At 69.8% G+C, this 54,796-nt stretch carries 58 protein-coding genes, 2 pseudogenes and 1 riboswitch (2 of these 61 running past the window's edge); of the genes and pseudogenes, 48 read left to right on the top strand and 12 right to left on the bottom strand.

Annotated elements, in window-relative coordinates; translation table 11 throughout:
• The 4 genes in view from TMO_RS12205 to TMO_RS12190 are tightly spaced (at most 51 nt apart) and all read right to left on the bottom strand, a layout consistent with a single transcriptional unit that may run on beyond the window.
• Window positions 1–2,322, bottom strand: the 5' portion of a protein-coding gene (locus tag TMO_RS12205) for a DUF4135 domain-containing protein (RefSeq protein WP_187297776.1). 408 nt of this gene lie to the left of the window's left edge; only the first 2,322 of its 2,730 coding nucleotides appear in the window; it begins with the start codon at window positions 2,320–2,322; the stop codon falls past the left edge of the window.
• A gap of 1 nt (window position 2,323) precedes the next feature.
• Complete coding sequence (locus TMO_RS12200) at window positions 2,324–3,034, bottom strand: ArsR/SmtB family transcription factor (RefSeq protein WP_014745942.1); 711 nt, start codon at window positions 3,032–3,034, stop codon at window positions 2,324–2,326.
• A 51-nt stretch (window positions 3,035–3,085) separates the two neighbouring features.
• Complete coding sequence (locus tag TMO_RS12195; protein ID WP_014745941.1) at window positions 3,086–3,862, bottom strand: sulfite exporter TauE/SafE family protein; 777 nt, start codon at window positions 3,860–3,862, stop codon at window positions 3,086–3,088.
• Complete coding sequence (locus TMO_RS12190) at window positions 3,852–4,184, bottom strand: antibiotic biosynthesis monooxygenase family protein (protein ID WP_014745940.1); 333 nt, start codon at window positions 4,182–4,184, stop codon at window positions 3,852–3,854. The genes TMO_RS12195 and TMO_RS12190 overlap by 11 nt, the downstream gene beginning before the upstream one ends.
• Before the next feature lie 152 nt (window positions 4,185–4,336).
• Between TMO_RS12190 and TMO_RS12185 the strand changes: the two genes are divergently transcribed.
• Window positions 4,337–4,768, top strand: a complete 432-nt coding sequence (locus TMO_RS12185; protein WP_014745939.1) for an OsmC family protein — start codon at window positions 4,337–4,339, stop codon at window positions 4,766–4,768.
• Window positions 4,769–4,779: 11 nt separating this feature from the next.
• Here TMO_RS12185 and TMO_RS12180 read toward each other — a convergent pair whose 3' ends face one another.
• A complete protein-coding gene (locus TMO_RS12180; RefSeq protein WP_014745938.1) occupies window positions 4,780–5,406 on the bottom strand; it encodes a TetR/AcrR family transcriptional regulator in 627 nt (208 codons plus the stop codon).
• Window positions 5,407–5,582: 176 nt separating this feature from the next.
• Between TMO_RS12180 and TMO_RS12175 the strand changes: the two genes are divergently transcribed.
• The 5 genes from TMO_RS12175 (at window position 5,583) to TMO_RS12160 (ending at window position 10,833) form a co-directional block, all read left to right on the top strand.
• Window positions 5,583–6,485 (top strand): crotonase/enoyl-CoA hydratase family protein, encoded by a 903-nt coding sequence (locus TMO_RS12175; RefSeq protein WP_014745937.1) that lies wholly within the window; start codon window positions 5,583–5,585, stop codon window positions 6,483–6,485.
• Between the two features lie 54 nt (window positions 6,486–6,539).
• Window positions 6,540–8,300, top strand: a complete 1,761-nt coding sequence (locus TMO_RS12170) for an AMP-binding protein (protein WP_014745936.1) — start codon at window positions 6,540–6,542, stop codon at window positions 8,298–8,300.
• Window positions 8,301–8,385: 85 nt separating this feature from the next.
• Complete coding sequence (locus TMO_RS31685; RefSeq protein WP_014745935.1) at window positions 8,386–8,541, top strand: hypothetical protein; 156 nt, start codon at window positions 8,386–8,388, stop codon at window positions 8,539–8,541.
• 114 nt (window positions 8,542–8,655) lie between these two features.
• Window positions 8,656–8,868 carry a PqqD family protein gene (locus TMO_RS12165; RefSeq protein ID WP_187297775.1) on the top strand — a complete coding sequence of 71 codons (213 nt, stop codon included), beginning with the start codon at window positions 8,656–8,658 and terminating at the stop codon, window positions 8,866–8,868.
• A 12-nt stretch (window positions 8,869–8,880) separates the two neighbouring features.
• Window positions 8,881–10,833, top strand: a complete 1,953-nt coding sequence (locus tag TMO_RS12160; protein ID WP_014745933.1) for an asparagine synthetase B family protein — start codon at window positions 8,881–8,883, stop codon at window positions 10,831–10,833.
• Between the two features lie 7 nt (window positions 10,834–10,840).
• Here TMO_RS12160 and TMO_RS12155 read toward each other — a convergent pair whose 3' ends face one another.
• The 5 genes from TMO_RS12155 to TMO_RS12135 form a co-directional block, all read right to left on the bottom strand.
• Window positions 10,841–11,992, bottom strand: coding sequence for an acyltransferase family protein (locus TMO_RS12155; RefSeq protein WP_014745932.1), 1,152 nt, complete (start codon window positions 11,990–11,992; stop codon window positions 10,841–10,843).
• 78 nt (window positions 11,993–12,070) lie between these two features.
• On the bottom strand, window positions 12,071–14,380 hold the full coding sequence (gene metE / locus TMO_RS12150; protein ID WP_014745931.1) for a 5-methyltetrahydropteroyltriglutamate--homocysteine S-methyltransferase: 2,310 nt from the start codon (window positions 14,378–14,380) through the stop codon (window positions 12,071–12,073).
• A gap of 1 nt (window position 14,381) precedes the next feature.
• Complete coding sequence (prpB, locus tag TMO_RS12145) at window positions 14,382–15,299, bottom strand: methylisocitrate lyase (RefSeq protein ID WP_014745930.1); 918 nt, start codon at window positions 15,297–15,299, stop codon at window positions 14,382–14,384.
• A gap of 17 nt (window positions 15,300–15,316) precedes the next feature.
• The gene (gene prpC, locus TMO_RS12140) at window positions 15,317–16,516 is read right to left on the bottom strand and encodes a 2-methylcitrate synthase (protein WP_014745929.1); all 1,200 of its coding nucleotides are present in this window, start codon (window positions 16,514–16,516) and stop codon (window positions 15,317–15,319) included.
• Between the two features lie 22 nt (window positions 16,517–16,538).
• Window positions 16,539–18,053, bottom strand: a complete 1,515-nt coding sequence (locus TMO_RS12135) for an MmgE/PrpD family protein (RefSeq protein ID WP_014745928.1) — start codon at window positions 18,051–18,053, stop codon at window positions 16,539–16,541.
• A 152-nt stretch (window positions 18,054–18,205) separates the two neighbouring features.
• Between TMO_RS12135 and TMO_RS12130 the strand changes: the two genes are divergently transcribed.
• From TMO_RS12130 to TMO_RS12120, 3 genes and pseudogenes are all read left to right on the top strand, one after another.
• The gene (locus TMO_RS12130; protein ID WP_041604949.1) at window positions 18,206–19,645 is read left to right on the top strand and encodes a short-chain fatty acyl-CoA regulator family protein; all 1,440 of its coding nucleotides are present in this window, start codon (window positions 18,206–18,208) and stop codon (window positions 19,643–19,645) included.
• A gap of 19 nt (window positions 19,646–19,664) precedes the next feature.
• A riboswitch (cobalamin riboswitch) is annotated at window positions 19,665–19,885 on the top strand.
• 134 nt (window positions 19,886–20,019) lie between these two features.
• A pseudogene (locus TMO_RS12125) lies at window positions 20,020–21,925 on the top strand (ribonucleoside-diphosphate reductase subunit alpha).
• Window positions 21,916–23,034 (top strand): ribonucleotide-diphosphate reductase subunit beta, encoded by a 1,119-nt coding sequence (locus tag TMO_RS12120; RefSeq protein ID WP_041604947.1) that lies wholly within the window; start codon window positions 21,916–21,918, stop codon window positions 23,032–23,034. Before TMO_RS12125 ends, TMO_RS12120 begins: the two are co-directional and overlap by 10 nt.
• Here TMO_RS12120 and TMO_RS12115 read toward each other — a convergent pair.
• Window positions 23,001–23,783, bottom strand: a pseudogene (locus TMO_RS12115) (thiolase family protein); the annotation flags it as partial. The gene TMO_RS12120 and the pseudogene TMO_RS12115 overlap by 34 nt on opposite strands.
• A gap of 403 nt (window positions 23,784–24,186) precedes the next feature.
• Window positions 24,187–24,531 (bottom strand): hypothetical protein, encoded by a 345-nt coding sequence (locus TMO_RS12110; protein ID WP_014745922.1) that lies wholly within the window; start codon window positions 24,529–24,531, stop codon window positions 24,187–24,189.
• 364 nt (window positions 24,532–24,895) lie between these two features.
• Between TMO_RS12110 and TMO_RS32830 the strand changes: the two genes are divergently transcribed.
• The 39 genes from TMO_RS32830 to TMO_RS29450 form a co-directional block, all read left to right on the top strand.
• A complete protein-coding gene (locus TMO_RS32830; RefSeq protein ID WP_081598895.1) occupies window positions 24,896–25,219 on the top strand; it encodes a helix-turn-helix domain-containing protein in 324 nt (107 codons plus the stop codon).
• Between the two features lie 45 nt (window positions 25,220–25,264).
• Window positions 25,265–25,768, top strand: coding sequence for a hypothetical protein (locus tag TMO_RS31680; protein WP_187297774.1), 504 nt, complete (start codon window positions 25,265–25,267; stop codon window positions 25,766–25,768).
• Window positions 25,761–27,932 (top strand): Mu transposase C-terminal domain-containing protein, encoded by a 2,172-nt coding sequence (locus TMO_RS12100; protein WP_187297773.1) that lies wholly within the window; start codon window positions 25,761–25,763, stop codon window positions 27,930–27,932. The genes TMO_RS31680 and TMO_RS12100 overlap by 8 nt, the downstream gene beginning before the upstream one ends.
• 10 nt (window positions 27,933–27,942) lie before the next feature.
• The gene (locus TMO_RS12095; protein ID WP_014745918.1) at window positions 27,943–28,227 is read left to right on the top strand and encodes a hypothetical protein; all 285 of its coding nucleotides are present in this window, start codon (window positions 27,943–27,945) and stop codon (window positions 28,225–28,227) included.
• An 88-nt stretch (window positions 28,228–28,315) separates the two neighbouring features.
• Complete coding sequence (locus TMO_RS12090) at window positions 28,316–29,041, top strand: AAA family ATPase (protein ID WP_041604946.1); 726 nt, start codon at window positions 28,316–28,318, stop codon at window positions 29,039–29,041.
• A 1-nt stretch (window position 29,042) separates the two neighbouring features.
• On the top strand, window positions 29,043–29,684 hold the full coding sequence (locus TMO_RS12085; protein ID WP_014745916.1) for a winged helix-turn-helix domain-containing protein: 642 nt from the start codon (window positions 29,043–29,045) through the stop codon (window positions 29,682–29,684).
• Window positions 29,677–30,087 (top strand): hypothetical protein, encoded by a 411-nt coding sequence (locus TMO_RS29460; protein WP_014745915.1) that lies wholly within the window; start codon window positions 29,677–29,679, stop codon window positions 30,085–30,087. Before TMO_RS12085 ends, TMO_RS29460 begins: the two co-directional genes overlap by 8 nt.
• Window positions 30,084–30,293, top strand: coding sequence for a hypothetical protein (locus tag TMO_RS12075; RefSeq protein ID WP_014745914.1), 210 nt, complete (start codon window positions 30,084–30,086; stop codon window positions 30,291–30,293). Before TMO_RS29460 ends, TMO_RS12075 begins: the two co-directional genes overlap by 4 nt.
• Window positions 30,294–30,308: 15 nt before the next feature.
• Window positions 30,309–30,533, top strand: a complete 225-nt coding sequence (locus TMO_RS12070) for a hypothetical protein (protein ID WP_014745913.1) — start codon at window positions 30,309–30,311, stop codon at window positions 30,531–30,533.
• A 450-nt stretch (window positions 30,534–30,983) separates the two neighbouring features.
• On the top strand, window positions 30,984–31,235 hold the full coding sequence (locus TMO_RS12060) for a DUF2312 domain-containing protein (RefSeq protein WP_014745911.1): 252 nt from the start codon (window positions 30,984–30,986) through the stop codon (window positions 31,233–31,235).
• Window positions 31,232–31,666, top strand: a complete 435-nt coding sequence (locus TMO_RS12055) for a hypothetical protein (RefSeq protein WP_014745910.1) — start codon at window positions 31,232–31,234, stop codon at window positions 31,664–31,666. The genes TMO_RS12060 and TMO_RS12055 overlap by 4 nt, the downstream gene beginning before the upstream one ends.
• Window positions 31,663–31,893 carry a hypothetical protein gene (locus tag TMO_RS12050; protein WP_014745909.1) on the top strand — a complete coding sequence of 77 codons (231 nt, stop codon included), beginning with the start codon at window positions 31,663–31,665 and terminating at the stop codon, window positions 31,891–31,893. Before TMO_RS12055 ends, TMO_RS12050 begins: the two co-directional genes overlap by 4 nt.
• A complete protein-coding gene (locus TMO_RS12045; RefSeq protein ID WP_014745908.1) occupies window positions 31,886–32,101 on the top strand; it encodes a hypothetical protein in 216 nt (71 codons plus the stop codon). Before TMO_RS12050 ends, TMO_RS12045 begins: the two co-directional genes overlap by 8 nt.
• Window positions 32,094–32,687, top strand: a complete 594-nt coding sequence (locus tag TMO_RS12040) for a regulatory protein GemA (RefSeq protein ID WP_014745907.1) — start codon at window positions 32,094–32,096, stop codon at window positions 32,685–32,687. Before TMO_RS12045 ends, TMO_RS12040 begins: the two co-directional genes overlap by 8 nt.
• Complete coding sequence (locus TMO_RS12035; protein ID WP_014745906.1) at window positions 32,684–32,899, top strand: hypothetical protein; 216 nt, start codon at window positions 32,684–32,686, stop codon at window positions 32,897–32,899. The genes TMO_RS12040 and TMO_RS12035 overlap by 4 nt, the downstream gene beginning before the upstream one ends.
• 4 nt (window positions 32,900–32,903) lie before the next feature.
• Window positions 32,904–33,401, top strand: coding sequence for a hypothetical protein (locus tag TMO_RS29455; protein WP_014745905.1), 498 nt, complete (start codon window positions 32,904–32,906; stop codon window positions 33,399–33,401).
• A 33-nt stretch (window positions 33,402–33,434) separates the two neighbouring features.
• A complete protein-coding gene (locus tag TMO_RS12025) occupies window positions 33,435–34,037 on the top strand; it encodes a glycoside hydrolase family 108 protein (protein ID WP_014745904.1) in 603 nt (200 codons plus the stop codon).
• A gap of 2 nt (window positions 34,038–34,039) precedes the next feature.
• Window positions 34,040–34,501, top strand: a complete 462-nt coding sequence (locus TMO_RS12020) for a hypothetical protein (protein ID WP_014745903.1) — start codon at window positions 34,040–34,042, stop codon at window positions 34,499–34,501.
• The gene (locus tag TMO_RS32825; RefSeq protein ID WP_014745902.1) at window positions 34,494–34,712 is read left to right on the top strand and encodes a TraR/DksA C4-type zinc finger protein; all 219 of its coding nucleotides are present in this window, start codon (window positions 34,494–34,496) and stop codon (window positions 34,710–34,712) included. The genes TMO_RS12020 and TMO_RS32825 overlap by 8 nt, the downstream gene beginning before the upstream one ends.
• Window positions 34,697–35,116 (top strand): hypothetical protein, encoded by a 420-nt coding sequence (locus TMO_RS12010; protein ID WP_014745901.1) that lies wholly within the window; start codon window positions 34,697–34,699, stop codon window positions 35,114–35,116. The genes TMO_RS32825 and TMO_RS12010 overlap by 16 nt, the downstream gene beginning before the upstream one ends.
• Complete coding sequence (locus tag TMO_RS12005) at window positions 35,113–35,436, top strand: hypothetical protein (protein ID WP_014745900.1); 324 nt, start codon at window positions 35,113–35,115, stop codon at window positions 35,434–35,436. Before TMO_RS12010 ends, TMO_RS12005 begins: the two co-directional genes overlap by 4 nt.
• A 4-nt stretch (window positions 35,437–35,440) precedes the next feature.
• Window positions 35,441–35,986, top strand: coding sequence for a DUF3486 family protein (locus TMO_RS12000; protein ID WP_041604943.1), 546 nt, complete (start codon window positions 35,441–35,443; stop codon window positions 35,984–35,986).
• Between the two features lie 61 nt (window positions 35,987–36,047).
• Window positions 36,048–37,592 carry a hypothetical protein gene (locus tag TMO_RS11995; protein WP_145978125.1) on the top strand — a complete coding sequence of 515 codons (1,545 nt, stop codon included), beginning with the start codon at window positions 36,048–36,050 and terminating at the stop codon, window positions 37,590–37,592.
• Window positions 37,592–39,079, top strand: coding sequence for a phage portal protein family protein (locus TMO_RS11990; RefSeq protein WP_081598894.1), 1,488 nt, complete (start codon window positions 37,592–37,594; stop codon window positions 39,077–39,079). Before TMO_RS11995 ends, TMO_RS11990 begins: the two co-directional genes overlap by 1 nt.
• Window positions 39,066–40,310 carry a PBECR2 nuclease fold domain-containing protein gene (locus tag TMO_RS11985; protein WP_041604942.1) on the top strand — a complete coding sequence of 415 codons (1,245 nt, stop codon included), beginning with the start codon at window positions 39,066–39,068 and terminating at the stop codon, window positions 40,308–40,310. Before TMO_RS11990 ends, TMO_RS11985 begins: the two co-directional genes overlap by 14 nt.
• Window positions 40,311–40,437: 127 nt before the next feature.
• The gene (locus TMO_RS11980; RefSeq protein WP_014745895.1) at window positions 40,438–40,953 is read left to right on the top strand and encodes a phage virion morphogenesis protein; all 516 of its coding nucleotides are present in this window, start codon (window positions 40,438–40,440) and stop codon (window positions 40,951–40,953) included.
• A gap of 183 nt (window positions 40,954–41,136) precedes the next feature.
• Window positions 41,137–42,351 (top strand): hypothetical protein, encoded by a 1,215-nt coding sequence (locus tag TMO_RS11975; RefSeq protein WP_014745894.1) that lies wholly within the window; start codon window positions 41,137–41,139, stop codon window positions 42,349–42,351.
• The gene (locus TMO_RS11970) at window positions 42,351–42,743 is read left to right on the top strand and encodes a hypothetical protein (RefSeq protein ID WP_014745893.1); all 393 of its coding nucleotides are present in this window, start codon (window positions 42,351–42,353) and stop codon (window positions 42,741–42,743) included. Before TMO_RS11975 ends, TMO_RS11970 begins: the two co-directional genes overlap by 1 nt.
• A 16-nt stretch (window positions 42,744–42,759) precedes the next feature.
• On the top strand, window positions 42,760–43,704 hold the full coding sequence (locus TMO_RS11965; protein WP_014745892.1) for a hypothetical protein: 945 nt from the start codon (window positions 42,760–42,762) through the stop codon (window positions 43,702–43,704).
• The gene (locus tag TMO_RS31675; RefSeq protein ID WP_014745891.1) at window positions 43,704–43,937 is read left to right on the top strand and encodes a hypothetical protein; all 234 of its coding nucleotides are present in this window, start codon (window positions 43,704–43,706) and stop codon (window positions 43,935–43,937) included. The genes TMO_RS11965 and TMO_RS31675 overlap by 1 nt, the downstream gene beginning before the upstream one ends.
• On the top strand, window positions 43,937–44,365 hold the full coding sequence (locus tag TMO_RS11960) for a gp436 family protein (RefSeq protein ID WP_081598892.1): 429 nt from the start codon (window positions 43,937–43,939) through the stop codon (window positions 44,363–44,365). The genes TMO_RS31675 and TMO_RS11960 overlap by 1 nt, the downstream gene beginning before the upstream one ends.
• Window positions 44,362–44,796, top strand: a complete 435-nt coding sequence (locus TMO_RS11955; protein WP_014745889.1) for a hypothetical protein — start codon at window positions 44,362–44,364, stop codon at window positions 44,794–44,796. Before TMO_RS11960 ends, TMO_RS11955 begins: the two co-directional genes overlap by 4 nt.
• Before the next feature lie 8 nt (window positions 44,797–44,804).
• The gene (locus TMO_RS11950; RefSeq protein ID WP_041604941.1) at window positions 44,805–44,996 is read left to right on the top strand and encodes a hypothetical protein; all 192 of its coding nucleotides are present in this window, start codon (window positions 44,805–44,807) and stop codon (window positions 44,994–44,996) included.
• Between the two features lie 2 nt (window positions 44,997–44,998).
• Window positions 44,999–45,955 (top strand): phage tail tube protein, encoded by a 957-nt coding sequence (locus TMO_RS11945; RefSeq protein WP_014745888.1) that lies wholly within the window; start codon window positions 44,999–45,001, stop codon window positions 45,953–45,955.
• Between the two features lie 28 nt (window positions 45,956–45,983).
• Window positions 45,984–46,337: a hypothetical protein gene (locus tag TMO_RS11940; RefSeq protein WP_145978124.1), complete on the top strand. Its 354-nt coding sequence runs from the start codon at window positions 45,984–45,986 to the stop codon at window positions 46,335–46,337.
• A gap of 83 nt (window positions 46,338–46,420) precedes the next feature.
• The gene (locus TMO_RS11935; protein ID WP_051045374.1) at window positions 46,421–46,717 is read left to right on the top strand and encodes a DUF1799 domain-containing protein; all 297 of its coding nucleotides are present in this window, start codon (window positions 46,421–46,423) and stop codon (window positions 46,715–46,717) included.
• Entirely contained in the window at window positions 46,710–53,357 is a 6,648-nt protein-coding gene (locus tag TMO_RS11930) for a tape measure protein (RefSeq protein ID WP_014745886.1), read from the top strand. The genes TMO_RS11935 and TMO_RS11930 overlap by 8 nt, the downstream gene beginning before the upstream one ends.
• A complete protein-coding gene (locus TMO_RS11925) occupies window positions 53,354–53,749 on the top strand; it encodes a hypothetical protein (RefSeq protein WP_041604940.1) in 396 nt (131 codons plus the stop codon). The genes TMO_RS11930 and TMO_RS11925 overlap by 4 nt, the downstream gene beginning before the upstream one ends.
• On the top strand, window positions 53,749–54,796 hold the start of the coding sequence (locus TMO_RS29450; RefSeq protein ID WP_014745885.1) for a hypothetical protein. It continues 3,119 nt past the right edge of the window; 1,048 of the gene's 4,167 nt are visible here — the first part of the coding sequence; it begins with the start codon at window positions 53,749–53,751; its stop codon lies beyond the right edge, outside the window. The genes TMO_RS11925 and TMO_RS29450 overlap by 1 nt, the downstream gene beginning before the upstream one ends.

Genomic DNA, 54,796 nt, shown 5'->3' with positions numbered 1-54,796 from the left:
CGGATCGAACAGCCGATCTTCGGCCGTCAGCGCCCGCCGGGCGGCATCGAGCAGGGCAGGGGCATCGGTTGCGGCGCCGGCCGCGGCCAGCGCCACCGCCATGCCCGACTGGCCATGGGCAAGGCCCGCCAGCACCGGGCCGCGGGCCGGCTGCCAGATCAGGGCGTCGCCATCGGTGGTGGCCATGGCGGTGAGGCGATCGGCCTGGCGCAGCAGCCGTCGGGCCAGCGCGGCCGAGGGGGCGCGGCTGTGCAGGAAGGCGAGGGCGACGATCAGCCCGGCCAGCCCGTCATGCAGGTCGAACGGCAGGGATGCGGTGATGTCGTCGGGATCGGCGGTGCGGGCGAGGCGGGAAGCATCGTCGATGAGCGCCGGATCGTCGAGCAGCTCCGCCGCCCAGACCAGGCCTGCGATCATGCCGCCCAGCCCGTCGGCATAGCCGGGACCGAAGACGGCAAGGGCGTTGCCCGCCCCGGGATCTGCGATGAAGCGGCGGAGCGGCAGAAGGGCCGCCCGTGCAGCGTCCAGCCAGTCGGACCGCCCGGCCAGACGGCCGGCCTGGGCCAGCGCCAGCGCAATGCCGGGACTGCCGTGATAGAGGCCGTGGCCGGCCGGCCGCCAGGCGATCGGCGGGCGTTCGTGGGGGCGGATCCAGTCGAGACCGCCATCGCGGCGGGGCAGGGCGGTGGCGACGAGATGCGCCGCCGGGCTCTGGCAATCGGCGGCTGCCGGCCGGACCGGCGCCAGCACCTGGCCGAGCATGCCGCCTGCGCGCCGCCGATCGCCATCCGACAGCGCGCGGGCCTTTGCGATGATGCGGGCCCGCGGGGGTGGGTCGAGCCGGCCGATCGGGCTGTCATCGGCCTCGGTGAGCCGGCCATCGGCCGGATCGAAGCGGAAAGCGGGCACGTCCAGACGGGCGAGCGCGCGCGCCTCTGCCGCCAGCAGGCCTGGCCAGAGACCGGCATTGATGCCCGGCTGTGGCGGCCGGTGGGCGATGCGGGCGGCCTGGGCGGCGGGCGCCTCCGGGGCGTCGGCCAGATCCGGTTCGGCCAGACGCACCAGCAGGCGGCGATAGCTTTCGGTCGGCAGGGCGACATGGCGGCAGAGGGCGCCGGTGAAGGCGAGGGGGCCGTCCGCTGCGGTCAGCGCATCGCGTCGGGCGATCAACACCTCCATCGCCACGTCATGGCCGTCGACCAGCGCCGGGACCCAGGGGGTGACATCCACCTCGTGGCCGTCGAGGACGGGACGGCAGGGATCTTCTACCGGCACTGCCACCGTTGTGCGGCGGATCCAGTCGGTGCCGATATGGCACCAGCCATTGTCGGGCACGGTCGCCGCCGGCAGCACCGGGCCGAGACAGCCCATATTGCGCCAAGTACCGTCCGGCAGCGGCACCAGGAAGGGCAGCAGCCCGGTGGTGAGCAGGGCGGGTGCAGCCTCCAGCCGGTCGAGGGCGGGCGAAGCCGCGGGCAGGCCGAACAGGCATTCGAGATCGACCACCACCGGTGCGGCGCCGGCCGCGATCAGATTGTCGGAATGCACGTCATTGGCGCCGAGCAGGTCGAGCACGGCTGCGAGCCCGCCCAGGCGGCGGTGGAAGGCCTCGACCTCCGCCTCGTCTGCACAGGGGGCCCGCTCCACCCAGTCCATCCAGCCATGGCTGCCGCAATCGATCACCGCCGGGCGATGCTGCGGCGGCAGGCGGCGGCGCTGGCCAGCGTTCATCCGCTCTTCAAGCCAGCCGAGCAGGGCGAAGAAGCCGGCTTCGGGCGCAAGGCCGCGCGGTTTGAAGGCGAGCGCCCGGCCGTCGGCAAGCCCGACCCGCGCCACGCCGCGGCCATGACCATGAGGGTCCGACAGGCCGAAGGTGATGCTCGTGATGTCGGGAGCGGGGCCCGTGAGCGGGACCAGCCGGTCGCGGTCGGCGGCGAAGGCGCAAAGCAGATCGGCCGCCGCCGCCCGGCCATCGGCCGCGATCCGGTCCAGACGCGAGGCCAGGACCGGGTGCCGGTCGCACACAGCCTGCCAGCCACCCGCCATCAGCCCGGCGATGAAGGCGTCATGGGCAGCGGAAGAGGTGCCGGCCGGTGGCCGGTCGAGCAGCAGCGCGGCGGCCGGCAGGGGCGGGCGGCGGGTTCCGAACAGCTGGAAGACCAGCGGCGCCGCGATGGCGGCAAAACGTTCGGCCAGGTGATCGGCGAGGCCGCGGATCGCGGCCACCCGCCAGCCCTCCGCCACGCCGGGCAGGGTATCCAGGCCCATGGCCGCCGCCTGGCCGAGCGATCGGAACAGGCCGTCGAAGGGCAACGTCGTCACCTCAGGGCACCAGCATGGCATCGTCGACCCCGAACACCTGGTGGAAGGCGATCCGTCCGGGCGGGGTGACGGTCAGGGTCCGGCTGGTTTCGGCACGCCGCACCCAGCCCTGGTCCAGCGCATGGGTGAACAGGGCAGCTCCCAGCCGGCCGGCCAGATGGTGGCGGCGCTCGCTCCAGTCCAGGCAGGTGCGGCAGAGCGGGCGGCTGCCGCGGCCGCTGTCGATCGCGATGCTGTGATCATGGAAGAAGTCGCGGCCGCGGGCCGTCACCGCCCCCGATCCGTCGGCAACCGCGACCAGACCCTGTGCGTCCAGCGCTTCGGCGAGCCCCACACCCAGCCTGCCGGCCATGTGGTCATAGCAGCTGCGGGCGGCCCGCAGCGCCAGATCGCGCGGGCCGACCGGCCGATGGCGCACGGGGCCGGCGGCGGCGACCGCCATCAGCGCCTCGATCACCTCGGCGACGGCGGGGGAAGCGAGGCGGACATAGCGGTGGCGGCCCTGGCGTTCGCCTGCGATCAGCCCGGCATCGGCCAGCTTCGCCAGATGGCCGCTGGTGGTCTGGGGGGTGACGCCGGCATGGGCGGCAAGCTCGCCCGCGGTCAGTGCCCGGCCATCCATCAGGGCGGTCAGAATATTGGCGCGGGCGACGTCGCCGATCACGGCGGCGATTTCGGCGACCAGCTGTCCGGAGGCGATGTTCGGCGTCATCTGTGTTCGCTCCTGTCCGTCCGCCGTCATAAAGCGTGATGATGCGCAGGCTCAGGCGGGATGCCAAGCCCCCGGACGGTCAGCCGCCCCCGCCAGCAGGCGCAGGCCCAGCAGGATCAGCGCCCCGAAGAACACCCGGCGGAAATGGCGTTCGGGCAGGCGGCGGCGCAGCCGGGCGCCCAGCGCCATGCCGGCCACTGCCGGGATCACCGCCAGGGCCGAGGCGAGGCCGAGTTCGGGCGTGAGCAGCGACCTGCCGCCGAGGGCGAGCCCCAGGGCCGCGGTCGAGACGGCAAACAGCAGGCCCATCGCCTGGACCAGGGCGTTGCGGTCCAGCCCCAGCGCCTGCAGCCAGGCGACGCCCGGCACCACGAAGGACCCGGTGAGGCCGGTGAGCAGGCCGTTCACCGCGCCGATGAGCGGTGAGATCCAGGGCTCGGCCCGCGGTGGCGCGCGGAAGGAGAGGCCGGCGAGGCCGGCGGCACCATAGATCATCACCACCGCCCCGAGCAGGCGGGCGAGCCGGTCCGGGTCGGTTTCCGCCAGGATCGCCACCCCCATCCAGATGCAGGGGATCGAGATCAGCAGCAGCGACCAGAGCCGGCGGAGCAGCGGCCTCAGATGGCCACCGGTCAGCGCCTGCTGAAGGTTGGTGATGAAAGACGGCACCAGCAGCAGGGCCATGGCTTCCGGCAGGCCGGTGATCCCGGCCAGCACCGCCAGCGAGACGGTCGGCATGCCGAAGCCCACCACGCCCTTGACGGTGCCGGCAAGCAGGAAGGCGCCGGTGACCGCCAGCACCAGGGCGGGATCGGTTTCAGAGAGCATCGGCCGGGGCCTCCGCACGGCGGTTCAGGCCATAGTCGCGCAGCGTGGTCGCGATCCTGAGGCGATAGTCGGCAAAAACGCCGGATCGGCCGACCGCCTGGGCCATGCGATGGCCGTCATCGCGCCGCCAGGCATCGACCGCGGCCATGTCCTGCCAGGTGGACAGCGACAGCAGATGGCCGGGACGGGCGAGGTTTTCGTAGCGCTCGACCGAGACGAAGCCATCCACCCCGTCGAGGCGCGGGCCGAGCATGGCGGCATGTTCGAGATAGGTCTGACGGCCGATTTCGGTGGGAACGGCCTCGAAGACGACGAGGATCATGGGGTGCCCGGGCTCCTGAGATGGATGTAACATGCAGATCCTAGCCCGCGGCTCTGCCCTGATGTTTCGGCCCCGGCCGAAATGAGGGCGGAACCCGTGCCGGGGCACACCGGTTGAGCCGTTTCATCAGACTCTGACGGAAGGTCATCGAGATGAAGATCGTGCGACGCGGATCGGCTGCCTGGTCGGGCGGCATCAAGGACGGCAAGGGCTCGGTCACGACCGAGAGCGGGGCGCTCAACGCCTATCCCTATGGCTTCGCGGCCCGGTTCGAGGACAAGGCCGGCACCAATCCGGAAGAACTGCTGGCGGCGACCCATGCCGGCTGTTTCACCATGGCGCTGTCGCTGATTCTGGGCGAGGCGGGGCTCACCGCCGAGGAGATGAAGACCGAGGCGAAGGTGACCCTGGAAAAGGTCGCCGACGGTTTCGAGATCACCGCGGTTCACCTCTCGCTCACCGCCAAGGTGCCGGGGGCCGATCAGGCAAAGTTCGAGGAACTGGCCGCCAAGGCCAAGGCCGGTTGCCCGGTCTCCAAGGTGCTGAAGGCGAAGATCACGCTGGATGCGACGCTCGCCGCCTGATGTCGGTCGGCTCAGCCTTCGGGCGGCGGGGCGGAGAGCAGCGTCTCCGCCGCCCAGATCCAGCGGGCGATCAGATCGCGCTCGGCCTCGGGCCGTCGCGAGATCTGGCGCGAAACCGCGAGGCCGCGCAGGAACTGGATGGTCATCTCCACCACCGCGGCATAATTCGGCCGGTCGGCGACCGGCGCGAACAGGGCGGAGACCACCCGTTCGCGATCACTGCGGGCATCGCGCTCCGCGGCCCGGATCGCGGCCTGAAGATCGGGATCGGTGCGGGCGGCGGCCCATAATTCCAGCTCGGCCATGAAGGCCGGCTGGCTGCTCATCTCCACCAGGCTGCGGATCGCGCGCGCGACCGGGCTCGTGCCCGGCTCGTGACGCTCCAGTGCGCGGGCGACCGCGGCGTCATTGCGCCGGACCAGCTCGCCGATCGTGGCCGAGAGCAGGGCGGCATGGCTCGGGAAATGATGCAGCAGCGCGCCGCGGCTGGCGCCGGCGCGGCGCTGGACTTCCAGCGTCGTGGTCCGCGCCACGCCGCGTTCGATCAGCGAGGTGACCGCCGCATCCAGCAGGCGCTGCCGGGTCTGGTCGCGCTGCTGGTCGCGGAGCGTGGGCCGGGCAGCGGAAGCATCGGTCATCTGGCGGCGTCTCCGGCAGCGTGTAAGCGAGGTGGGGGATTGCAAGCACGCCCGGCGGCGGATTGCAACCTGCGACCGTGGGTGGCGCTTCAACAGTCAGTATTGACTGTTTGTGGGGTCGAGTCATACAGTCAATATTGACTGTGAAGCCTTCAACCCCCCGACCGGAGCCTCCCATGCCCGATTTCGCCACCCTGCGGATCGACCAGGATCCCGCCTCGCCCCGCATCGCGCGGCTGCTGCTGAACCGCCCCGAGCGGCTGAACGCCATCACCGACCAGACCCCCCGCGACATCCGCGAGGCGGTCGCCTGGGCCGAGGCCAATGATCAGGTCCATGTGATCGTGGTCGAGGGCGCGGGGAAGGGCTTCTGCGGCGGCTATGACCTGGCCGATACGGCAGAACAGGTGGTGGAGCACCCCTGCCAGCAGGAAAGCTATCCCTGGGATCCGATGGTCGACTACGCGTACATGAAGCGGAACACCGAGGATTTCATGAGCCTCTGGCGCTGTTCCAAGCCGACCATCGCCAAGGTCCATGGCGCGGCGGTGGCCGGCGGCAGCGACATCGCGCTCTGCTGCGACCTGCTGGTGATGGCCGAGGATGCCCGCATCGGCTACATGCCGACCCGCGTCTGGGGTTGCCCGACCACGGCGATGTGGACCTACCGGCTGGGGCCGACCCGCGCCAAGCAGCTGATGTTCACCGGCGACGTGATCGACGGCCGCACCGCCGCTGCCTGGGGGCTGGCCAACGAGGTGGTGCCGGCAGCCGAGCTGGAGGCCGCGACCCGGAAGCTGGCGGAGCGGATCGCCGGTGTGCCGCGCGGCCATCTGGCCATGCACAAGATGGTGGTCAATCAGGTGATGCTGACCATGGGTCTGGAACAGAGCCAGATGATGGCGACTGTGTTCGACGGCATCACCCGCCACAACCCGGAAGGGCTGTGGTTCCGCCGCTATGCCCAGGCCGAGGGCTTCAAGGCGGCCGTCCAGTGGCGCGACAGCGGCCGGCCGATCCCCGAGGGCGAGGAGGCCCGCGCAGCCATCCGTGACCTGGATAACCGCGTGAAGGGTTGAGCCCCGCCGGGCATCGATCACACACAAAAAACAAGACGACAGGGAGAAACGGCCATGATGCCGGAAACCGATCGGCGTGGGGCGGCACTGCTGGCCCGCCTCGACGCTACACCCACGCCGCTGGCGCTGCTCGACCGGGTCGCGGCGGCCCGGCCGGCGCATCCGGCGCTGGAATACCTGCCAGATGCCGCGGGCACGCCGGCGGTGGCGGTCCCCTATGACCGGCTGCTGGCCGATGTCCACCGGGCGGCGGCGGCGCTGCGCCGGCTGGGGATCGGTCCGGATGACGGGGTGGCGATCCTGCTGCCCTTCGTACCCCAGGTCGTGACGGCGGTGCTGGCCGCCGCCACCGCCGGCATCGCCTTTCCGGTCAACCTTCTGCTCTCGGCCGAGGCGATCGCCGCCCAGCTGCGTCTGGCCCGGGTGCGGGTGGTGGTGACCATGGGGCCGCATCCGGCGCTGGATGTGCGGGCGCGGGTGGCGGCAGCGGTGGCGGACGCGCCCGGTGTTGCAACGGTCGTGGAAGTGCCGGTGGGGCCCGAGACCACCGAGGCGCTCGGCTGGGCTGCCTTCCTGGCGCTGGGCGAGGGTGCCGGGAAGGTGGCGCCGGGGGATGCCGACCGGGTCGCCGCTTTCATCCATACCGGCGGCACCACCGGTGCCCCAAAACTGGCGCAGCTGTCGTCGCGCAATCTGGTGGCGGCGACGCTGATGGTGGCGGCCGGAAGCGGCATCCAGCCCGACGACCGGGTGCTGACCGGGCTGCCGCTGTTTCATGTCGGCGGCCTGGTCGATGTGCTGCTGGCGGCGCTGTCCGAAGGGGCGACGGTGATCTTCCCGACCGCCACCGCCCTGCGCAACCCGGCCGTGGTCGGCCGGTTCTGGGAGATCGTCGACGAGACCCGCACCAGCCTGATCGGCAGCGTGCCGACCATTCTGGCGGCGATCGTCGATGCGCCGCGCGGCAGCTCCACCCTCGCCACGCTTCGCGGCCTTCTGACCGGCGGCTCGCCGCTGGCCCCGGAACTGGCGAAGCGGGTGGAGGCGGTGAGCGGGCGGCCGGTCTCGCAGCTCTACGGCATGACCGAGACCGGCGGCATCGTCGCGGTACAGCCGGTGGATGGCCGTTTCCACGATCACGCCGTGGGCCCGCCGGTGCCGCTGATGCAGGTGGAGATGGGGGCAGGCGGCGAGATCCGGGTCGCCGGTCCCAATGTCTTTCAGGGCTATCTGACCGAAGCGGGGGTCGAGGGGGCGCCTGCCGACGGCTGGTTCGCCTCGGGCGATCTGGGCGACGTACTGCCTTCGGGCGAGCTGCGGATTACCGGCCGGGCCAAGGATGTGATCATCCGCAGCGGCCACAATATCGATCCGGTCCTGATCGAAGAGGTCGCCCATCGCCATCCGGCGGTCGCCCAGGCGGCGGCGGTGGCGATGCCCGACGATTATGCGGGCGAATTGCCGGTGCTCTATGTGATGCCGCGTGCGGGAGCCGATTGCCGGGCCGAAGATGTCGCCGCCTTCGTGGCCGCCGCGATCGCCGAACCGCCGGCCCGGCCGCGCCATGTCTTCGTGGTGCCGGATCTGCCGCTGACGCCGCTGGGCAAGATCGCGCGCTTCCGCCTGCGTCAGGACGCAACCCTGCATCGGGTGCGGGCGGCGCTCGCCGATATCGCCCCGGGGGCGGAGGTGTACTGCACCGATCCTGCCGCCCGAGAGGTGGTGGTGGAGGTGCCGGGCGGGCTTGACGAGGCGCGCCGTGCCACCGTCATCACGGTGCTTGCACGCCTTGGTCTCATCCTGGCAGAGGAATAAGGGGAGCGGCTTTTCGGGTATTGGATTTTCTCAACCTCTTTAAAGTATAGTGCTTCCATCATACGCACGGGACGGGAGCTACGTCGTGGACAAGACTGTGAAGCGTACCAGTGACGGCGCAGGAAATACCGGCCGGGAAGCCTGGATCAAACCCGAGATCGAGACCCTGAACGCTCGTGAGGCGATGATTCCGAAAATTGAGGAGCCGGAGGGCGGTAGTGGTTCGATCTTCCCTATTTGATACTGTAGCGTTTTCGGTGCTGGTGGTGCGTTGAACAGGTTCTTCGCCTCGCAGGACAGGCTTATCCAGGCATCAGGCGTGCTGACGACCGACATGGGGTCCGAGAAGGTCATCATGCACCCGGTGAGCGGGGAGATCTGGTGGCTGAACCGGACCGCCTCGGCGATCTGGGCGTGTTTTGCCGTGCCGGCCTCGACCCGGGAGGCGGTATCGACACTCCTCGACCGGTTCGAGATCGATGCCGAAACCTGTCGCAGCGAGGTGAGTGAAGTCTGCGATCGTGCGATCGCCGGCGGGTTTCTGGTGCCCGTCGGCGACCCGGCCTGAGCCGGCGGAGACATGTCGGCTCTTCTCGGGATCATCGGCTTTGCCGACCCGCTGCCTCGGGATCTGCGTCTGGACGGGCTGGGGGCCATGCTGCCGGCGGTGACCGGCCGGGATGGCGAATGGCGGTCGGGGCAGGCGGTTCTGGCCTGGCGTGGTTTCGTGGTCACGCCTCAGGATCGCATCGACCGCCAGCCGATGACCGGCGGGGCGGGGCGGCTGATTGCGGTCTTCGACGGGCGGCTGGATGCGCGTGAGGCACTGGCCCGGCAGCTGGATCTGCCAGAGGGCGATGCCCTGGCCATGCCCGACGGCCAGCTGTTCCTGAAGGCCTTCGAAGCCTGGGGAACAGGTGCTTTCGCCCGGCTCTATGGCGATTTCGCCTGCGCGGTCTGGGATGACCAGGACCGGCGGCTGGTGCTGGGCTGTGACGCGATCGGCGCACGGCCGCTGGTCTGGCGCCGTGACGGCCATGTGATGCGCTTCGCCTCCAGGCCTGCCGGACTGTTCGCCGATCCCGATGTGCCGCGGGATCTGGACGAGGACAATCTGATCCGGATCTGCGGACGGCTGCCGATCCATCCGACCGAGACGATCTATCGCGGGGTCAGGGCGGTTCCGGGCGGCACCCATCTGGTGGCCGATCGCGACGGCGTGCGTCTGCATCGCCACTGGCGGCCCGGCCAGGTTAAGCGCTTCACCCTGGCCTCGGATCGTGACTATGAAGAGAGCTTCCGCAGCGTTCTGGAAACGGCGGTGGCCGACCGGATGCGCAGCACGAAGCCGGTCGCCTCTCATCTGAGCGCGGGCTTCGACAGTTCGACGGTGACCGCCGTGGCGGCCCGCAGGCTCGCCGCATCGGGCCGGCGGCTGACGGCCTATACCGCCGCACCGGCCGTGGGTTACACGCCCGAGGATGCGGCGTCCGGCGCGCTGTTCGACGAGAGCGAGGGCGCGGCTGCGGTGGCGGCGCTCCATCCCAATATCGACCACGTGGTCATCCGCGCCGGGCACCGCTCGCCGCTCGACGGCCTCGACCGCTTCCGGCTGGGGGCCGACCGGCCACCCCATAATCCCGTGCATATGGTCTGGCTGGATGCCATCGCCCGGGATGCGGCCGGGCGGGGGGCGGGTGTGCTGCTGCATGCCGCCGCCGGCAATGCCACCATCAGCTATGACGGTCTGCACCAGCTGGGACATCTGATCCTGCGCGGCCGGCTGATCGCGGCGCTGCGCGAGGCCCACGGCGTCAAGATCGAATACGGAAGCTATCGTCTGCAGGCCGATGCGCTGACCCGGGCGCTGATCGACCGCTTCGGGCTGGGGCGCCGGCTGAAGCGTGTCGGTTTTCTGCGGCGCCTTAAACAGCGATCGATGATCGACAGCCTGAGCCGCCTGGTGATCCCGGTGCGGGAAGAGGTGCGCGCCGCCATTCCGCGTGCCGACTGGCAGGAGGACTGGTTCGACCGACGGGTCCAGGAGGATGGCGGCTATCGGGCCGATCTGGCCATCCGGCCGATCTACGCCGCACTCTCGTTCTATGACGAAGCCGTGCATGGCATCGCCACCCGCGATCCGACGGCGGATCGCCGGGTGATCGAGTTCTGCTGGGGCGTGCCGCTCTCGGTCTGGCTGCGCGACGGCCTGACCAGGCGCCTGACCCGCAACGCCCTGGCCGGCCTGCTGCCGCCGGCGGTTCTGGGCGCCCACCGGACCGCGCGGCAGGCAGCCGACTGGCATGTGGGGCTGACCGCGGCCCGCGACGAGATGCGGGAGGAGGTGGAGGCGATCGGCCGGTCCGATCTGGCGCGGCGCATCCTGGATGTCGACGAATTGCAGCGCCTTCTCGACGACTGGCCCGAGGGCAACTGGCACCGGCGTGAGGTGAGGACCCTCTATCAGGCGAAGCTGCTGAACGGCATCGCCGCCGGGCAGTTCATCCGGCGGATGACCGGCGGCAATCTCTGACGCCGGATCATCCCCCGGAGCGGATGGCAGCGGCCAGCAGGACCAGGAGCAGGGCGGTCAGCGCTCCCCCGAGGCCGGCGAGGGCTGCCGGCCGCAGGACGCCGCGCCGGGTGGGCTGTTCCACGAACCGCCAGGACAGAGCGGCGAGAACACCGGCGAGAACCACGCAGGCGATGCCCTCGCTCAGGGTCGGGCGCCGCTCCAGAACGGTTCGGGCGGCGGCCAGCAGCGGCCAGTGCCAGAGATAGAGCGAATACGAGATCAGGCCGATGAAGACCATGGGCCGGGTCGCGAGCCATGCCGTCGCCATGCCGCCCTGATGCTCGCCGGCGCGGATGATCATCGCGGCCCCCAGGCAGACCGTCAGGACCGCCGGCCAGGGCTTGCCGGCCACCATGCCGCCGGTTGCAAGGGCGAGGATCATCAGGCAGAGGCCGGCCGTACCGAGATGACGATGCTGCCGGCCACCGCCGGCAAGCGCCACCAGCCCGCCCAGTGCCAGCTCCCAGCCGCGGGTGGGCAGAAGCAGGAAGGCCGTAAGGTAGCGGCCGGTTTCCATGCCGATGACACAGGCGGCGAAGGACAGGCCGGCCGCCAGGGCCAGAGCCGAGACGGCGACCCGACGGCTCGTCCGGAAGGCCAGAAGGCAGAACAGCGGGAAGACCAGATAGAACTGTTCCTCGATCGCCAGCGACCAGGTGTGCAGCAGAAGGCCGGCGCCATGACCGGCACCGGCCTGAAGCAGGTAAAAATTGTAGACGAAGCCGAGGCTCGCCAGCGCCTCGCGGCCGAAGCCTGCACGATCGGCGGGTCGGAAGGCTGCGAGGGCGAGGATGGCGAGCAGGAGCAGCATGACCACCAGTGCGGGCAGGATGCGTCGGGCGCGACGGCCATAGAAGACCCGAAGCGAGAACCTGCCTTCGGCCATCTGCTGCCGGATCATGCCGGTGATCAGATAGCCCGAGATGACGAAGAAGATGTCGACACCCAGATATCCGCCCGGCAGCACCGGCCCCGGCAGATGGCTCAGCACGACGGCCAGGACGGCGATTGCCCGAAGGCCGTCGATGTCCGGGCGATAACCGGCGGCGGTCCGGCCGCCGGCCAGCGGCCGGGCGCGGGAAGGCATGACGGGCGTGATCGCCGGGCGCGGGATCATCCGACCTCATCTCCGGATGGGGCCGGGCAACCCGGCAGGATCGACAGGTTCCGACCATATCACAGGCGGGGGTCGGGGTCAGGCCACCCGCTGCCGCATCTGGCGAGCTGCCCGGACCAGGGCCTGAAGGGCCGGCTTCACCTCGTCCCAGCGGCGGGTCTTGAGGCCGCAATCCGGGTTGACCCAGATCCGCTCCGCGGGCAGGCGTGCACAGGCCCGCTCCAGAAGGGCGACCATTTCCTCTTCCGACGGCAGGCGCGGGCTGTGGATGTCGTAGACGCCGGGCCCGATTTCGTTGGGATAGGCGAAGGTGGTGAAAGCGTCGAGCAGCTCCATCTTCGAGCGCGCGGTCTCGATCGAGATCACGTCGGCATCGAGCGCCGCGATCGCGTCGATGATGTCGTTGAACTCGGAATAGCACATATGGGTGTGGATCTGGGTGGCATCGCCGACACCCGAGGCGGCGAGGCGGAAGCATTCCGTGGCGGCATCGAGCCAGGCCGGGCGGTCCGCCCTGCGCAGGGGCAGCCCTTCGCGGAAGGCCGGCTCGTCGATCTGGATGACCTCGATACCGGCGGCTTCCAGATCGACGACCTCGTCGCGGAGCGCCAGCGCGATCTGGCGGCAGACCTCCATGCGCGGCAGGTCGTCGCGCACGAAGGACCATTGCAGCATGGTCACCGGCCCGGTCAGCATGCCCTTCATCGGCCGGTCGGTCAGGCTGCGGGCGAAGGCCGACCAGCGCAGCGTCATCGGCTGCGGCCGTGAGACATCGCCCCAGATGATCGGCGGGCGGACATAGCGCGAGCCGTAGCTCTGCACCCAGCCATGATCGGTGAAGGCGAAGCCGGCGAGTTGTTCGCCGAAATACTGCACCATGTCATTGCGCTCGAACTCGCCATGGACCAGCACGTCGAGGCCGGTTTCCTCCTGCCAGCGGACCGCTTCGGTGGTACGGGCCGCGATCAGCGCATCATAGTCGGCATCGTCGAGCCGGCCGGCGGCATGGTCGGCGCGGGCCTTGCGGATCTCGGGCGTCTGCGGGAAGGACCCGATGGTCGTGGTCGGAAAGGCCGGCAGGCCGAGCCGGTCGTGCTGTGCCTTCGCCCGGACCGGATAGGCGGTCTGCCGCCGGGTCATGGCCGGGGTGACGGCTGCAAGGCGGGCCGCAACGGCGGGGTCGTGGATGCGTGCCGATGCCCGGCGGGCCGCCAGGGCGGCATCGGCCGCGGCCAGCTCTTCTTCGACCGCGCCCCGGCCTTCGCCCAGCGCTTGGGTCAGGATCCTGAGTTCGTCGAGTTTCTGGACGGCGAAGGCAAGCCAGGACCGCAGCTCCGGATCGAGCCGGGTCTCGCGGTTGAGATCGATCGGCACATGCAGCAGGCTGCAGGACGGGGCAAGCTGGATGCGCTCGGGCCCCCGCGCATCGACGATCGGGGTCAGCCGGTCGAGCAGCTGCGAAAGATCGGCCCGCCAGATATTGCGACCATCGATCACCCCCAGCGAAAGCCGGGTCTCGGGGGCGAGCTTCGGCAGGATCGGGCCGAGCTGATCGGGCGCGCGGACCAGATCCAGATGCAGACCGTCGACCGGCAGCCGGCAGAGCGTGTCGGCCAGATGGTCGACGCCACCGTGATATGTGGTGAGCATGATCCCAAGCCCGGTTGCCGCCGAGGCAAAGGCTTCGGTGGCGGTCGTGACCGCCGCGGTGACCGCCGGGTCCTCATCCAGGACCAGCACCGGTTCGTCGAGCTGGAGTTCCGTCGCCCCCGCCGCCGCGAGCAGGCGCAGGACATGGGAGTAGACCGGCAGCAGGCCGGGCAGCAGGCGTAGCCGGTCGAAGGCCTCGTCCGCGCATTTGGCCAGCATCAGGAAGCTGACCGGGCCGAGCAGCACCGGCCGGGTCCGGAAACCCAGGCCGCGCGCCTCGATATACGCGTCGACGACGCGGGTATCCCCCAGGAAGAAGTTCTGATCGGGCCGGAGTTCGGGGACGAGATAATGGTAGTTGGTGTCGAACCACTTGGTCATCTCCATGGCCGGCAGCCCGTCGGGCGTGCCGCGCGCCATGGCGAAATACGTGTCGAGACCGACCCGGCTGCCGGCATGATCTCTGCCCGCCCCGGCATAGACCGGGGGCACCGCGCCGACCATGACGGCGGTGTCGAGCACGTGGTCGTAGAGCGAGAAGTCGCCCGAGGGCAGGCAGGTGATGCCGGCGGCATGCTGGCGTGCCCAGGTGGCCGCCCGCAGGCTGCGGGCGGTGTCGAGCAGGTCGTCGATCGAGATATCGCCCCGCCAGCAGGCCTCCAGCGCCGTCTTGAGTTCGCGGCGCGGGCCGATGCGGGGGAAACCGAGAGAGGCGGTGGGGATCAGGGGGGCGGACATGTCAGGCGGCTCCGAGGACGGGAATGACGGTGGTCACGATCGACAGGTCGAGCGCCTCGTAGTCGTGATAGCCGAGCGTTCTGTAAAGCTGGGCGCGGGTCTGCATGCGCGGCAGCATCGCCGTCGTGGCATCGTCGCGGGCCAGGGCGGCATAGAGTTCCTCCTGGGCGCGGGCGGCGACGCGCAGCGAACTGACCGGCCAGATCACCATGCGATAGCCCATCTCCTCGAAGCGGGCGCCGGTGATCGCAGGCGTGCGGCCGAACTCGGTCATGTTGGCCAAGAGCGGCACGCCGGGCAGGCGGCGGGCGACCTCGGCGAACATGTCTTCCGAAGTCAGCGCCTCGGGGAAGATCGCATCGGCCCCGGCCTCGACATAGGCCCGGGCGCGCTCGATCGCGCCGTCGAGACCTTCGGATGCCGCGGCGTCGGTGCGGGCGACGATCACCAGATCGCGGCGCGCCCGGGCGGCGGCGGCGATCTTGGCGGCCATGTCGGGCAGCGAGGCCAGCTTCTTGTCGTTCAGATGGCCGCATTTCTTGGGCAGCAGCTGGTCTTCGATATGCACCGCCCCGGCGCCGGCCTCTTCGAAGCAGCGCACCATGTGCATCACGTTCAGCGCTTCGCCATAGCCGGTATCGCCGTCGACCAGCAGCGGCAGCCCCGCGGCGCGGGCGATCTGGCGAATGAAGAAGGTGACCTCGTCGGCGGTGATGATGCCGAGATCGGGCAGGCCCATCGAGGCGGTCATCGCCGCCCCCGACAGGTAGAGTGCATCGAAGCCGGCCGCCTTCGCCTGCAGGGCGGCAAGGCCGTTATGGGCACCGGGCAGGCGCAGGATGCCCGGCCGGGCAAGGAGGTTCCGGAACCGCCGGCCCGCGGGTTCCGCGGGCAGGTGGTCGGCGACGAGATAGGGCATCGGAGGTGATCCTCGGGTCAGGCCGCGCGCACGCGCCCGGCCGGGTCGCGCTGCCCGATCGGCAGGAAGGTGCGCGGCTCCGGGCCGATATAGTTGGCCGAAGGGCGGATGATCTTGCCGTCCTGGCGCTGCTCGATCACATGGGCCGACCAGCCGGAGGTCCGGGCGATGACGAAGAGCGGCGTGAACAGCAGGGTCGGGATGCCGATCACGTGATAGGCGACGGCGGTGTACCAGTCGAGATTGGCGAACATCGACCGGGCATCGGCCATCACCGCCTCGATCCGTTCGGCGATGCGGTAGAGCCGCATGTCGCCGCCTTCCTCCGTCAGCCGGCGGGCAACCTGTTTCGCCACCGCATTGCGCGGATCGGCGATGGTGTAGACCGGATGGCCGAAGCCGATGATCACCTCTTTTGCCGCCACCCGCCGGCGGATATCGGCCTCGGCCTCGTCGGGCGTGGCATAGCGCAGCTGGATGTCCAGCGCGACCTCGTTGGCGCCGCCATGCTTCGGGCCGCTCAGGGCGCCGATGCCGCCGGTGATCGCCGAATAGAGATCGGCACCGGTGCCGGCGATGGTGCGGGCCGCAAAGGTCGAGGCGTTGAATTCATGCTCGGCATAGAGGTTGAGCGAGGTGTGCATCGCCCGGATATGCGAGGACGGGGCCGGCCGGCCATGCAGCAGATGCAGGAAATGGCCGCCGATGCTGTCGTCGTCGGTTTCGACCTCGATCCGCCGGCCGGCATGGGCATAGTGGCGCCAGTAGAGCAGCATCGAGCCGAGCGAGGCCAGCAGCCGGTCGGCGAGGTCGCGGGCGCCGGCCGGGTTGTGGTCGGCGGCCTCGGGCAGGGCGCAGCCCAGGGCCGAGACGCCCGAGCGCAGCACGTCCATGGGGTGGGCGGCGGCCGGCAGGGCTTCCAGCGTCCGGCGCACCGCCTCGGGCAGGCCGCGCAGCCGCTTCAGCTTCTCGCGATAGAGTCGGAGCTGCGCCTCGGTCGGCAGGCTGCCATGGATCAGCAGATGGGCGATTTCCTCGAAATCGCAGCGGTCGGCGATGTCGAGAATGTCGTAGCCGCGATAGTGCAGGTCGTTGCCGCTGCGGCCGACGGTGCAGAGTGCGGTGTTGCCGGCGGGCACGCCCGAGAGCGCCACCGATTTCTTCGGGCGCGGGGTGGTGGTGGCGTCGGCGGCGGTCTGGGTCGGGGTGGTTGTCATCTGCCTGGACTCCTTCAGGAGATCAGCCGAGCCGGTCGAAGATGCCGTGGAGCGCGCGCGTGCCCAGCCGGTCGGACGGAACCGTGAAGGTCAGCCCGGCCAGATCGTCGGCCGACAGATGCGGCAGGCGCTCGACGGTGGCGAGGAAGCGGTCCTGTTCGACCGGCTCGATCACACCCTCGGCGAGGGTGCGGAACTTGGCGATGTAGTCGGGGCGGCGGAAGGGGCGGGCGCCGGCCGGATGGGCATCGGCCACGGCCAGCTCGTCGACGATTTCCCGGCCGTCGTCGAGGGTGACGACCACCCGGCCGCCGAAGGCCTTTTCCGCCGGATCGGCGGCGTGATAGCGCCGGGTCCAGGCGGGATCCTCCACCGTCGAGATCTTCCGCCAGAGGGCGACGGTGGAGGGGCGGGCGGCCCGGTCGGGCGCATAGGAGCGCTGGTGGTGCCAGCCGCCGTCTTCCAGCGCCACCGCGAAGATGTACATGATCGAATGATCCAGCGTCTCGCGGCTGGCCCGGGGGTCGAATTTCTGAGGGTCGCCGCTGCCGGTGCCGATCACGTTGTGGGTGTGATGGCTGGTATGGATGACGATGCTCTTCACCCGGCCGGGGTTGCCGATGGCCGGGCCCATGCGCCGGGCCAGATCGATCAGAGCCTGCGCCTGGTATTCGGCCGAATATTCCTTGGTCCAGGTTTCCAGAATCGCGCGTTTGGGCTCTCCGGGGGCCGGGAGCGGCACCTGGTATACCGCCTCGAAACCGCCGAGCATGCGGGCGATGACCCCGTCCTCGCCCTCGTAGATCGGCGCGGGCGCGCCCTCGCCGCGCATGGCGCGGTCCACCGCCTCGATCGCCATCTTGCCCGCAAAGGCCGGGGCATAGGCCTTCCAGCTGGAAATCTCGCCCTTGCGCGACTGGCGGGTGGTGGTGGTGACGTGCAGTGCCTGCTGGACCGCCTGCAGGATCACCTCGGCCGGCAGGTCCAGCGCTGCGCCGATCCCGGCGGCGGCCGAGGGGCCCAGATGGGCGATGTGGTCGATGCGGTGCTCGTGCAGGCAGATGCCCTTCACCAGATCGACCTGGATCTCGTAGGCGGCGGCAAGACCGCGGAGCAGCCTGTCGCCGTTCAGCCCGCAATGCTGGGCGACCGCCAGCACCGGCGGGATGTTGTCGCCCGGATGGGAATAGTCGGCGGCCAGGAACGTGTCGTGGAAGTCCAGCTCGCGCACCGCGACCCCGTTGGCCCAGGCCGCCCATTCGGGCGAGACCCGGCGATGGGGCGACAGGCCGAAGACCGTGGCACCCGGGGTGAAGGGATGGGCGGCCGCCTGGGCGCGGGCGCTCACCACCGGCCGGCGGGCGAGGGCGGCGGCGGCGACCGCGGCATTGTCGATGATGCGGTTGCCGATCATCTCGGCCACTTCGGCACCGACCGGTACCGGATCGGCGGCAACGGCCGCGATCTTCCAGGCGAGCTGATCCTCGCGGGGCAGGTGGTCGGCGGAACGGCGGGCGCGAACCTCGTGCAGGATCACCGGGGGCCTCTTTGCTCTTGCATCGGATGGGTGCTTCGCAATATACGCAGACCACAAAATCTCTAAATGACTGAAAATGCGTGAGTTTGCGAAGGGCGATCCGGAAATTTGCGAAGTTTGCGAAGATCCGGGACACGAAGGATGAGCCGGGCATGAGTAAGGCATTCATGGGTGTGCGACTGAAGCGGCTGCGCGAAGAGCGCGGCCTGACCCAGGCGGCGCTGGCCCGCGCGCTGGACGTGTCACCCAGCTATCTGAACCAGCTGGAGCGCAACCAGCGGCCGTTGACCGTGCCGGTGCTGCTGAAGATCCATGCGATCTTCGGGGTCGATGTGCAGATGTTCTCGGAGGACGAGGAGGCACGGCTGATCACCGATCTGCGCGACGTGCTGGTCGCGGGCGGGGACGGTGCGGGCGGACGGGTGTCGATGGCGGAGATCCGGGAACTCGCCGCCGGCATGCCCGCGGTCGGCCGCGCGCTGGTCGGGCTGTACCGGAACTGGCGGGCGGCGGAAGAGCGGGCCGATGCGCTTGCCGCCCGGCTCGGGCAGGATGTCGCCGGCCAGACCCTGACGCCGATGCCCTACGAGGAGGTGCGGGATTTCTTTTATGCCCGCCACAACCACGTGGCCGAGCTGGACCATGCCGCCGAGGCACTGAACGAGGCGGCGGGGCTGGTTCCCGGCCGGGTTCTGCCGCGGCTGATCGCCTATCTGCGCCGCCGCCACGGCGTCGAGGTGATCGACGACGAACAGCCCGGCGAGGCGGAAAGCCGCGGCGGGGTGCTGAGCCGCTTCGATCCCGAGCGCCGGGTGCTGCGGCTGGCGGCCGGCCTGCCGCCGGGGCGGGCCGCCTTTCAGGTCGCGAGCCGTCTTGCCTTTCTGGAGCAGGGGGCGGTGCTGGACCGGCTGTCGGCCGATCCGGGCTTTTCGGGCGAGGAGGCGCGGGTGCTGGCGCGGATCGGCCTGGCCGCCTATTTCGCCGGCGCGCTGATCCTGCCCTATGGTCCCTTCCTGGCGGCGGCGGAGGAACTGGGCTACGACATCGAGCGCCTGGCCCGGCGTTTCGGTGTGGGGTTCGAGACCATCTGCCATCGCCTCAGCACATTGCAGCGGCCAGAGGCGCGGGGGGTGCCGTTCTTCTTCGTGCGGGTCGATCGTGCCGGCAACATCTCCAAGCGCCAGTCGGCGACCGATTTTCATTTCTCGCGGGTCGGTGGCAGCTGCCCGCTCTGGAATGTGCACGAGGCCTTCGCAAGCCCGGGACGGATCCTGACCCAGCTGGCCCGCATGCCCGACGGCCGGACCTATCTCTGGATCGCCCGCACCGTGGGACGGACCGGCGGCGGCTGGGGCGCGCCGGGCAAGAGCTTCGCCATCGGCCTCGGCTGCGACCTGCGTCATGCCGGCCGGCTGGTCTATGCCAAGGGGCTGGATCTTTCCGACCCCGAGGCGGCGACGCCGATCGGCGCCGGCTGCAAGGTCTGCGACCGCCCGGCCTGCCCGCAGCGCGCCTTTCCGCCGGTGGGGCGGCGGCTGGCGGTGGACGAGGCGGAGCGCCGCTTCGCGCCCTATCCCGCGGCGGAGGCTTGACGGCGGGACAGTGATCTGCACAAGATGCGGCGTTCTCGGTTCCCCGGGTCTACAAGATCTGGGGCTAAGAGGGAATCCGGTGCGAGGAGGGACACCCTCGTCAATGCCGGAGCTGTCCCCGCAACTGTAGGCGGAGAGCGGCCACGCAAGACAGGGCCACTGACGGGCGATCGTCGGGAAGGCCGGCGTGGCGGCGGTGACCCGCGAGCCAGGAGACCTGCCGGAACCTTGGAATGATACGTCCCTGGGCGGGGAGTCCCGGCGGGCGCATGGCGGTTTCCGTCCGGCGACCCGCGGGTTCTGATCCCGTGCCCGCGCGTTCGGCCCGCCCTGCGTTCATCCGGCCCCGGTCCGCAGATCGATGGGTGAACGCCATGACCTCTCTCGCCTTCGACTTCGACCGGCACGGCCATCTGGTTCCGGTGACAGGTCCGGTGCCGCTGGAAAGCGCGCCGCGCCGGCCGCAGGCGCCGATCCCGTTTCCGCTCGCCCCGAAGCCCGTGCCGGCCGATCTGGTGCTCGATCGCGGCCGTGATGCGCTGCTGACCGATTTCGGCAAGGCCACGCTGCGCGATCGCTATCTGATGCCGGGGGAGAGCTATCAGGATCTGTTCGCGCGGGTCGCCTGCGCCTATGCCGACGACCGGCCCCACGCCCAGCGGATCTATGATGCGATCTCGCGGCTCTGGTTCATGCCGGCGACGCCGATCCTGTCCAATGGCGGCACCAGCCGCGGCCTGCCGATCTCGTGCTTCCTGAACGCGGTGCCCGACAGCCTGGACGGCATCGTGCGGACCTGGAACGAGAATGTGGCGCTTGCCTCCAATGGCGGCGGCATCGGCACCTAGTTGGGGGGAGGTCCGATCGATCGGCGAGCCGGTCAAGGGCTGCGGCGAGACCTCGGGCATCATTCCCTTCATCCATGTCATGGACGGGCTGACGCTGGCGATCTCGCAGGGCTCGCTGCGCCGCGGATCGGCCGCGGTCTATCTGGACGTGCATCATCCGGAGATCGAGGAATTCCTCGAAATCCGCAAGGCCTCGGGCGATTTCAACCGCAAGGGCCTGAACCTGCATCACGGCATCGCGATCACCGATGCCTTCATGGAGGCCGTGCGCGAGGGGGTCGATTTCCCCTTGATCAGCCCCAAATCGGGGGCGGTGATGCGCCGGATCGACGCCCGCAGGCTGTGGCAGAAGATCCTTGAGACCCGGCTGCAGACCGGCGAGCCCTATCTGCTGTTCATCGACACGGTGAACCGGGCCCTGCCACGCCATCAGCGGGCGCTGGGGCTCAAGGTCTCGACCTCCAATCTCTGCAGCGAAATCACGCTTGCGACCGGCGCCGATCATCTGGACGAAGAACGCACCGCGGTCTGCTGCCTCGCCTCGCTCAATATCGAGACCTGGGACGAATGGCAGGGCGAGGCGGGCTTCGTGGAGGACGTGCTGCGCTTCCTCGACAACGTGCTGACCGGCTTCATCGAGACGGCACCCGACGAGATGGCCCGGGCGCGCTATTCGGCGATGCGCGAACGCTCGGTCGGGCTGGGCGTGATGGGTTTTCACGCCTTCCTGCAGGCGCGCGGCATCCCGTTCGAGAGCGCGATGGCCAAGGCCTGGAACCTCGCGATCTTCCGCAGGCTGCGCCAGGAAGCCGACCGCGCCTCGGTGTTCCTGGCCGAGGAGCGCGGCCCCTGCCCGGATGCGGCCGAGGCCGGCATGCAGGCGCGGTTCAGCCACAAGCTCGCCATCGCGCCCACGGCCTCGATCAGCATCATCTGCGGCGGCACGAGCGCCTGTATCGAGCCGATCCCCGCCAATATCTACACCCACAAGACCCTGTCGGGCGCCTTCCCGGTACGCAACCCGCATCTGGCCCGGCTGCTGGCCGAACGCGGCCTCGACCGGCCCGAAATCTGGCAGTCGATCGTCGAGCATGAGGGCTCGGTGCAGCATCTGGACGGGCTGACGGAGGACGAGAAGACGGTGTTCCGCACCGCCTTCGAGATCGATCAGCGCTGGATCGTGGAACTGGCGGCCGATCGTGCGCCCTTCCTGTGCCAGAGCCAGTCGCTGAACCTGTATCTGCCGGCCGATATCGATAAATGGGACCTGCACATGCTGCACTGGACCGCCTGGGAGCGGGGGGTGAAGAGCCTTTATTACTGTCGGTCCAAATCCATCCAGCGGGCGGGCTTTGCCGGCGGCACGCGCACCGCGGCCGGCCTGGCTGCGACCGCACGCACCGATTACGAGGAGTGCCTGGCATGTCAGTGAGGCGCGTGATCGCCGGCGATCTCGACCCGATGACCCTGGTCGGCACCGGCCGGGTCGGGCTGCTGACGGCTACCGGCAGTTATGACGTGGAGCGCTACCCCTGGGCCTATGCCTTCTGGAAGCGGCAGCAGCAGATCCACTGGATGGGCGAAGAGGTGCCGCTCGGCGGCGACGTCAAGGACTGGACATCCGACCGGCTGAGCGATGCCGATCGCGGCCTGCTGACCCAGATCTTCCGCTTCTTCACCCAGTCGGACATCGAGGTCGGCGACAATTATCTGAAGCGCTATCTGCCGCTGTTCCAGCCGCTCGAAATCCAGATGATGATGGCCGCCTTCTCGAACATGGAGACGGTCCATATCGATGCCTATGCGCTGCTGCTGAAGACGCTGGGCATGCCCAAGGCCGAATTCGAAGCCTTCCACGACTATGCCGACATGCGCGCCAAGGCCGATTACATGCACAGCTTCGGTACCGGCACGGTGGCCGATGTGGCGCGTACGCTGGCCATGTTCGGCGCCTTCACCGAAGGCATGGCGCTGTTCGCAAGCTTCGCAATGCTGCTCAACTTCCCGCGCCACAACAAGATGAACGGCATGGGCCAGATCGTCAGCTGGTCGGTCCGGGACGAAAGCCTGCATTGCGAAGGCATCATCCGCCTGTTCCATGAATGGCACCGCGAGACCGGCGTGGTCACCCGGGCGGTGCGCGACGACATCACCGATGTGGCGAAAACGATGGTCGGTCTTGAAGACCGGTTCATCGATCTCGCCTTCGAGTTGGGGCCGGTGGAGGGGCTGCGGCCGGACGAGGTGAAGGCCTATGTCCGCTACATCGCCGACTGGCGGCTGACCCAGCTGGGCCTGACCCCGGTCCATGGCTGTTTCTCGGACCCCGACCAGGGCGCGCGGGCGCTGGTGCCGCATCCGCTGCCCTGGCTGGTCGAGATCCTGAACGGGGTTGAGCACGCCAATTTCTTCGAACAGCGCGCGACCGAGTATTCCAAGGGCGCCACCCGCGGCGCCTGGGACGGGCCGGATGGCGTCTGGGCGGCCTTTGACCGCAGATCCGCCGATCAGACGGCTTCGAGGATCGTGGCGATGCCCTGACCGCCGCCGATGCACTGGGTGGCGAGCGCGAAGCGGCCGCCGCCCCGCACCAGCTGCTGTGCCGCCTTGGCGGTGATCCGCGCGCCGGTGGCCCCCAGCGGATGGCCGAGTGCTATGGCGCCGCCATCCGGGTTCACGATGTCCTCGGGGATTTCCAGCGCGCGCAGGCAGGCGACCGCCTGGCTGGCGAAGGCCTCGTTGATCTCCACCACGCTCAGATCGCCGACCCCGATGCCGGCACGGGCAAGCGCCTTGCGGCTGGCCGGCACCGGGCCGATGCCCATGATCTCGGGCGGGCAGCCGGCAATCGCGGTGGCGCGGACCACCGCCATGATCGGCAGGCCGTGGGCGCGGGCGAAGTCTTCGGAGGTGACGAGAACCGCCACGGCGCCATCGGTCAGCGGCGAGGCCGTTCCCGCGGTCACCGTGCCGTCGGCACCGAAGGCGGGCTTCAGCCCGGCCAGGCCTTCGAGCGTGGTACCGGGGCGCAGGCAGCCATCGGCATCGACCACGCCGTCGGGCGTGTGCACCGCCACGATCTCGTCGGCGAGCCGGCCGGCCGCCTGGGCATCACGCGCCTTCTGCTGGGAGCGGAGCGCGAAGCCTTCCTGCGTCGCGCGGTCGATGCCATAGCGCGCGGCCACGTTTTCGGCGGTGCGGCCCATGGTGATATGTGCCTCGGTCATGATTTCGGCATCGGGCAGATCGGGGCTGCGGAAGCGCGGATTGGGCGAGAAGCTGAACCCGCCTGTGAGGAACGGGAAGGTTTGGCACCCGGGATTACCCTGGATCAGGCTGGACGAGGCCGGATAGGGCGCTGAATCGACGAGATAAACCGGGTTTCGGGGGCCGCAGAGCGATTTGCGGCCCCTTTGTCATGCCCGGCGTCCGCGCCGAAGGGGTGGGCGGCCGATTGTGGCGAGGTTTGTCACCTTGAGGAATGCAGCCGTTGGGCGTGACGCCCAGTCCCGCCGGCAACTCGTGGCTGCATTCGACCGCGTGACGCGAATACGTCGGCCCGTATTAATCAATCATTAAGAACTGGTACGTCGAAATCACCGGTGACGATTGTTACGGGACGGAAAAGCGCGCGATCCGGCGAAGGAGGGCCGGGTTGTGTGATCGGGGGATCTTTATCGAAACGGACGAGCTTCAGGCCGGGCGTTTGCTGCGGTCAGGGGTTGCTGCGCTCTCGCGAAGGCGCCGGCGCCGATCGGCCAGGATCTCCCCCAAGGCAATCAGGGTTGCCGAGACGTCGTGCCTTGTGGGGGCCAGCGCGCCGTAGATCCGGGCTGCCTCCTCGCCTAGCGTCCGGTCCGGGATGGCTGCGCCTTCGCCCTTGTAGAGGGCGCGGACGGCGTCAACGATAGTCCCCATAAGCTGAGGGTCGACGGGCTCGACCTGCTGTTTGGCATCGGAAGGCGGCTGCGAACTGGCAGAGGCGCCGGTTGCCAGCCAGTCGAGGCTGACACCAGCGGCGCTGGCCAGCTGAACCATTGCCAGGAATGGCGGTCGGGCGCGGCCATCTCTCCACCGCGCTATCTGTTCGGGCGTCACCGACGCGATGGCTGCTGCCGGTGCGAGCCCCCCGATCGTATCGAGTATCTGTCTGAATCGAGTCCTGTGCCCGTCGGACCAGCCCGGGACTGACTTATCAGTCGCCATATCCGCTGCCCACCCTGACATAAAACCATGGTTCATCGACGAAAATCGCCTTATCGACGATTTTTAGGTCGGGATTCAGGTCGGGACTCGATCTTTTGTCGTTGATCATCCGACTTTTTGTCGGCATCATTGTTGCGAACACAACAGACAACCCCCTAAAAGTAGGCCGGTTACGGCCAAGCGACGAGGATACCGCATGGCGTCGTCACCGCCAAAGCGTCCAAGCGCTGATGTTTGGCATCCAGAGCAGATCAAGGCGGCCGTGCGCATGCAGGGAATGACCCTGGCAGAGCTGGCCCGTCTGAACGGCTTGCCGGAATACGCATGTAGGCACGCGCTGCGACACCCGGATCTCGATGGCGAGCTGGTTATCGCTGAGTACCTGGGGCTCTCTCCCCGGCAGATCTGGCCCGAGAGGTTTCGGGCGGACGGCAGCCGGAGGAACGAGCCGAAGGGGCGCAGGACAAATGCTATCGATCGCCCCGCAGTGCGTCATTGTCAAAAACGCAAGGTTGCATAGCTATGGCGCCCGCAAATCTTTGGATCGCAATTGACGGAGGGAGGCATGGCTAAAAAGCGCCCCTCACCGACAACCTGCGCGCCAGGACAGGGGAGTTTCTTCGACGCTCCGGCGGAGGTGCCACTGCCCGGCTTCGGCCTCCGACTGCGTGAATCCCTGGTCGAGACGCTTGCGCTCGCTCGCGAGCGGCTGGGCCTGGACCGACACGACATCGCCGCTGAAATGGGTCGGCTTGATCCGGAGCGCGAGATCTCGAAGGCGATGCTGGACAGGTACTGTGCCCCTTCCGCGGCCGAGTGGCGCCTGCCGGCGGAGGCGCTGCCGGCGCTGGTCCGCGTCACCGGTGATGCGCGATGCCTGCATCTGATCAATGAGGCCGCCGGCTATCGTGCCGTCCCGCACGAGGCAGCCGCGATCGCAGAGCTGGCCGCGATCGAGCTTGAGGAAAGGGCCCTGCGGGAAAGGCGTGCGCGGGTGCAGCGGATGTTGCCGAGGGAGGCTGCGGATTTCCTGCGGGAAGCGTCGCGGAGGGCGGCGCGAAATGGCTGAAGTCTGGAAAACAGCAGCAGCGTGGGCAGCTGATCGGTTGTCGGGCATGCCCCACGACGAAAGCGGCATGCGGCGCCGACTGATGCGAGAGGGGGCGCCGCGTCGTCGACGCGAAGCGTCCGGCGGTGGGTGGGAATTCGCAGCCAGCGGTCTGCCGGCCGAGGCCCGCGATGAACTCGCCCGCCGCGAGCTGGCCACCCAGCCCCAGCCCGAGAACCAGGCCACCGCGGTCGAGCCCGAAAAACTGCCAGAGGTCGCCCCCACCCCCACCCCCGCGGTGAAGGCCGCGGACTGGCAGCGGCGGGCGGCGGATGCGCGGGCGGCGCTGCTGGCGGAGGTCGATCGGTTGGCCGAGGTGCACGGGTCCGACCGGGCGATCCGGGCGCTGGTTTCGGCCGCGGCCGATGGGTCGCTGGGCGAGCAGTTGGCGCGGCTGGTGCCGATGGCGAACGCGCGATCGGCGGAAGGTGGCGGGCGCACGTTGTCGGAGCGGACGGTCAAGCGGTGGCGGGCGCAGGCGCGCGAGGCGGGGTGGGTCGGGTTGTTGCCGAAGGCCCCGCCGCCGGCGCCGGAGCCGGCGTGGGCGTCGTACCTACTCAGTATATATAGGGAGCGGCCGCATTCGACGGTGAGTGAGATCGTCCGGGATCTGCCGTCCCGCCTGCCGGAGGGGGTGTCGGCGCCGACCTACAGTCAGGCGCGGACCTATCTCGCCAGCTTGCCGCCACAGGTGAGGGAGAAGGGGCGGATCGGCCCGTCGGCGATGCTGGCCCTCCAGGGGCACAAGCGGCGATCCAGTGCCGGGCTGTGGCCGATGGATCTCTGCACCGGTGACGGGCACGCGTACAAGGCGAAGGTCCAGCATCCCGTCACGGGCAACCCCTTCAAGGCCGAGCTGGTCTCTTTCGTGGATGTCGCGACCCGCTACTGCGTTGGTTGGTCGGCCGGGCTCGCCGAGAGCACCTGGGTAGTGATGGACGCTTTTCGGCACTCCGTTGAGAGGTGGGGCGTCATGGCCATGACCTACACAGATCATGGGGCCGGGTTCGAGAACTGGTTTTTCGACGATGAGGTCGTCGGCCTCTTCAGTCGGTGCGGCACGAAGCCGGAACGGTCAATCGGCGGGCGGGCTCAGGCGCGGGGCAAGATCGAGAGGGCGCAGGCGACTATTTGGGGGCCCGCGGAGCGCTCGCTGCCGACCTATGTTGGTCGCCGCGCCGACCGGGATATCGTCAAGCGCGTCGAACAGCGAGTTGAGCGGGATATCAAGACCCGCGGGGCATCACGCCTGCTGCTGTCGTGGCAGGAAGCGCTCGATCACTGGCGGGCAGCGGTCGACGCTTATAACAACAGGCCGCACAGCGCCCTGAAGCGGATCCGCGACGCCGAAACTGGCCGCACCCGCCACCAGACCCCCACCGAAGCCATGCGCGAGGCGATCGAAAACGGCTGGCGGCCGTCGGATCTGCCGGCTGATCTCGTCGAGGACCTGTTTCGCCCCTACGAAATCCGCCGCACCGTGCGCGGTGAAGTGCGTCTGCCCTGGGGGCGGTACTACGACCATGCCCTGGTGCCCTACACCGGGCAGTCGGTGCGGGTGGGTTACTCCATTCACGACGGTGACCGCGTGTGGGTGCGGGACGGGGCTGGGCGCCTGATCTGCGTGGCCCAGCGGGACGCCAACGTGATCCCCGATATGCCCGAGAGCAAAATCCAGCACGCGCGCGACCAGCGGGCGCAGAGGCGGTCGGCTCTCTTGGAGCAGCGGCTTGAGGATATCGAGGTCGAGAGGCTGGGCGTCAGTCGGGTGATCGACGTCACCCCGGCGCCGGCTGAACCCGGGATGCCGAAGATCACCAGCATCCCGCAGCCGGCGGCCCCGGTGCGGAAACCGCAAGAGGTCGCCTCGGGGCTGTCGGCAGCCGCGGCCGAATGGCAGCGGTCGGCGCAGGTGGTCGAGATCCGGCCGGGTGCCTCGGCGCCGGCCGCGGCGACCGAGGCTGAGGTGCGGTACGCCCGCGCCCGCGAAATCGAGCGGCGCGTGGATGCCGGCGAGAGCGTGACCGAGAGCGAGGTCACGTGGCTTGCGAAATACCAGACCCGCCCGGAATACCGGGTGCGGCGGGACCTTGAGGAACAGCGCGCCGCTATCCTCGCGCGCTGAAGGAGGATCGATGAACAAAATCAATAATTTGCGCTCCCGCGCCGACCGGCTCGGTCTGTCGATTATCCGGATCACCACACACGCGGAAGCGCGTGCCGAAGGCGGGCACATCTATACCTTGGCCCCGGTGGACTGGACCGATATCGAGGCCGAGGCGGCCCCGGTGGTGACGTGGTCGTTGACCGAAATGGTGGCGGCCCTGACTGAGATTGAGGCGATCAACGCCGCCATCGCCACCGAGGTGAGGGATATCGCGATGATGGAGGCCGGCGTCGCCCGCTTCTCGCGGCGCTGAATTTGACACCTGCCTGCCCGGGACCCGGGCTGACGGCAGGGCTGTGGCCGCAGAGACAACCATTAGTACTTATTTTGGAGATTAACGAATGCATACAGTTGCGCCTCTTGACAATGTCGCCACCTTCCGGTTGCTCGTCAGCCGCCTTCTCACCCGCCGCGCTCACTTGCCGGGGATCGGGGTGTTTTTCGGGCCGTCGGGTTTCGGGAAGACGCAATCGGCTGTCTACGGTGCGAACGAGTGCGGGGCTCACTACCTTGAGCTCGGCCGCCTGTGGACCACCAAGACGTTCCTGGCGCACCTCGCCCGGCTTGTGGGCGCCCCCGCCCGCGGCACCACGGCCGACCTCCATCAGTCGGTGATCGAGGCCCTGGCCGCGGCCCCGACGCTGCTGATCATCGACGAAGCCGACCACGCCGTCGCCAAGGGTTATGACGAGGCGATCCGGGACATCCACAACAAGACCGGGGTCCCGATCGTGCTCATTGGCGAGGAACTCCTGCCGCAGGCGATGCGGCGCAATGAGCGGCTGCATAACCGGGTGCTCGCGTGGGTGGCTGCGCAGCCAGCCACGGCTGATGACGCCGCCGTGCTGGCCAAACTCTATGTCACCGACACGTGTGGTGTGACCATCACCCGCGATCTGACCGATTTGATCGCGGCCAGGGCCGGCGGTCGGGTCAGGCGGATCTGCGTCGGCGTAGATGCAGTGCGTGATTGGGCGGAAGCCGAAGGCCTGAGTGTCGTTGACGCGGCTGCATGGGGCGATCGGCCGTTGTGGGACGCGGCGCCGAGTAAGGTGCGGAGGATCTGACATGGCCAAAAAGAAGGCCTCCCCCGCCCAGATCGTCCAGATCCCGGCAACGCTGCCCGAACAGGGTGGCGCCAACCCCCGGCACCAGGCCCTCTGGCGGCGGATCCTGGGCGTGATCGCCGAAGGCGGCGACATCACGGTCAACGCGATCGCCGGGGGCGACGGCGGCAGCCGGTCGACGGCGCAGGTCTACCTGCGCCGGCTGGCAAAGGCCGGCATCCTGCGTGAGCTGCGCCGCGACGGGACCGCGGTGGTCTACGGGGCCCCTGAAGCCGCTGAGCTGTCGCCGGCGGCGCCGGCGGTCCGCCCGGACGGGACTGTGCAGCCGCCGTCGGCAGCTCGCGCGAACATGTGGCGGACGTTGCAGATGACCAAGGCCGTCACGACGCGCGATCTGGCGATCTGGGCGAGCACGGAAGCCGCCCCCGTCACCCTCCGCGCCGCGCAGGCCTATTGCGTCGCGCTGACCGCGGCCGGTCTGGCTGCGAAGCGGGGCAGCGGGGCGCAGGCAGTCTATGTGCTGCTGCCCGGCGCTGTGACCGGGCCGCGGGCGCCGGTGGTTGTCGACGTCAGGGCCGTGATCGACCCGAACACCGGCCGGGCGGTGGGCGTCGCCCCCGCGCGGGAGGTGCCCCTTGGGTAAGCGCGGCCCGAAGAAGGGTACCCCGCAGCCCGGCACCGACCATGTCGGCACGGCGATGGCGGCATGGGGGCACGACTTGCCGGATTGGGTGCGGGCTCTGGCCTATGCCGCGCAGACCAAGACCGCGAACGCCGTGGCCTACCAGATCCGATACGACCCGATGGTCGTCCACCGGGTTCTGCGCCGGACCTATGACGGCTCTTACGCGCGGGTCGAGGCGGCTGTGCGCGGCCTGATCATCCAGGCCGTCGACTGCCCCGTCCTGGGGCGCATTGACGAAACGCGGTGCCGTCGGATCCGGACGGATCCGCGGCCGCCGACCAGTTCACACCTCGCGATCCAGACGTGGCGCGCCTGCAAGACGTGCCTGTACGGGGTCGCCCAATCGGGAGGAAGCAAATGACCCCCTCTACCGAAATCCGCGAGCTGGTCTCGCGGCTCGACAAGGCCGCCCCCACGATCCCGCCCCACGAATGGGAACAGGTGGTGGCCCTCCTCCTCTGCATCGCCGCGCGGGTGCGCGAGATGGAGATCGATCTCGCGGCGCGGGTCGCGCGCGAGAGGGCCGCGGCCGGGATGGGAAAGGTCATCCCGCTGCGGCGGCTGTAACCGGCAGAGGCGCCCATGTCCGATCCCGCCCGCCTGGAAGCCATTGAGCAGCGTCTCGCGGCCCTGGAAGCCGCCCGCCCGGCACCCGAGCCGGCGGCCCGCGTCACCGATGACGCGATCGCGGCGGCCGAGCGGGAGGTGCTGGACCTGCTGATCTGGCAGGCAGGCCGGGCATGGATGCCGACACCACTGAGGGCCGCGGTGGCGCGGCTCGCATACCTCAAAGGGTACGACCTATGACCACGAAGAATGATCCCTACGGCGACGCCCGCGACGCGTTCAAGCGGGCCCACCGCCTCGCAAAATCAACCTCCGGGGACCTGTTTATCTGCGGTCTTGACCCGCGCCCCACGAATCCGCCGCGGGTCGTCACCTACGCCTATGCATCTCCGCTCGCGTGCGCGAGATACGCCTTCATCCTGATGCAGGCGGCGCCTGCCGCCTCTGGGATATCGAGGTGACGGACATCCTCGCCGAGGGCATCCAGCACGGACGGCACCCGAGTGGCATATGCGTGTATGGGCTCGATCGTGACACGAGGCACTGGCTCGCAATGCCTACGGCTGCCTATGCCTGGGCCTGGGTCCGCACCCACGGCAAGTCTGGCCCTGCCAGCTGGGCAGCCAACCCCTGGGTGGTCGCCCTGACTTTTAAGGTCGAACCCCACAACATCGACAAGATGGTGACGCCATGACCGAGGTCGCAGGTATCTCGGCCGACGTGCTGCGCTCGTATATCGAGCGGATCGAGCGGCTGGAGGAAGAGAAGGCCGGCATCGCCGCGAACATCCGCGAGGTGTTCGCCGAAGCCAAGGGCAACGGCTTCGATACGAAGGTCATGCGGCAGCTGATCAAGCTGCGCAGGATGGAGCCGCAGGACGTGGCGGAGCAGGACGACCTGCTCGACGTCTACAAGCGCGCGCTCGGGATGCCGCTGTCATGACCCAGGCCAGACACACGACCTACAAGGACGAGCTGCTGAAGGTGTGCGACGACCTCAAGGCGGCGACGGCAGCCATGCACGCCGCCGCCGGAGGCGCACCCTCGAACCAGCAGCTGCTGATCAGCGGCATGGCGTGGCTGATTCGCGATACCGAGCGCAGCCTGCGCGAGCTGACCCAGGGCGACGAGGAGCGGGCCGTGCATGGCCCCTATGACGCGATCGCGCACGTCGCGGCCGACATGTTCAGGGCCGCCGAACGGGCGGCGGCGGCCGAACGGCTCGGCAGCGTCATCACCGGGCTCGCCGGGCACCTGCGGGACACGGCCTCCTTGGCGCGGGCCGCGGAGGCGAAGGCGCACGCCGAGCTGGGCGACCTCCTGCACAGGCGGGCGATGGGGCAAGACATTGGAATTGGAGGGGAACAGGAATGAACGCCAGCTATCAGACGATCCTGGCCCGCGCGGCCGACGACCTCGATCAGGTGGTCGACGACCTCGATCTGGCCGCCCAGGCCCAGGCGCTGGACGCCGAGGTCGCCTGGGATGCCGCCCGCGCCGCCGCCCGCCACGCCCGCGACGTCTGCGCCGCGGCGCAGCGCCGCCGGCGGCTGGCGCGGGCTCAGCTGCTGGCCGTGATCGGGGAGGCGACCCATGGCTGACCTGCCCCGCTATGTCACCACGATCCCCTACGGGGCCCTTGAGGCCTATCTGGAGGCCGGGTGGCAGATCCTCTCCGAGGGTCCTCTGGCAGTTTCGGTCGTGATCGACGTGCCGGACGATTTGCCGGCCGACGAAATCGCCGAGCTGAACACCCCCGATTTGAGGGCCGCCGTAGATGCGGCCCTGAAGGAGGCCCGCCATGGATGACAGGACGCTGCGGCTTCGGACCGTCCGTGCCGCCGCCCGGGAGCTGGGGCTCTCGGACGATGGCCTGCGCGACGTCTACGTCCGGACCATCGGCAGCCGCTCGGCCGCGGGTGCGTCGGCTGCCGACCTCGGGCGGGTGCTCGATGCGCTGCGGGCGGCCGGGTGGGTGCCGAAGTCGCGCCGGCGCAAGGGCGATCGACGCCCGGCCGGGTCGGCGCAGGCCCGCAAGATCCGGGCCCTGTGGGTATCCGCGCACAATCTCGGCATCACCTATGACCCGTCGGAGACGGGCCTGGGGGAGTGGATCGAGCGGCAGACGGGTATCAGCGCCATGAACTGGGTCGACCCGGCCACGCTCGCGAAGGTGATCGAGGCCCTGAAGTTCTGGATCGCGCGCGAGGGCGGGGTCGACTGGCCGCCGGCCGATGCGGGGCCGCTGGCCGCGCGCCGGGCGGTGATCGAGGCCCAGCTGCGGCGGGGCGGGCAGCTCGCGGCGGAGGTCGACATCCGCCGGATGGGGGCGTCTGAGCTGGATGCGATCATCGGACAGCTCGGCGTCGAAGTGCGCCGCCGGAGGGCGGCATGAAGCCCCTGCCGGGCTGGCCGGCGGCCGCCACCGCCGCCCATGCCCGCCACACGGCCGCCGGCGGGCGGCTGGTGGCCGAGCGGGTGGTCATCCGCCATCGGCCTGAGGGTAGCCGTCACGTCCTCCGGGCGCGCTGGCGGTGGCCGGACGGATCGGAAGTGCGTGGCACGTGGTGCTGGGCGGTGCCGCCCGGCGAAAACCGGCAGAGGTAACGCCATGACCTGGACCCCGAAGCCCGAAACCTTGCCCGGCATCTTGTCAATCGTCGCCCGCATCGCCGGCGTCGACGCTGCCCTGCGGCTGGCCGAGGCGCACGGCGGCACCCGGCTCTACGTGCCCCGCGACGTGCGGCCGGGGCACGAGCTGGCGCGGGTGCTCGGGGTTCAGGCGGCGCGGCTGGTTTGCCGATCCGAGCTGGGTGGGGACACACACCCCGTGCCGTCAGCGGCCCCGCTGATCCGGGCCACCCGGGCGCGGAGACTGAGGGCAGATGGGTGGACTCACGCCCGCATTGCCCGCGAGCTGGGCATCACCGAGACCCACGCCGCCCGCCTGACCGCCGGCGTCGCCCGCGGCAATGGCGGGCCGGACGACGTGGAGCCCGCGCCCGTCTGCCCGACCTGCGGGCGGGCGCATCGCCGGCGGCTGCGGCGGCAGGATGGGCGGCAGATGGATCTCGATCTCAGGGGCGGATGTGAACATCTGTCCCCCTGATCCGCTGCCCGCGGCCGCGCGAAAATCGCGGCCATGGTCACGATCCTCCCGACGGGCGATCCCCAGCCCGACACCTCGCCCGACGCCCGCTTCACCGCGGCCGTCGGGCGTCTTCGTAGCCGCGAGGGTGGTCTCGTCGATGATCCCAAGGATCCGGGCGGCATCACCCACCACGGCATCGCCATCAACTTCGCGAAGCGCTGGTCCGCCGCCGATCGCCGCCAGCTCGCCGCCGCCGGCCTCGCTGTGCCGGGCACGATCACGCCGGACTGGATCCGCGGCCTCACCTGGGACGAGGCCGCCGTGGTCTACCGGGTGCTGTGGTGGGACCGCTACGAATATGGGGCGCTGCCCTATGGCGTCGGCGCGAAGGCGCTCGATGCGGCCGTCAATCTCGGTCCCATGCGCGCCCACACGGCCCTCCAGCGCGCCTGCCGCGCGCACGGCCGCAGGCTGACCGAAGACGGCATCCTCGGCCCCCGATCGCGCGCCGCGATCGCCGAGATCGGCGCCGCCATCATCCCCGCCTATCGAAGCGAGATCGCCGCCCTCTATCGCGAGGAAGTGGTCCGCGACCCGCGCGACCAGCGCTACATCCGCGGGTGGCTGATCCGCGCCTATGACGAGGAGGCGTGAGCATGCGCAAGCGCATCGCTGCCTGGGTCGCCGTCACCGCGACCATCCTGTTCATCTCTGCCGCCCATGCCGCCCATGCCGCCGACACCACCGCCAGTGTCGCGGCCGCTGCGATCGGCCCGGTGATCGAGAACGTGCTCGGCGCGATCGGCGTGATCGCCGGCGGCTATGCGGTGCGGCTGATCCACCGTGCAGTCGTCTGGCTGGGGCTGGAGCAGGACGCGCGCGTCCGCGCGTACCTTGAAGACGCCACCCTGAACGCGATCGATTACGCGATCCACCAGCTGGGTGGTGCGATCAGAACGCCCGAGGCCAAGACCCAGGCCGTCGAAGTGGCCGTCAACTACCTGCGTCGGCGCGTGCCTGACGCCCTCTCGCGGTTTGACCTCGCGGGCGCGGACGGTGCGGCGGATCTGTGGGATTACGTCACCGCCCGGCTCCCCGGGAGGTCCGCCAATGGCTGACGACGCCGACATCGCAGCCGACCGGGCGGCGCAGGCGGCGGCCGACGCGATCGCCCGTCACCTCCGCCGCCCGCGGCCTGTGGGGCGGCCGACCTGCCGGGTCTGCGGGGATGTGATCCCCGAAGATCGGCGCGCGGCGCTGCCCTGGGCGCGGACCTGCATCGACTGTGCTCGTGGTGAGGAGAGGGAGGCGGCATGCCGGACTGGCTGAAGGACATCGTGCCGGCCCTCGGCATCGTCGTCATGGCGACGGGCACGCTCGTGGTGCCCGTTCTGTCGTGGGTGGTCCGCCGCGGGCTCGTGTCGCAGGACGACCTCCGCGAGACACTTGCGCCGGTTCAGGCCGGCGTCGCCGATCTGGCCGCGAGACTACAGCGCATCGAAGGCGACGTCCGGCACATGCCGGCGGCCGACGATATTGCTGATCTCACCGAGCGGACCCAGCGCCTGGAAGCGGACATTCGGCACCTGCCCACCGCCGATGACGTCGCAGCCCTGCGCGAGACCCTGGCCCGCCTGGAGGGCGGCATCGGGGGGCTCAGCGACGAGCAGAAGCGCCAGGGGCGCGCGCTGGAGCGCATGGAAGAATACCTCACCAGGAGGCCCGAGAAGTGACCGAGCGTGACCTGACGGACCGGATGGACCCTGCCGCAGGGCGGCGGCTCGCGATCCTGCGCATCCTGATCGACCAGGATGGCGCCGCGAACGAAAGCGTCATCGGAACCAACTTGTGGGCCCTCCAGTACCGGGGCCTCGCATCGGCGCCCGACACCGTGCGCGCCGATCTCGATCACCTGCGCGATGCCGGGCTGGTTCGCACCGACTGGTACCGGGGAATGGTCATGGGGGCGGAAATCACCCCCCGCGGCCGCCTCTATCTGCGTCGGCAGGTGCCGGCCGTGCCGGGCGTGGCCTATCCGCTGATCGGCGACTGATCCGATGGCCAGGCCAAGCAAGGTGGACCGGCTGCCGCCCGAAATCCTGGACGCGATCCGGGGGCTCCGGCAACGCGGGCACACGATCGACGAGATCCGCTCTCACCTCGACGGCCTGGGCGTGACCGACGTCAGCCGCAGTGGGCTGGGCGTCTACATCAAGCGGCTCGACGAGCTGCGGGCGCAGACGATGCAGGCGCGGAGCGTGGCGGAGGCGGTGGTCGACCGGTTGGGCGATGACGCGGACGATGACGTGATGAACCGCGCCTCGATCGAGCTTCTCCAGGGGCTGATCCTCAAAGTCTCGCTGGCGGGGGCGGGAGACGGGGCGGCGTTGGACCCCAAAGAGCTGATGATGCTTAGTTCCGCGATCAAGAATGCGGCGTCAGCCCGGAAGGTGGATGCGGATCGCGTGCTCCAGGCGGAGAAGCGGGCGGCCGACAAGGCGCGGCGCGAGGCTGCGGATCGTGCCGGCGCTGCCGCCAAGGCTCGGGGCCTCACGCCGGATACCGCGGCCTTCATCCGCGAGCAAATCCTGGGCGTGACGTGATATGACGCCGGCGCTGGCCCAATCCCTCCCGCCAGAATTGGTCGGGATGCCGCTTAAGGGCGTGCTGCTGGACTATCAGGTAGCAGCGTTCCAGCAGGCCGATACCTGCGCGCTGCTCGTGATCGAGAAGAGCCGTCGTATCGGTCTGACCTGGGGCATCGCGGCTCGTGCCGCCCTGATATCCGCGTCGCAGCGGGCCGCGGGCGGCATGGATACCCTTTACATGGGCTTCGACCGTGACATGGCGCGCGAATTCATCGACACGGTCGCGATGTGGTCGACGGCTTATGCCCTGGTGGGCGCGCAAGCCGAGGTTGAAGAATTCGTATATTACGACCAGAAGGACGGGGAAGAGACCCGCAGCATCCAGGCATTCCGGATCCGGTACGCCTCAGGCTATGAGGTCGTCGCGCTATCCAGTGTCCCGCGTGCGCTGCGTGGCCGCCAGGGTCTGGTGATCCTCGACGAAGCGGCCTTCATGGGTAACCTCACCGAGGTCCTTAAGTCCGCGCTGGCCCTGACGATGTGGGGTGGCCGCGTGATCGTGATCTCGACCCATGACGGCGCCGACAACGAGTTCAACCAGCTCGTCACCGAGATCCGCGAGGGCCGCCGGCCGGGGGCGGCAGTGCTGCGGATCACGTTCGAGGACGCGTTGCAGGCTGGGCTCTGGGAGCGCATCAAGCTCACCCGGCCATCCACGCCGCCGAAGGAGGAGTGGATCGCGTCTGTGCTCGGGCTCTATGGCGATGCAGCAGACGAGGAGCTGCACGTCATCCCGCGCGCCGGCGGCGGCGCCTACTTCAGGGCGGCCCTGATCGCCGACTGCCGCGATGCCGATGTCCCCGTGATCCGCTGGACGGCGCCCGACGACATCCTGTCGGCCGAGAGGCGAGAGGAACACCTCAACGCCATCATCGACGACTGGATCCTGGACCAGCTGGAACCGCTGATGGCGGCGCTGCCGCCGACGGCCAGGCGCTCGGTAGTGGGGCTCGACTTCGGCCGCACGATCGACGCGACGTGCATCTGGTTGTTGGTGGAAGGCGGCAATCGGTGGCTGACGCCGGCCGTGATCGAGCTGCGCAACGTGCCGTTTAGGGGGCAGGAGAGGATCCTGGCGTGGCTCGGTCGCCGTCTGCCGCGGCTGCACCACATGGCGCTGGACGCCACCGGCAACGGCGCGGCGCTGGCCGAGGCGATGACGCTGGAGTTCGGGCGGCCGCGCGTCTCCGAGGTGAAGATCTCGACCGAGTGGTATCGCCAGACGATGCCTCTCTGTAAGGCGGCACTTGAGCGCGAGGCACTGCCGGTGCCGGCCGACCCCGATGTGGAGGCCGATTTCCGGGCGATCGAACTGGTCCGGGGCGTGCCGCAGGTCGGCGGCCGCCGGACGAAAGGCAAGGACGGCCTGCCGCGGCACGGCGACACCGTGATTGCCTGCGCCCTGGCGGTCTATGCCCGCGCACAGGATGGCGGCCCCACGGACGCGGGCCGTTCCGTCGAAGACCTTGCCGCCGCCCGCACCGATCCCGACCGCGACGCCCCCCTCGACGACTACCGCGGCAGCCTCGGCGGCAGCCTTGATGACTACCGGAGGATGTGATGGCTTCCAAGATTACTACCGCCGAGATCGCGGCTCCGGAGACTGACCCCTGGGTGCAGATGTACACGGGCGTGTTGGCGCCGCAGGATCCGACCTTGGCCCGGCGCGGCGGCGCTCAAGGGGTGGCACTCTACGATGAGCTGCTCATTGACCCGCTGATCATGGCACTCCTCGAAAAGCGGACACTGGGAGTGACGAGCCGAGAGTGGCGCGTGGATCGGGCGAGCGACGCGCGGGCCGACCGGTCGACCGCGCTGGCCGTGGAGGCGCAGATCCGTGCCATGAACCACGACCAAGCGACGAAGGGTCTGATCGCCGGCGCGGTCGTGAAAGGGCACGCGATCGGAGAGGCTATGTGGGCCCGGCGCGACAGCATGTTTGTCGTCGACCGGATCAAGGTGCGCAATCAGCGGCGCTGGCGATTTGCAGTGGACGGATCACCCCGCCTGCTCACCCGAGGCAATACGCTCACGGGCATCGCCGTGCCTGACCGCAAGATCATCGTCCATCGCCACCAGATCCATGGCCATGACGATGATCCCTACGGATCGGGAATCGGCCAAAGCCTCTATTGGCCGGCCTGGATGAAGCGCGTCACTCTGGCGGCCTGGGTGCAGGCCGTGGAGAGATACGCGGACCCCATGAAGGTCGCGACCTACGACGGCAACATGGAAGAAAAGACCCAGGATCAGCTGCTGCGGAAGCTGATGGGTCTGGTCCGCGGCGGTGCGATGGTGCTGCCACGGTCGGTCGAGGTCGCGCTTCACAAGGCGGAGGCGGGTGACTACGAGCCGCTGCTGCGATACCTCGACGAGATGATCACGATCGCCATCCTCGGCGAGACGCTGACCACGTCGGCAGGGGATCACGGGGCGCGGGCTCTGGGTGATGTTCACAACGAGATCCGGACGCTGCTGGCCAAAGCCGACGCCGATCTCATCTGCCAGACGTTTAACGAGACGATGGTGCGGTGGATCGTCGATGCCAACGCCCTGCCGATCAAGGCGGGGTATCCTCAGGTCTGGCGCGATTTCAGCGAGCCTGAAGATCTCAATCAGCTGTCTCAGAGGGATGAACGGCTGGCCCAGATGGGGTTCCGCCCGACGGCGAAATACATCGCCGAAACCTATGGCGGCGACCGCGTCGACACCCAGGCGCCCCCGCCAGCCGAAGCCGCTCCTCCCGATCCGGCGTTCGCCGAGGCCGCAGCCACCGCAGCCGCCATCGCCACCCAGCGCGTGCCCGAGGTGCTGACCGCCCGCCTGATCGACGCCACGGCCGATGCGCGCCGGCAGCTGATCGAGCGTGTGCGCGAGGTGGTGATGGCTGCCACGTCTTACGACGATCTCGCTGTTCGGCTGCTGGAAGCCCTGCCAGGCCTGGACGTGACCGCCCTCGGCGAAATCATGACCGAGGCGATGGCGACGGCCGACCTGATCGGGAGGTCGGCGGTGCTGGCCGAGGGGGCGGACGATGGCGACAGTTGAGGCCGTGAGCGTCCCGTTCCGGGAGGCCATCGAGTTCCACCGACGCAAGGTATCGCTGCCGACCGCCGCCTGGACGGACCTGTACGGGGCGGCCCACGCGAGGGCTTTCACCGCCGCAGGCGCCGCGCGCGACGATCTACTCGCCGACCTCCGGACGGCAGTCACCAAAGCGATCGAGCAGGGCACGAGCTTTGCGGAGTTCCAGGCGGACTTTGACGCGCTAGTCGAACGCCACGGCTGGGCCTACAAGGGGCCGCGCGACTGGCGGACCCGGCTGATCTACGGGGTGAATATCCGGCAGGCCTATCAGGCCGGCCGCTGGCAGCAGCTCATGGACCCCGACATCGTGCGCATGCGCCCGCACCTGCGGTATCGCCACGGTGACAGCCGGGTGCCGCGGCCGCTGCACTTGAGCTGGGACGGGCGGATCGTGTCGCGCGACGACCCGTGGATCATGTCGCATTACCCGGCCAACGGGTGGGGCTGCACCTGCTGGGTCGAAGCGATCACCGAGCGGCAGTTGCAGCGGTTGTTGAGGGCCGGCGTGGCCGAGATCGGCGCGCCGGATGACGGCACCTACACCTGGACGGATCCGAGGACCGGCGAAAGCCGGCAGATCCCGAAGGGGATCGACCCGGGGTGGGACTACAACGTCGGAATAGCTTCCATGGAAGGCGTGGTTCCGGCGGAGCTTCAGGAGCCGCTGCCGCCCTATGGCGAGCCTTCGCCGCTGCCGCCCGACCTGCCGCCGCTGCCCCCCGTGCGGCCGGTGGATCCGGCGCGGATCCTGCCCGACGGTCTGGATCCGCAGGAGTATGTGGACCAGTTCCTTGCGGAGTTCGGGGCAACGCCGGGTCGACCTCGCGAGTTCCGCGATCGCTCAGGCGGGATCATCCTCATCAGCGAAGAACTGTTCCAGGTTCGGGCGGCTGGAGGTGAGGTCGTCGGCAGCAAGGCAGACAAGTTCGATCGCGGGCGATACCTGCTCTTGCTCGCCGATGCGATCCGCGACCCGGACGAAGTGTGGGTCGACTGGGCGATGCTTGCCAGCGGGAAGCCGGCACTGCGCCGCTCCTATCTGCGGCGGACGGGGCTTTCGGGGGGCAAGGAGATGTTCACGAGGTTCCAGTGGACGGGCGACGCGTGGCATGGCGTCACGGCGTTCAATGTGCGTCCGAACTACCTCTCGAAACATCGCGCGGGAGCATTGCTCTACCGGCGCCCGGAATGAAACGGGCGGAGCCCGCCGCGGACCCCGCCCGAACCGCATGACATTGCAGATGGTGATCGGCCCCACTGCCACGCAGCCCTTAAGGCAAAGGTAGTCACGCCACTCAAAAACCGCAAGAGGAACACCTGTGTCCGGCGCCCGGCTCACCGTAATTGACCAGATCTCCGGCGCCCTGCGGTCCTTGACCGTGGGGCTCCAGCGGCCGCGGGCGCTGCTCGTCAATATCGGCGAGCTGCTGGTCCAGTCTACCCGCGATCGGATGTTCGCCGAGCAGGGCCCGGACGGCAGCGACTGGCCGGCCCTGAACCCGCTGTACGCTGCAACGAAACGCGGCGGCGGCATGCTCCGCGAAGCCGGCATGTCCGGCGGCCTGATATCCACGATCGTCTGGCAGATGGCCGGCGACATGGCAATTGAGGTCGGCACGTCACGGATCTACGGCGCCATCCACCAGCTGGGCGGCGTGATCCGCCCCAAGACGGCGGCGGCATTGGTGTTCCAGCTCGGGGCGGAGCTGGTGCGGGTGCAGTCCGTGACCATCCCCGCCCGACCCTACCTCGGGATCTCGCCGGCCGACGGCGAGGACATGCTGGACCTCGCGACGGATTACGTCGACGGGCTGCTGACCGGCCGCACCGCCTGAGGTGAGTCCACCGCGCCGCTCCGGCGGGCGGATAGGCGCATGGTCGACGGTCTCGGCCGGGGTAGTAGCCAAGCGGGGCAGATCGCGCTCTAAGGGCCATCCAGGCGGCGCCTGCCGACGGCGCGGCCGGTATGACATCTGTCAGCCTGACCCGAGCGGTGCAGAGCCGTCAAAATCGGCCTCATGAAACCGATCGAAGTGTTGAGCCTGGGATCCCATCACCCCGCGTCCGGGGGGCCTCCCCTGACCTTTGGGCCACGGGAGCTGGATGAGATCGCCAGCTCGTATGACCCCAAGCTCCACCGCGCGCCGATCGTGATCGGCCATCCGCGAACCGACGATCCCGCCTGGGGCTGGATTGCGGCGGTCCGTGTGGAGGGTGGCCGGCTGGTCGCGGTGCCGGAGGCGGTGGATCCCACCTTCGCGGACCTCGTCCGCGCTGAGCGCTACGCAAAGGTCTCCGTGCGGCTGTACCCGCCGGATGCCCCGAGCAATCCGACGCCCGGGCGCTGGCACCTCCGCCACGTGGGTTTCCTGGGCGCGACGCCCCCGGCGGTCAAAGGCCTGCGCCCGATCGAGTTCGGCGACGCGGCAGACTGCATCGACATCGAGCTGTCCGAAGGCGCGGCACCCATCCGCGCCACCGGCCGCGGGCTGGAGATCGTGACCCGCGCGCTGCGGCGGGTCAGGGACTGGCTGACGGAGACGCAGGGCGCGGAGGCGGCAGATCGGATCATCTCGGCCGCCGAACTGGCGGCCGCGGATCAAGAGGCTCGCGATGCCGCGGGCTATCACCCCCTGCCGGCCGAGGACCAGGCGCCCGGGCCGGCATTCGCCGAGGCGCCGATCACGACCGCGGAATCGCAAGAGGAACGCATGACCACCACCACCACCACGCCCACCCCGGCCCCGGCGGGCGACCGCGAAGCGGACCTCGTGCGCCGGGAGCAGGAAATCGCCGCCCGCGAGGCGGCGCAGATCCAGCGCGAGCGCGACGCGGCCGAGGCGCTGCGGCGGCAGCGGATCGCCGACGACCGGATGGCCGTCGCCCAGGCCGTCGAGGCGGGGCGGCTGCCCAAGAGCCTTCAGGCGCGCGCCGAGGCCGTTTTCGCTGAGCTGGCGGGCTCGGACGGGTCCGTGGAGTTCAGCGAGGGCGAATCGACCATCAAGACGACCGCCCGGCAGGCGCTGCGTGATCTGATCGCGTCGCTGCCCCTGCCGGTTCACACCGGCGAGATCGCGGCCCCCGACGCCGATGGCCCGAGCTTCGCGGAGGCGAGCGACCCGGTTGCCGTGGCGGCCATGATCGAAGACCTGATCGCCACCGAACGGGCGCGCGGCCGCATCCTGTCGCACGCCGATGCCGTGGCGCAGCTGCGTCGCCGTGGGGGTGTCTGATGTCGAACAAGGTCATCAAGGCCCACGTCGCCGCCGTCAATCTGACGCACGGCCGGGCCGTCAAGTACGGGGCCACCGACGGCACCGTCACCATCGCGGGCGCCGGCGACCGCGGGATCGGTGTCACCGACTGCCCCGGCGGCGTCACCGCTGGGGCGGTCGTTGACGTGGTGCTCAGCGGCATCACCGACATGGTGATCGGCGACGGGCCGGGCGGCGCGGGCACCACCTCGGCCGCCGGCATGCCGCTGCGCGCCCTGGCCGGCGGCGCCCTGGGGCAGACGCCTTCCACGGCCGACACCTCGTACTGGACCGTCGGCTACCCGACCGTCACCGCGTCGCCCGGCGACATCGTGCCCGGCATGGTGATGCCCGGGCGCGTGACCTTCTGAGGCAAGGAGCAGATCAGTGGCCGGAGAGCCGTTCCCGATTTCGCCTGTGCTGACGGGCATTTCGCTCGCCTATTCCAACGGCGCCTACATCGCCGACAATGTCATGCCGCGCCTGCCGCCGCACGACAAGAGCGTCTACCTCTACCACCTGTTCGGCTTCGACCAGCTCATCACGGTCCCCGATACCGCCGTCGGGCGCAAGTCGGCGCCCAACGAAGTGGAATTCAAGGCGCAGGAGCTGACGAGCCAGACGAAGCGGTATGGCCTCGACGATCCGGTGCCGCTGACGGACAGCCGAGATGCGCCCGACGGCTATGACCCGGTGGATTTCGCGGTCACGGGGCTGACCGAGCTGATCCTGCTCGACCGTGAGGTTCGGGTGGCGTCGATCGTGCAGTCGGCATCGTCCTACGCTGCGTCGCAGGTGGAGACGCTGACCGGGTCCGATAAGTGGTCCGACCCGACGTCGGATCCGCTCGGGCAGATTGCCGACGCACTCGACGCGCCGCCTCTGCGGCCGAACGTGATGACGCTCGGCGCTCGGGAGTGGTCCGTGCTGCGGCGGCATCCGGCCCTTGTGTCCGCCATCAATCGATCGAGCGGCGACAAGGGGCGGGTGACGAGGCGTGAAGCCGCCGAGCTGATCGAGGTCGATCGGATCGAGGTGGGACAGGCCTGGGTGAATGCCAACCGCCCCGGACAGCCCCCGCAGCGGGTGCGCGTCTGGGGCGGGCACGCCTCGCTGACCTATCAGGCCGCGAACATCGGCAGCAAGCGCATCGTGACCTGGGGCTGGACCGCTCAGACGAAAGCTCCCGGCAGCAACAGTGCGCGCTTCGCCGGGTCGAAGCTGGACGACAAGATCGGCATGTACGGCGGCACCCGCGTGCGCGTCGGCGAAGAGGTCGAGGAACGCGTGGTCGCGCCCGATCTGGGGTACCTGATCCGGGAGGTCCTGTGATGGTCGCGATCACCCTCACGAAGACTTGCCTGCGTCACGACGGCCACCGCTATGGCATCGGCGAGACCGTCGACGTGCCGGACAATCTGGCCGCCTCGCTGATCGCCGAGGGGCTGGCGGGGCTCGCGATCGCCGCGCCCACGCCGACGGGCGAGGATGGCGGTGGATCCACCGTCAGCCCGTCGCCCCCGCCGCCGACGAAGAAGCCGGCAAAACCGGCAGAGGCGGGCTGATGTACGCCAGCTTGGACGACCTGATCGCCCGCGCCGGCGAAGCGGAAATCCGGCAGATCGCCGACCGCGACCGCGACGGCACCCCGGATCCCGAGGTGATCGCCGCCGCCATCGCGGATGCCGCCGAGGTCATCGACGGCTACCTGCGGGGCCGGTACGTGACCCCTCTGTCGGATCCGCCGCCGGCGATGGTGCGCGGCTGGGCGGTTTCGATCGCGCGCTATCGCCTGCATCGCAATGGCCCGCCCGAGCACGTCGCCACCGACTACCGCGACGCGCTCAAGCAGCTGGTCGACGCATCGGCCGGGCGCCTGGTCCTGGCCGGGGTCGACGGGGTGGCGGCGCCGGTGGCCGATGCGGCGGGTGGGGTTCACGCAGCGTCGGACGAGCCGGTGTTCACGGGCCGGGCCCTGGACGGCTGGCTGTGATCGCGGCCGCCCGTGCCATCCGCGATCGGTTGCGGGCGGCGGCCATGCCGCCGCTGGTGTCGGTGGCAGGCGCGGCGGAGCTGGAGGCGGTGCGCGAGGGAACCGCTCCGGAGAGCGGCGCCTGCTACGTGATCCCCTGGGCCGAGGACCCGCGGCCATCCCAGACATCGGGCGGGCATCGGCAGCCGATCGCGATCTCGGTCCTTACCGCGGTCTGCATCCGCACCTACGAGGACGGCACGGGCGAGGCCTACCTCGCCGAGGCCGAGACGATCTCGGCCGCCCTGAAGGGGGCGCTGGCCGGGTGGACGCCAGACCCCGCCGACCTCCTCCCGATCGACTACGGGGGGACCAGGGCCAGCCAGCTGGCTGGTGTTGGGACTTACTGGCTCGTCAGTATGTGGCTGACCAGCCGACAACTGTATGCATGAGGTGTTAGATGCCCGCCAAGAATGCGGACGAAGGCCCCTGGCCGACCTCGGGGGGCAGCTATCTGCGCGACCCGGTGACCGGCGCGCTGACCCGGCGCCAGCCGGGTGATCCCATTCCGTCGGCGTCGGCGTCGGCGTCGGCATCGGTGCCTGTGCCGCCGGCGCCGGCGCCGGCGCCGAAGACCAAGAAGGAGGCTTGACGATGGGCACGTGGTACAGATCGCGCTACAAGGCCGTGTCCATCAAGACCGAGACCGCCTATGGGTCAAGCGCGGCTCCGAGCTTTGCCGCAGATCTGTTGTTGGTCGAGAATATCGCGCTGACCCCCATTGAGGGCCAGGATATCGAGCGTCGTATCGATCTGGGCCGGTCGTCCTATACGGCGCGTCACCTCGTTGGCCGGCACGTCCAGATCTCATTTGACGTGCCGCTGGCGGCGGCCGCCGCGCTCGCTGAGCCGCCGCCATATGCGCGCCTCCTGCGCGCGTGCGGGCTGGCGGAGACTGTCTCGCCGCCGCCGGCTGCGGACGTCGGTGTGTGGTACAGCACGATTGAGTCCGGCCTGGAGTCTGTCACCGTAGCGGCGCGGATCGACGGGATGCTTCAGACTATCGTCGGCTGCCGGGGCTCCATCCGGATCCGGGCGGACGTGCCCGCGATACCGTACCTCTCGGTGTCGCTGGTCGGCTTGTACGCGCCGCCCGAGGCAGGCACGATGGTGACCTACCCCGCGGCGCCGGGTTATGTCGATCCGACCCCGACGTCCGCCGCCACCACCACGGTGTCTCTGGATGGGGTCGTCCTCGCTGCGTCGTCGATCGAGGTCGACCTGGGCGGATCGGTCCAGTATGTCGAGACCACCGGCCAGCGCGAGGTGCGGCTGATCGACGTGGCGCCGACGGCGACCGTGACCGCGGAGATGGACCTCACGGCGCGAAATTTTTTCGCGTCGATCGACGCGAGCCCCATCGAGCTGCGCCTCGAACACGTCGCATCTCCCGAGATCGCGATCGCGATCCGGTGCCCCGCAGCGCGCATCGGCAAGATCACCCTCACGGATATCGCCGGCGCGTCCGGGATCCAGATCCCGATGACATTGTCGCGCACGCCGACCTCACCTGCGATCACTCTGAGCTACAGGGCGCCGACCGCCCCCTGACCGCCCCCTGAGCCGTATGGAGATCATCATGCTCAACGTCGATCTCAACGCCCGCCCGACCTTCACCGAGACTGTGGAAGTCCACCTGGACACCGTCCAGCGTTTCCGCGCCACCTTCGAGCTGCCCGAAGATGTCGACCTCGACGCGCTCACCCAGCAGTACGGCCAGCCGGACCCCGCTGCGCCGTGGAGTGCGCCCGGAGATAAGGCTCTGCTCCGGCGGGTCTGGATCGGGTGGCAGGACGTCCAGGACAAGAAAAACAAGCAGACCATCGAATTCTCTGAAGGGGCTCGGGATTATCTGCTGTCGGTGGTAACGATCCGCGCCGCCGTCGCCAAGGCATTTTTCGACGGTATCGCGGGCGCCCGCCGAAAAAACTGACAGAGGCGGTCCGGGCGGTCGCGGAGGGCCGGGCGGGCCCATCTGCCGAGGATCTGCGCGACCTCGCCCAAGACCTGGAGGCGATGGGAGGCGACCCCGCCGTGCTGCTCGCGGGGCTGCGGGCGCCTCAGCGGCAGGTGACGCTGTGGGCGGTCAACGTACCGGCCTGGACGCTGTGGAGCCGCGTTCAGACGCAATGGCGCCGCGCCGGGGAGGCCGGGGTCATCACCGGGCTCGACTACACCGCCGTCGCCCGCGTCGCCGACGTGATCGGCACCCCCCTGACACCCGATCTGCTGGACGATATCGCGGCATGCGAGGCGGTCGCCCTCGACATTGCTCGCCGACGTCGTGAGGAAGAGGCCCGCGCCCGTGGCTGATCTGCGTACAAAGCTCACAGTCGATCTGGACACCGGCCGCGCATCAATCGCGGCCGGTGAACTGCGCCAGGATATCGTCGAGCTGGGGCAGGCGTCGGCCGCCACGGGGCAGCAGATCGGTCGTCAGGGGGCGCAGACCGAGGCGGCGACGCAGGCGGTGCGCGCCGCAGCCGCCGCGGCCAAGGCGGCCGCCCGGTCCCAACTGGATCTCGCGGCGGCTGAACAGCAGTCGGCCACGGCCGCGGCCCGGTCCGCAGCGGCGCGAGGCGGCGCTGATCGGGCGACCGACGCGCGCCAGCAGCGGGCCCTTGCGGCCGCCGTCGCCGGCACCACGGCAGCGCTGGCCGATCAGGCGGCGCAGATGGCGGCCAGCGCCCAGTCGGCGGCCCTGGCCGCGGCCGGCTACGCTGACCTGACTGCCCAGATGCGGGCGGCCGCGGGGGCGGCGCGCGCGGTCAATCGCTCCGGCGGGTCCGCCGCCGGCAGCACCGGTGGTGAAGCGGGCGGCGGGCAGTCGATGTCGCGCCAGCAGCGCACCATGACCGCCGCTCTCGGGGGTGCTTCGGCGGCGCTCGACACCAACGCCGCCGCCTTCGCGCGGGCGATGGCGGCGGCCGATGCGGCCGCGCTCTCCTACATCGACGTCAGCGACGCGATCTACAGCGTCACGCGGGCGGCGCGAGCGCTGGCGGCCGAGACGCAGGGCGCCATCGCGACGGCCGCGGCCGAGGCCCGGGCGCATCAGACGACGACGGCGGTGATCGTCCAGGGTGCGCAGGCGCGGATGGCCGCCGCCGGCGCCGCCGCTCGGGCGGCGGCCGCGCTGGAAACCAACACTGCCGCCCTCGATCGGGCGGCCGCGGCCGAGCGCGACGCTACGGCGGCCCTGCGACAGGCGGCCCAGGGGCGGGTGACGGCGGCGGCGACCGCGGCCCGGGCGGCGGCGGCCAACGACAACGTGTCTCGCAGTTCCGCGGGCGCGTCCAGGGCGCTGGCTGATCAGGCGCGGCAGGCTCAGGGCCTGGGGGCGGTGTCTGGCGCGACCACCGCCGTGCTCGCAGGCCTGCGCGGGCAACTGCTGGGGCTGGCGTCGGTGGCGGGGCTGACCGTCGCGGCGCGGCAGGTGGTCGCCTATGCCGACACGTGGACCAATGTGGCCGGGAGGTTGTCCCTGGTGACGCAGGGGTCGGCGGCGCTGGCGGCGGCGCAGGGGGATCTCTTCCGGATCGCCCAGAGCACCCGGGCCACCTTCGAAGGGACGGCTAGCCTCTATTCGACGCTCGCGCGGCAGGCGCAGACGCTCGGCGCCTCCTATACCGAGATGCTGCTCGCCACCACGGCGATCGGTCAGGCTTTCCAGGTGTCGGGCGCGGGGGCTGCGTCTTACGAAGCGGCTCTGGTGCAGCTCGGGCAGGGCCTCGCGTCGGGGACGCTTCGGGGCGAGGAACTAAACAGCGTCCTGGAGCAGGCCCCTCGGCTCGCCTTGGCAATCGCCGACGGGATCGGTGTCGGCGTCGGCGAACTGCGCGGCCTGGCCGAGCAGGGCAAGCTCACCAGCAAGGCGGTTTTCGACGCCATTGTTCAGCAGGCGCCAGCGGTGGCGGCGGAGTTCGCGAAGCTTCGGCCGACGATCGGCGGCGCCTTCCAGGTGTTGTCGAACGCGGCCCTCAAGTGGATCGGTGAAGCTGATCAGGCCTCCGGAGCCTCTGCCGGTTTTGCCGGCACGATCATGAGCCTCGCCGACAACATCGACACCGCCGCGGCCGTCGCCGGCGGGGCCGGCGGGGTCATCGCGGCCACGCTGATCGGCCGGGGGCTGGGTCCGATGGCGGCGGCGGCCGGCACCGCGGCCGCCCGCATGATCGAACTGCGGCAGGCCGTAGCCGACGGCACGGCCGTCGACCTCAAATCCACTTCGGCGCTGGCCGAGCGCGCGCGCTACGCCCGCGAGGTCGCCGATGCGGCCGGCGAGGCGCTGACCGGCGCCCAGGCCCGCCTCGTGCAGGCCCAGGATGCCCTGGCGGCTGGCCGCACGGGCGCCATGGACCGCCTGCGTGACGCCACCACCGACGTGGCCGCGGCCACCACCGCTCACGCGGCCGCGACCGCGCGAGCGGAAGCGGCGCAGGTGGCCCTGTCGGCCGCCATGGGGACCACCGCCCTCCGCGCCCGCGCGGCGGCGGCCGGGATGGCTCTCGTCAATGCGGCCGGCGGCCCGGCGGGCATCGCCATCACCCTGCTGACCGTCGGCGTCGGCTACCTCGCGACCAGGACCACCGAGGCTGACCGCGCCACAGAGGCCTGGACCGACCGCATTGCGGCCGCCGACAAGGCCATGCGGTCGCTCAATGAGGCCGGGTCCAAACGCGCGGGGCAGCTTCAGGTCGAGCGGGACAACATCCGGGCTTCGGCCGAGGCCGAAGTGGCGCTGGCCGAGGCCCGGCTGGCGGCGGCGCAGGCGCGGCTGTCGGCGGGGACGCGGGCGGATATGGGGTCCGGCGGCGTCGGCGCGGGGCTGGCCGACCTCTTGGGGTTCTCGCGCGCCGCCGAACAGGCGGAGGCGGTCAAGGTCGCACGCCGGGAACTAACCCTCCTACGGGCGACCATCGGCGACTACACCGGCGAGGTCGGCGGGGCGGCCCGGTGGACGGGCACGATGCGGCGGGAGATCAAGTCGCTCGCCGACGTGACTGCGACCGCCCTGAAGCCCATGGCCGAGCTGGTCACCAAGACCCGTGACCTCCAGGCCCAGCGCGCGAGCTATGGCAGCGGCGGCGCGGACGCCCTGCGTCAGACCCAGGCGGCGCAGGAAGCCCGCGACCTGCTGGCGGAGGCCGCCAAGGACCAGACGCCGGGTGCGCGTGCCCAGCTGGACTATCTGATCCAGCAGGCGCGAGAGCTGGGCGTCGCCGGCAAAGACGCGCAAGAGGTCCTCACCAATCTCGGGCTCGCGGCCCGGACGGCCGAGCAGGGGCTGGCGTCTGATCAGCGGCTCCGGCAGCTCCAAGCCGAGATCCAGGGTGCGCAGGAAGTCGCCGCGGCCGCCAGGATCTCCGCGGCCGCCGAGCGTGAGGCCGATCTGCGGGCGCGGGCGCGGGTCGAAGCCCTGGGGCAGGTGGGCCGAAGCGAAGAGGAAATCTACAAGAGCCTCAAGGACCAGGCCGACGCCACGCGCGACGCGGAGGAGGCCCGCCGCGGCCGACAGACTGCTCAAGAGCTGGAGCTGGCCCAGCGAGAGGCCGGTCTCGCCGGCGCGACTGCCCGGGCCCGGGAACGGGCTCTGGCGCTGGCTCGGGTCGACATCGACCTGCGTGAGCGCGGCGTCGACCTCACCAGCGCTGCCGCCGCGGCCGAGCGGGCCCGGGCGGTGGCCGCCCTGGACGCTCAGGCGGCGATCGAGGATGCCGGGGCGCTTCGGGCCGCGCAGGATCGGGTCAAGGCGCTGGACGTCGAGATTGCGACGATCGGGCGGGGGTCGGCGGCCCGCGAACAGGCCATGGCGGTCTACGAGGCCGAGCAGAGCCTGCGCGAGCGGGGGATCGCCCTCACCAGCCGGCAGGCGGCAGCGGAGATCGATCTGGCGCGGCAGGCGGCCCAGCGGTCCGCCGTCCTGAAGGCGGGCGATGATGCCGCCGAGATGCTGGAGCAGGCCGAGGCGGCGGAGCGGATGGCGGAGGCCGTGTCGGCGGGCGCCGACGCCGTCAGGCGGGCGACGCGAGATGACTATGCGCGGCGCCTCGCCCTGCAACTCGGCACCGACGCATTGGTGGCGGGGACTGAGGCTAACAAGCTCTACCTTCTATCACTGGCCGCCTTCGACCGCCTCCAGCTCGGTGAGGTCGGGCAGGCGACCGCTACGGCTGTGCGCACCCAGAGGGACGCTCTGCGGGTCGCACAGTACGAGCTATCTCTCGTGTCCGAGGCGGCGGCTCGGCGGGAATATCTCGTCGCGCTGGAGGCGAAGCGCGTGGATCTGATCCGCCAGTATGGCAATCAGCTCCCCAAGGCTGCCACGCAAGAGCTTGAGCTCTACGACCAGACCCTGCGCACCAATGCCTTGATCGAGGCGCGCACCAGCCAGAGCCAAGCATTCACGGCGGCCATCGCCCGTGCGGGTGAAGACATCCAGGACGTCCTGGCCAACACCTTTGAGCAGGTGTTCGACGGCGGCATGGATGGTTTCGAAGACTTTGGCGACCAGATTGTCAGCGTCATGAAGCGCTCGGCCGCCCAGATCGCCGCCCTGCTCGTCTTCCGGCCTCTCGTCAGCGGCGTTGCCACGTCGGTACTCGGTCCGAATATGGCGTCGCAGCTGGGGCTCGCCACGTCGACCGGCGGGATCCCGCTGCCGACCGGGATCTCGTCGACCGCGGCCGCCGGTGCGCAGACCTCCGGTGGTGGTCTTTTCGGCGGGATCGGCAACATCTTCGGCGGCGGCGGTGGCGGGCTCTTTTCTGGCGTCTCGTCCGCGATCGACAGCTTTGGATACTCCCTCGGCTTCGGGACGCCGGCCGCGATGTCCGGCTCGGCCCTCTCTGGTCTGGCGGCTGCCGAGAGCGCGGGCTTCACGGGCGCGGCGCAGTTGCCGGCGAGCGGTGGGTGGACCTCAATCCCCCTGTCCGGAGTGATCGGCGGCGCGCTTCAGGGTGTCGGCATCGGCGGCTTCCTCAGCTCGCTCACGGGCGGCAATTCGACAGGCGGCATGATCGGCGGCGGCCTTGGCGGCGCAGCCGGCACGGTGATCGGCGGCCCGATCGGCGGGCTGATCGGCAGCGCCTTGGGCGGCCTGGTCGGCGGATTGTTCGGCAACAAGGAGCCGTCAAATTTCGCGGCCTGGGCCAGCTACGACGTCGGTTCCCAGGACGTCATCAAGGCGGGCTATACACGCGACAGCCGTAACGTCGGTGCGCGCGATCAGCTGCTCGACAGCATCGGCAAGGTCTCCCAGGCGCTGACGGAGGTCACCGGCGCCAGTCTCGACGGGGTCAAGCGCTTTTTGGACGTGGGTGGCCGGGATGGTATCCAGTGGGGCGCGTCTCACGCAAGCAAGGTTCGGCTGGGCGATTTGTCCGAGAGTGGGGCCAAAACCGCCCTGGGCAAGATCGCCGAGGATCTGGCGGGAGAGCTGGTCGGCGACATCGCCCCCGAGATCCAGACGGCCATCGGCAAGATCGACTGGAGCGATCTTGAGGCGGCGTTCAGCGACCTTCAGTTCGCGGCCAACTACAAGGACAGCCTCGATTGGCTGACCCGCGGGTGGGATCTGGCGGACAACGCCGCCAAGAGCGCACGCGACAGCGCGCAGGCCCAGATCGACGCCCTCGCCGATTTCCGCGAGACCGCGTCGCGCCTGGGGCAGGACACCGATGCCGCCGCCGAGGCGACCAAGGCCTATGTCGAGCAGCTGCTCGGGATCCGAGAGGCGGCGCCGGCGGTGACGGACTTCCAGGCCGCCATGATTGCAGCTGAGGCCTCCTTCCAGGTCTACGCCAAGTCGGCGGCGGACTTCGGGTTGACAGCCGCCCAGGTGGCGGCGGCGTTGGAAGCGCGTAAGGACCAGATCGCCAACGACTACAAGGCCGCCCTGGATCGCCAGCTGCGCGAGGCGCAGGGTCTGGGCGTCGTGGATCAGGTCGCCGATCTGGTCAAGGAGGCCGAGGCGGCGGCCCGGGACGCCATGACCGCAGCCGGTCAAGCCGGCGTGGATCAGGTCGGCGAGCTTCTGGCCCTCAGGGTGCGCAATCTGGTTCAGGGCTCCGATCTCACATCGCAGGCGATCGACGACCTGGCCAGCCGCTTCCCCGAGCTTTCGGATCTGATCCGGGCGACGGCGGCCGCCGCGTCGGAAAGCGGCAAGGCCATCCGGTCGTATCTGGACGATCTGGCGACCTCGGCGGCCGGCGCCGGCAATCCGGCCAGCCGCTTCCAGGCAGCCCAAGACCAGTTTACGCGCGACCTGTCCGCCGCCCGGGCTGGCGATCGCGACGCGCTCGGCCGGATCACAGACGCCGCTCAGACCCTGCTCGATGCCGGCGCCGACATGTATGGCAGCGGCGTGCAGCAGGCGGCCCTGGTCGAGTGGGTGCGATCGTCCCTCTCGGCGCTTCCCGCCACCCAGGCCTATGACGACACCGTCGCCGACAACACAGGCGCCGTCAGCGCCCTGACGGCAGCGATCGAGGCTCTGACGGTGCAGCTCACCGCGTCGGTGGCGTCCGCTACCGCAGCCGTCGCTGTGGTGCCCGGGTACGCCGCCGGCGGCGTCGTCGGTAACGGCATCTACAACAAGGACAGTGTTCTTGCTGCCTATTCGGGCGGCGGCGCCATCGCGCTGGCCGGCGGCGAGCACGTAACGCGCGCGACCAGCGTCACCCCGGCCACCCTGCCGGTGCTCGACGCGATCAATGCGACCGGCCGGGTGCCTGCGATGGGTGACGGCGGCGCGACCGCCGCCGAGGTTCGGGCGCTGCGCGACGAGGTGCGGGCCCTCCGCCAGGAACTGGCGGCCCTGCGTCAGACGACGGCCGCGGCGGGCGGAGCGACGGTCGATGCGATCGAGCGGCAGACCGGGGAGGTACGGCTGGGTCGGCGCGCGACCGAGCGCGCCACCGCCGTGGCTAAAATGGGACGAGGGGCATGATCAGCTATGGCGAGCCGCTGCGGGCGGCGATCCTTGACGCGGCGGCTGCGCTGTTCGACGGGGGCACACTGGCACTCTTCGCGGGCACACGGGTCGCATCACCGGCGGCGTCCACTCCGACCACCCCACTCGTGATCGTGCGGCTGCCCATGCAGAGCTATCGTCCGGCGACGGAGGGCGAGGCCGTGATCGCCGGCTATTGGACCGGTACTGCCATCCGCGCCGGCGAGGCGACGTGGTTCCGCCTGTCGGATCGGTCGGGATCCCTCCGGATCGACGGGTCGGTGTCGGGCCCTGGCGGCGGCGGGGATCTCATCCTCACCACCACCTCTATCGCGGTCGGGGAAGTGGTGAGTGTCATCCGCTGCACGCTCTCCGGAGGCGTCGGCTGATGGCCGTCACCGTCGTCTCGACCCTAACGCTCGCGCTGGGTGGTCTCTCGGGAGCATCCACCCACAGCCTTGACGCCACCGGCGCGGACCTGATCGTGGCGCTGGTGCCGATCGCCTACTACGATCCGGTCGAGGTGGGCACGACCTGGGACCACATCCCCACGATCACCTTCGGGGGGCAGGCCCTCACCCCGGTTCATTCGGCCCCTCTTGTGGCCGAGATGGACTATGGCACCGTGGTGCTCTATGTCCTTCCCTCGCCGCCGCCCGGCGTCCACGATCTCGTGGTCTTGACGCCCTACTGGATGGGGTACATCTCGCCCGTCGTCTGGGTGCTTGCCGGCACCTCGGGCCGCCTATCGCCTCTGGCGGTTTCGGTCGCTGAGGTGGCGGGTGGCGACGTTCTCGCGACGCCGGCCGTCCAGGCGCCGGCCGGAGGCCTGGTTCTCGCCGCGGCGGCTTCCTATTGGTACACGGGCTCCCCCGACATCTCCGCGCCGGCCGGCTGGACCGCGACGGGCGCGGCCACCGGCAGCTATGAGCGCATCTTCGGGTTCACCGCCCCCGCCCCGGCCGAGGGCGACGGAATAGCGCTGGAGGTGACACAGTCAGACTGGGGCACCGCCCTGGCGCTCGCGGCTGTGACGGTCGAGCCCTATGGGTTGCCGCGCGACGAGGTTCTGGTCACGGCGGCCGAGGTCTATTACGCCGGTCAGATCGATCAAGCCCAGGCGGGTGGCGTCTTCAATCCGGGCGCCGGTAGCGGCTCGACGCCAGCACCGCCCGCCATCATCGACACCACCGGTGCCGACCTGCTGCTCGTCGGTGTGCTCTACACGCACACGGACCCGGCCCCGACGCTCACCTATGCCGGCCGGCTCTTGCGGTATCTGGATGATCCGGCGCCGGCGGTGCCCGAGGCTGGAAAGCTCCGCATCGCCTATCTCGCCAACCCGCCGGCCGGGTCGCATGAGCTGCTGGCCGCCGCCTGGGACCGGTTCGTCGGCATCGTCGTTCTGCATGCGGTCGCGGTGTCGGGCTGTTCAG

The organism is Tistrella mobilis KA081020-065, from assembly GCF_000264455.2.
Classification (GTDB): domain Bacteria; phylum Pseudomonadota; class Alphaproteobacteria; order Tistrellales; family Tistrellaceae; genus Tistrella; species Tistrella mobilis.
Note: the sequence above shows the minus strand (reverse complement) of the source record. Positions and strands in the feature narration are given on the sequence as shown.

Excerpts from the sequence above, each read along its gene's own strand:
- TMO_RS12195 (WP_014745941.1), bottom strand. The coding sequence starts at position 3,862 with ATGCTCTCTGAAACCGATCCCGCCCTGGTGCTGGCGGTCACCGGCGCC.
- TMO_RS12060 (WP_014745911.1), top strand. The coding sequence starts at position 30,984 with ATGACCGAGGTCGCAGGTATCTCGGCCGACGTGCTGCGCTCGTATATC.
- TMO_RS12170 (WP_014745936.1), top strand. The coding sequence starts at position 6,540 with ATGATGCCGGAAACCGATCGGCGTGGGGCGGCACTGCTGGCCCGCCTC.
- TMO_RS11960 (WP_081598892.1), top strand. The coding sequence starts at position 43,937 with ATGTACGCCAGCTTGGACGACCTGATCGCCCGCGCCGGCGAAGCGGAA.
- TMO_RS12010 (WP_014745901.1), top strand. The coding sequence starts at position 34,697 with ATGCCGGACTGGCTGAAGGACATCGTGCCGGCCCTCGGCATCGTCGTC.
- metE (WP_014745931.1), bottom strand. The coding sequence starts at position 14,380 with ATGTCCGCCCCCCTGATCCCCACCGCCTCTCTCGGTTTCCCCCGCATC.
- TMO_RS12185 (WP_014745939.1), top strand. The coding sequence starts at position 4,337 with ATGAAGATCGTGCGACGCGGATCGGCTGCCTGGTCGGGCGGCATCAAG.
- TMO_RS12110 (WP_014745922.1), bottom strand. The coding sequence starts at position 24,531 with ATGGTTCAGCTGGCCAGCGCCGCTGGTGTCAGCCTCGACTGGCTGGCA.
- TMO_RS29455 (WP_014745905.1), top strand. The coding sequence starts at position 32,904 with ATGACCTGGACCCCGAAGCCCGAAACCTTGCCCGGCATCTTGTCAATC.
- TMO_RS12040 (WP_014745907.1), top strand. The coding sequence starts at position 32,094 with ATGGATGACAGGACGCTGCGGCTTCGGACCGTCCGTGCCGCCGCCCGG.
- TMO_RS12085 (WP_014745916.1), top strand. The coding sequence starts at position 29,043 with ATGGCCAAAAAGAAGGCCTCCCCCGCCCAGATCGTCCAGATCCCGGCA.
- TMO_RS31680 (WP_187297774.1), top strand. The coding sequence starts at position 25,265 with ATGGCTAAAAAGCGCCCCTCACCGACAACCTGCGCGCCAGGACAGGGG.
- prpC (WP_014745929.1), bottom strand. The coding sequence starts at position 16,516 with ATGACAACCACCCCGACCCAGACCGCCGCCGACGCCACCACCACCCCG.
- TMO_RS11990 (WP_081598894.1), top strand. The coding sequence starts at position 37,592 with ATGGCTTCCAAGATTACTACCGCCGAGATCGCGGCTCCGGAGACTGAC.
- TMO_RS11985 (WP_041604942.1), top strand. The coding sequence starts at position 39,066 with ATGGCGACAGTTGAGGCCGTGAGCGTCCCGTTCCGGGAGGCCATCGAG.
- TMO_RS12035 (WP_014745906.1), top strand. The coding sequence starts at position 32,684 with ATGAAGCCCCTGCCGGGCTGGCCGGCGGCCGCCACCGCCGCCCATGCC.
- TMO_RS12155 (WP_014745932.1), bottom strand. The coding sequence starts at position 11,992 with ATGATCCCGCGCCCGGCGATCACGCCCGTCATGCCTTCCCGCGCCCGG.
- TMO_RS12100 (WP_187297773.1), top strand. The coding sequence starts at position 25,761 with ATGGCTGAAGTCTGGAAAACAGCAGCAGCGTGGGCAGCTGATCGGTTG.
- TMO_RS12000 (WP_041604943.1), top strand. The coding sequence starts at position 35,441 with ATGGCCAGGCCAAGCAAGGTGGACCGGCTGCCGCCCGAAATCCTGGAC.
- prpB (WP_014745930.1), bottom strand. The coding sequence starts at position 15,299 with ATGCCCTATCTCGTCGCCGACCACCTGCCCGCGGAACCCGCGGGCCGG.
- TMO_RS11950 (WP_041604941.1), top strand. The coding sequence starts at position 44,805 with ATGCCCGCCAAGAATGCGGACGAAGGCCCCTGGCCGACCTCGGGGGGC.
- TMO_RS32825 (WP_014745902.1), top strand. The coding sequence starts at position 34,494 with ATGGCTGACGACGCCGACATCGCAGCCGACCGGGCGGCGCAGGCGGCG.
- TMO_RS12025 (WP_014745904.1), top strand. The coding sequence starts at position 33,435 with ATGGTCACGATCCTCCCGACGGGCGATCCCCAGCCCGACACCTCGCCC.
- TMO_RS32830 (WP_081598895.1), top strand. The coding sequence starts at position 24,896 with ATGGCGTCGTCACCGCCAAAGCGTCCAAGCGCTGATGTTTGGCATCCA.
- TMO_RS12020 (WP_014745903.1), top strand. The coding sequence starts at position 34,040 with ATGCGCAAGCGCATCGCTGCCTGGGTCGCCGTCACCGCGACCATCCTG.
- TMO_RS12190 (WP_014745940.1), bottom strand. The coding sequence starts at position 4,184 with ATGATCCTCGTCGTCTTCGAGGCCGTTCCCACCGAAATCGGCCGTCAG.
- TMO_RS12090 (WP_041604946.1), top strand. The coding sequence starts at position 28,316 with ATGCATACAGTTGCGCCTCTTGACAATGTCGCCACCTTCCGGTTGCTC.
- TMO_RS12180 (WP_014745938.1), bottom strand. The coding sequence starts at position 5,406 with ATGACCGATGCTTCCGCTGCCCGGCCCACGCTCCGCGACCAGCAGCGC.
- TMO_RS12070 (WP_014745913.1), top strand. The coding sequence starts at position 30,309 with ATGTCCGATCCCGCCCGCCTGGAAGCCATTGAGCAGCGTCTCGCGGCC.
- TMO_RS12175 (WP_014745937.1), top strand. The coding sequence starts at position 5,583 with ATGCCCGATTTCGCCACCCTGCGGATCGACCAGGATCCCGCCTCGCCC.
- TMO_RS12200 (WP_014745942.1), bottom strand. The coding sequence starts at position 3,034 with ATGACGCCGAACATCGCCTCCGGACAGCTGGTCGCCGAAATCGCCGCC.
- TMO_RS12160 (WP_014745933.1), top strand. The coding sequence starts at position 8,881 with ATGTCGGCTCTTCTCGGGATCATCGGCTTTGCCGACCCGCTGCCTCGG.
- TMO_RS12045 (WP_014745908.1), top strand. The coding sequence starts at position 31,886 with ATGGCTGACCTGCCCCGCTATGTCACCACGATCCCCTACGGGGCCCTT.
- TMO_RS12055 (WP_014745910.1), top strand. The coding sequence starts at position 31,232 with ATGACCCAGGCCAGACACACGACCTACAAGGACGAGCTGCTGAAGGTG.
- TMO_RS12130 (WP_041604949.1), top strand. The coding sequence starts at position 18,206 with ATGAGTAAGGCATTCATGGGTGTGCGACTGAAGCGGCTGCGCGAAGAG.
- TMO_RS11945 (WP_014745888.1), top strand. The coding sequence starts at position 44,999 with ATGGGCACGTGGTACAGATCGCGCTACAAGGCCGTGTCCATCAAGACC.
- TMO_RS12120 (WP_041604947.1), top strand. The coding sequence starts at position 21,916 with ATGTCAGTGAGGCGCGTGATCGCCGGCGATCTCGACCCGATGACCCTG.
- TMO_RS11940 (WP_145978124.1), top strand. The coding sequence starts at position 45,984 with ATGCTCAACGTCGATCTCAACGCCCGCCCGACCTTCACCGAGACTGTG.
- TMO_RS12095 (WP_014745918.1), top strand. The coding sequence starts at position 27,943 with ATGAACAAAATCAATAATTTGCGCTCCCGCGCCGACCGGCTCGGTCTG.
- TMO_RS31675 (WP_014745891.1), top strand. The coding sequence starts at position 43,704 with ATGGTCGCGATCACCCTCACGAAGACTTGCCTGCGTCACGACGGCCAC.
- TMO_RS11970 (WP_014745893.1), top strand. The coding sequence starts at position 42,351 with ATGTCGAACAAGGTCATCAAGGCCCACGTCGCCGCCGTCAATCTGACG.
- TMO_RS12075 (WP_014745914.1), top strand. The coding sequence starts at position 30,084 with ATGACCCCCTCTACCGAAATCCGCGAGCTGGTCTCGCGGCTCGACAAG.
- TMO_RS11935 (WP_051045374.1), top strand. The coding sequence starts at position 46,421 with ATGGGAGGCGACCCCGCCGTGCTGCTCGCGGGGCTGCGGGCGCCTCAG.
- TMO_RS11975 (WP_014745894.1), top strand. The coding sequence starts at position 41,137 with ATGAAACCGATCGAAGTGTTGAGCCTGGGATCCCATCACCCCGCGTCC.
- TMO_RS12050 (WP_014745909.1), top strand. The coding sequence starts at position 31,663 with ATGAACGCCAGCTATCAGACGATCCTGGCCCGCGCGGCCGACGACCTC.
- TMO_RS12165 (WP_187297775.1), top strand. The coding sequence starts at position 8,656 with ATGCACCCGGTGAGCGGGGAGATCTGGTGGCTGAACCGGACCGCCTCG.
- TMO_RS11925 (WP_041604940.1), top strand. The coding sequence starts at position 53,354 with ATGATCAGCTATGGCGAGCCGCTGCGGGCGGCGATCCTTGACGCGGCG.